The following is a 57,671-nucleotide window of genomic DNA, read 5'->3' on the forward strand; positions in this document are numbered from 1 at the left end:
GGGGTCATCGACCACCTTCTTGACATCGTTGACACACTCATCATCGGTGGCGGTCTCTCGTACACGTTCTCGAAAGCACTCGGGCACGAAGTCGGAACGTCACTCCTTGAAGAAGACAAGCTCGACCTCGCACGTCAATTCATGAAAAAAGCAGAAGACAAAGGCGTGAAGTTCTTGATGCCGGTCGACTGTGTCATTGCGAAAGAATTCGGCGAAGAGACATACGTCGGACCAGTCGATATCGACTCGATCCCTGCGGATCACATGGGTCTTGATATCGGACCGAAGACAGTCGAACTTTACGCGGAAGCGATTCGCGAATCGAAACTTGTCGTTTGGAACGGACCGATGGGCGTATTCGAACTCGATAAGTACGCTAACGGAACGAAAGGTGTCGCTCAAGCACTCGCAGACAGCGACGCATACTCAATCATCGGTGGTGGTGACTCAGCCGCGGCAGCAGCCAAGTTTGGCCTTGCTGACCAAATGAGCCACATCTCGACTGGTGGCGGCGCGTCACTCGAATTCATGGAAGGCAAGAAACTTCCAGGCGTCGAGGCGCTTAACGACAAGTAAAATAGAGGAGGGTTATCGATGCGTAAACCGATTATTGCAGGTAACTGGAAAATGAACAAAACACTCTCGGAAGCAGTCGCTTTCGTCGAGGAAGTCAAAAACAACGTCCCGTCAACAGACAAAGTTGACGCGGCAATCGGCGCACCAGCTGTCTTCCTAGCTCCAATGGTAGAAGCAGCGAAAGGGTCAGACTTGAAGCTTGGTGCCCAAAACATGTACGACAAAGACAGCGGGGCATACACAGGCGAAATCAGCCCGGCCATGGTCGCTGACCTCGGCGTGACATACGTCATCCTTGGACACTCAGAGCGTCGCGAATACTTCGGCGAATCTAATGCGTTCATCAACAGCAAAACGAAAAAAGCGTTCGAACACGGTCTTACGCCAATCGTTTGTGTCGGTGAAACATTAGAAGAGCGCGAAGGCGGCAAGTTCGAAGAAGTCATCAAGACGCAAGTCGAAGGTGGCCTCGCGGACCTCTCAGCTGACCAAGTGAAACAACTCGTCATCGCGTACGAGCCAGTTTGGGCGATCGGTACTGGTAAATCAGCGGACGAAGCAGATGCGCAAAGCTCATGCAAATATGTTCGTGACGTGGTGAAAGGCCTTTACGGTGAAGACGTGGCGGCTGCAGTACGCATCCAATACGGCGGTTCTGTAAAACCTGAGAACATCAAGGAGTATATGGCGCAAGAAGACATCGACGGCGCACTCGTCGGCGGTGCTTCACTTGAAGCTGCTTCGTTCCTCAAGTTGTTGGAGGCGATTTAAATGGCAAGACCAGTCGCCCTTATCATCTTAGATGGTTTTGGCATGCGGGACGAGACGTTCGGTAACGCGGTCGCTGCGGCGAACAAACCGAACTTCGACCGTTTCTGGGAGACGTATCCGCATACGCTTCTCAACGCGCAAGGCGAGTACGTCGGCCTTCCGGAAGGACAGATGGGCAACTCGGAAGTCGGTCACTTGAACATCGGTGCCGGCCGGGTCGTCTATCAGTCACTCTCGCGCGTCAACAACGCCATCAAAGACCGTTCGTTCTTCGACCGTCAAGCGATGAACCATTTGGCGGGACATGTGAAGAAGTACGATTCGAGCCTCCACATTATGGGCCTCGTCTCGGACGGCGGGATTCACTCGCACATTCAACACATGTTCGCTGTCGTTGAGTTCGCTAAACTTCATGGCATTGAAAAAGTCTACATTCACGCTTTCACGGACGGCCGTGACTGTGATCCGAAATCAGGCGCAAGCTTCCTCGAACAGACGGAAGCGAAGCTCGCTGAACTCGGTGTCGGTCAAGTCGCTAGCGTGTCTGGACGCTATTATGCCATGGACCGCGACAACCGTTGGGAGCGCGTCGAGAAAGTATACGACGTCCTCGTCCACGGCAAAGGCGAAGTCGGCACGAACGCCGTCGACGTCTTGAACCAGTCGTATGAAGCAGGGCTCACGGATGAGTTCGTCAACCCGACGGTCATCGAGAAAGACGGTCAACCGATCGCGACGATCAAAGACAACGACGCGATCATGTTCTTCAACTTCCGTCCGGACCGGGCGATCGAACTTGCGAAAGTGTTTAAAGAGAAGACCGGCTTCAAAGGCTTCGAACTTTCGAACACACATCCACAGAACATCTTGCTCGTCTCGATGACGAAGTTCTCGGATGAAATCGACACAGATATCGTCTTCCCACCGGAAGATTTGAAGAACACGCTCGGCGAAACGCTCGCCGCGCAAGGGTACAAACAGCTCCGCGCCGCGGAAACTGAAAAATACCCGCACGTCACGTTCTTCTTGAACGGACAACAAGAAACACCGTTCGAAGGCGAAGATCGCTTCCTCGTGCCGTCGCCGAAAGTCGCGACGTACGATTTGAAACCGGAAATGAGCGCATACGAGCTCACGGAAGGTCTCTTGGAGCGCATCGAGTCGGATACGTACGACGCATACATCATCAACTATGCGAACCCGGACATGGTCGGTCACTCGGGCATGCTCGAACCGACGAAGAAAGCCGTCGAAGTCGTCGACGAATGCCTCGGTAAAGTAGTGGACGCACTCATTGCCAAAGGCGGCGCGGCGATCATCACGGCGGACCACGGGAACGCTGACCTTGTCACCAACCCGGACGGCTCACCGATGACGGCGCACACGACAGAACCTGTCCCATGTATCGTCACACAACCTGGAGTGGAGCTGAAGCCAGCGCTCGAAGGCGCATTGGCTGACCTTGCCCCAACCCTTCTTCACCTTCTTGGTGGTGAACAACCGGCAGAAATGACCGGCACGTCAATCGTTAAGAAGTAAACCCGATTTCCAAACAAAAAGGAGCGAATCAATATGTCAATGATTACAGAAATTTACGCACGCGAAATTTTGGATTCACGCGGTAACCCAACAATCGAAGTAGAAGTCTTCACAGAAGACGGCGGTTTCGGCCGTGCCCTCGTCCCATCAGGCGCATCAACTGGTGAGCACGAAGCAGTCGAACTCCGTGATGGCGACAAGTCACGTTACCTTGGTAAAGGTGTACTCAAAGCCGTTGCGAACGTAAACGACACAATCGCACCAGAACTCATCGGTTACGATGTCTTCGACCAAAACGCACTCGACGCGAAAATGATCGAACTCGACGGTACGAAAAACAAAGGCAAACTCGGCGCAAACGCGATCCTTGGTGTCTCAATGGCAGCCGCACACGCAGCAGCAGACGAGCTCGGCCTTCCACTTTACACGTACCTCGGCGGATTCAACGCGAAGACGCTCCCAACGCCAATGATGAACATCATCAACGGTGGTTCGCACGCGGACAACAACGTTGACTTCCAAGAGTTCATGATCATGCCTGTCGGCGCGCCATCGTTCCGCGAAGCGCTCCGCATGGGTGCAGAAGTATTCCACGCCCTCAAATCAGTTCTTTCTGGTATGGGTCTCAACACAGCTGTCGGTGACGAAGGTGGTTTCGCACCAAACCTTAAGTCAAACGAAGAAGCGATCACGGTTATCCTTGAAGCGATCGAAAAAGCTGGTTACAAAGCTGGCGAAGACATCTACCTCGCGATGGACGTTGCATCTTCTGAGTTCTACGACAAGTCGACTGGCAAGTACGAACTCGCTGGCGAAGGCAAGTCGATGACGACTGCTGAGCTCGTAGACTTCTACGCTGAGCTCGTTGACAAGTACCCAATCATCTCAATCGAAGACGGTTGCGACGAGAACGACTGGGATGGCTTCAAGCTTCTTACTGACAAGATCGGCCACAAAGTTCAACTCGTTGGGGATGACCTCTTCGTAACGAACACGGAGAAACTCGCTGAAGGTATCGAGAAAGGCATCTCGAACTCGATCCTCATCAAAGTTAACCAAATCGGTACGCTCACAGAAACATTCGACGCGATCGAAATGGCTAAAAAAGCTGGTTACACAGCTGTTATCTCGCACCGTTCTGGTGAAACAGAAGATGCGACAATCGCGGACATCGCGGTTGCGACAAACGCTGGTCAAATCAAGACTGGTTCGCTCTCGCGTACAGACCGTATCGCGAAGTACAACCAACTTCTCCGCATCGAAGACATGCTCGGCGATGTAGCGAAATACGACGGTATCAAGTCGTTCTACAACCTCAAAAAATAATTGATTATTTTCAGGTCCGCCTTGTGCGGGCCTGTTTTTTGTTGTTTCACCCGTCTTGGCGGCACCGATGCTTTCTGCAGGCAATCCACGGAGCCTCCTCGCACATCGTGCTTGCGGGGTCTCCGTTAGATTGCTTTCCTGCAAGAGTCACGGTGCCGCTTGGACGGTTGTGGGCGCTCGCTCACTCTCATATTATTTTTAGATATATCATTTATTCGATGGCGTATGTGTCACATGTAAGGCGGAGCGCGAAACAAGACGGCAGGCTGACTCCTAGGGGAGAGTGATGCAAGGATGACCCGGCAAAGCGCGAAATGCCCTGCGGAGGCATCCGCATCACCCCTGGAAAGCAGTCTGCCGTCTAGTGAAGCAAGAAACATGAGGTATGTTAATCCGTCATTCCGGGAATAGGATCGTGTAGGTGAAAGGGGGCGTTCATGATGATGATCAGCGGTTTTCTCCTTCTTCTCATCGCGCTCGGTGTCGGCGGTTGGTTCCTGTACAAGTATATGGACAACCGGAAATGGTCGTGACGCATGTCACGGCCGTTTTTTTTTGTGCGTGAACGCTAGGAAATTGGGTATAATCAGATACAGTAGCTAAAAAGGAGAGACGTCCATGACACGTGTACGGAAAGCCATCATCCCGGCCGCGGGGCTCGGCACCCGTTTCTTGCCGGCGACGAAGGCGATGCCAAAAGAGATGCTCCCTATCGTCAATAAGCCGACGATCCAATTCATCGTGGAGGAAGCGGTCGCCTCGGGCATCGAGGACATCATCATCGTGACCGGGAAGAACAAGCGCGCCATCGAGGACCATTTCGACCGCGCCATCGAACTCGAACAAAACTTGGAAGCGAAAGGGAAGACGGAGCTCCTCGAGTCGGTCCGTCACTCGTCGAATCTCGCGAACATCCACTACATACGCCAACAAGAGCCGAAGGGACTCGGCCATGCGATTTGGTGTGCCCGGAAGTTCATCGGCGACGAGCCGTTCGCCGTCCTGCTCGGGGACGACATCATCGAATCGGACGTACCGGCGACACAGCAGTTGATTGAGCAATACGAACGCCACGAACGTGCCATCATCGGCGTGCAGCGCGTCCCGTATGAAATGACGAAACGATATGGTATAATTGACCCGCTTGCCGTCGAAGGGAAGCTGATCCCGGTCCGGACGTTCGTTGAGAAACCGCCGGTCGAGGAGGCCCCTTCGAACCTCGCCATCCTCGGTCGCTACATCTTGACGCCGGACGTCTTCGAGACGCTCGCGGCCCAAGAAGTCGGTGCCGGGGGCGAGATTCAACTGACGGACGCCATCGCCCGATTGAACGAGGCGAAGACGGTGTACGCCTATGAATTTGAGGGCCGTCGCTATGACGTCGGGGAACCGATCGGCTTCATCGAGGCGACGATCGCCCACGCCTTGTGCGACCCGGAATTGAAACCTAACGTCCACACGCTCTTGAAGCGTTTCGTGGACGAACTCGAACAACAGTAAGGTGTGTTACTTTTGAAAACAATGTTAATGGTCTGTCAAAACTATTATCCGGAGATCGGCAGTGCCGGCAACCGGATGCAAAATATTACGCATCTCATGAAAGAACGTGGCTACGACGTCGAGGTCATCACGGCCGCGCCGTCGTATCCGAACTTCAACTTGTATCAAGACGACCGGTTCTGGAACGATCACGCGCTCAACAACCAACCGTTCATCAAGCGGCTCATCACGAAGAAGCGCAAGCACACGTCAAACATGCTCAGCCGGCTCGCCTTGTTCGTCGAACAGATGATGAAAGGCGTCGGCGCCGTACGGACGCTCGACACGAAACCGGATGTCGTCTTCGCGACGACCCCGTCTTTTTTTATGGCGTTCGTCGGGGTGTATGCAAAACGGAAGTATGGCGTCCCGTTCATCTTGGACGTCCGTGACTTGTGGCCGGAGTCGGTGAAAGGCGTCGGCGTGTTCAAGTACGACTGGATGCTCGCCCCGGCGTTCTGGTTCGAGAAGCGGCTGTACAAGTCGGCCGACGCGATCATCATCAACTCGGAAGGGTTCCGCAGCTATCTGCGCCAGCGCGGCGTCGACAACGAGCGCATGCACTACATGCCGAACTCGATTCGACAGAGCGAGCGGGAACTCGAGCGGACCGTCCCAGAAGACGACCGGATGGAGATTCTATACGCCGGAAACATGGGCCTCGCCCAAGACGTGTCGCTCTTGCTCGAGCTCGCGGAGCGGTTCCGCGACGAGCCGCGCGTCCACTTCAAATTGATTGGCTACGGCTACCGGAAGAACGAGTTGAAGGAGACGATTAAGGCTCGCGGCTTCAAAAACTTCTTGTTCCTCGAAGCGATGCCACGGACGGAGGCGTTCCAGGCGATTAAAAATGCGGACGTCGCGTTCGTCAGCTTAATCGACCAGGACGTCTTCGACACGGTCATCCCTGGAAAACTCATCGACTACATGGCGGTCGGCAAACCGATCGTCGCGGCGGTGTCAGGCCATGCGGCGAATGTCATCGAAGCGGCGGAGGTCGGCTACGTGTCACGGAAGCGTGACATCGATGAGATTGAGCGCTCGCTCCGAACGCTTCTCGAACGTCCGGAGTTACGCGAACAGTACGGCCGAAACGGCGTCCGCTATGTGAAAGACAACTTGTGCTGGGAAAACAATATCCACGTCCTCGAAGACGTGGTCGAAAAAGTAACGATGGAGGAAACACGATGAAGGTATGTATGTTTGTATGGAACCATTTTACGAATGACGCCCGCGTCCTTCGCGAATGCTCGGCGCTCGCCGAGGCGGGCTACGAGGTCGATTTGATTGCCCTCCAAGACCCGAAGAATAAAGAGCTCCCGGCTGAAGAGATGCGTCCGGAAGGATTCCGTGTCATCCGCGTGAAGCGCCAACCGTCGATTCTCGTCAACGGGATGAAGGCGCTCAAATCGGCCCGGACGTGGGTCACACAGAAGACGACGCGTAAAATCGGAGCCGGACTCATCGGAGCCGGACTGTTCGTCCTCGCGCCGTTCACGATGCTCGGCCTCGGTGCCGCGGCAGGCGCGATTCTGCTCCCACCGGTCCGGAAAAACATCGTCAACTTGAGCGCGATGCTCGAGATGGTGTTCGCCTCGACGAAGAAGTCGTATGACTTCTATCATGCCAACGACTTGAACACGCTCCCGCAAGCGTTGATCGCCGGGAAGCTCGTCAACAAAGGGAAGATCGTCTACGACTCGCACGAAGTCCAGACGGACCGGACCGGTTACGGCTACATCCAAAGTAACCTCGAAGGCTGGCTCCTGCCTTACGTCGACACGATGATGGTCGAGAACCATACGCGCGCGGCGCATAACGAGACGCTTTACGGTTTCTATCCGTACGTGCTCCACAACTATCCGTTCTATCGTCCGCTCGACTTCTCGCTCCGGAAAGACTTGCACGCGTTGCTCGGCTTGCCAAGCGATGAGAAAATCTTGTTGTACCAAGGCGGTATCCAAGCCGGTCGCGGTCTCGAGCAACTCATCCTCGCGGCGAAAGATTTCAAGGAAGGGACGCTCGTCATGATCGGGGACGGGAAACTGAAGCCGACAATCAAGCAGATGATTGAGGACGAAGGCGTGGCGGACCGCGTCAAGATGATTGACAAAGTACCGGTCGAGGCGTTACCGTATTATACGATGAACGCGTATCTCGGCTTCCAAGTGTTGAACAACGTCTGTTTCAACCACTACTCGGCCTCGTCGAACAAGTTGTTCGAATATTTGATGGCCGAAGTGCCGGTCGTCTCGTGCGATTTCCCTGAAATCGAACGGGTCGTCGCCGGGAACGATGTCGGGGTCGTCGTCGACTCGCACGACCCGCAGTCGATCGCGGACGGTGTCAACCGCCTGCTCGAAGATGAAGCGCTCTACGCACGCGTCAAAGCGAACACGAAGACGGCGCGTGAACAATATAACTGGGATTTGGAAAAAGAGGCACTCTTGGACGTCTACGCAAACGTCGCAGACCGCAAGTTGCCGATTATGAAAGACGGTGCGCCAAAACCAGCATAACGAGAAGACTGCGGTTTTGGCCGCGGTCTTTTTTATGTGGAAAGGGGAACTCATATGAAACGTCAACAACAACATCTGCTCCGCCAACAAGTGTGGAAGAAACTGCAATCGATCTCGTTAAAGGACATCGCCTGGATTATCGCCGGGTCGTTCATCCTCGCCTTCGGGGTCAACTACTTCACCGTCCCGAACGACTTCTCAGAAGGCGGACTGCTCGGGGTGACGATCATCTTGTTCTATCTGTTCGAGTGGGACCTCGGCGTCACGTCGATTATCGGGAACGGGATTCTCTTCATCATCGGGTATAAGCTACTCGACCGCCGGACGATGGTGTACTCCGTCATCTCCGTCGTCGCGACGTCGTTCTTCCTCAGCTTGACGCACAACTGGGGCAGCCCGTCGGAAGACAAGCTGCTCGCGGCCGTCTATGCTGGGATTTTGATTGGAATCGGTATCGGTATGGTGCTCCGTGTCGGCGGGACGACCGGGGGCGGGGTCATCATCGCCCGGCTCATGGAGCGGTATCTTCATTTGAGCGTCGCCGTGTCGATGTTCATCATCGATGCCATCGTCGTCGCCGCCTCGGGTTTCTTCCTCGGGGAACAAGTCGTCCTCTATACGCTCATCGCCATCATCATCGGCTCGTGGGTGATCGACCTCGTCGCCGAGGGACTCAACATCCGCAAGGCCGTCACGATCATCAGCGACAAACAAGAAGAGCTCGCCGTCGTGTTGACGGAGACGCTCGGCCGCTCGGCGACGATTATCCACGGCCACGGCTACTATACGAAGCAGGATAAGAACATGCTCTATATGATCGTCGACAAGCGCCAAGTCGCGCCGCTCAAGAAAATCGTCGAAGTGACGGACCCGCGTGCGTTCGTCGTCATCCACCAAGTGAAAGAGGTCATCGGGGAAGGGTTCAGCTACCCGTCCCGATAATTTGAAAGCTGGTGTTTTCGTCATAACTTCTATATAATAAAAGGCGTGTAAAAAGAAGGAGGAACTGACTACTATGCAAACGATCGCTACAATCAGCCTACTCGTCGTGGCTGTCTTATTGATTGTCGTCGTACTGCTCATGTCAGGTCGGTCGCAAGGTCTTGGGGCGATTGCAGGTGGCGCGGAGCAGTTGTTCGGCCGCCAGAAAGCGCGCGGCTTTGACGCTGTTTTGAACCGAACTGCAGCTGTACTAGGCACGTTGTTTTTCATTTTAGGATTACTAGTCGCATCATTATGATGAAAGGCTGATCGTTCTCGATTTTTACGTGAGGCGGTCAGCTTTTGTTTTTTTAGAATTTTTTTTGGGAATAATGGAATGTACGAGGAGATGACTTGAACGATGAAAGTGACTGCACCGAAACCGTTTTTCTTTGAAGGCGGACCACGTGCCGTGTTGATGTTACATGGCTTTACCGGATCGAGCGCGGACGTCCGCATGCTCGGCCGTTTCCTACAAAAAGAAGGCTATACGTGTATGGGACCCCAGTATCGGGGACATGGCGTCCCACCGGAAGAATTGCTTCAGTTCGGACCAGCCGACTGGTGGCAAGACGTCCAGGACGCGTATCAGGCGTTAAAAGACAAAGGGTATGACGAGATTGCCGTCTGTGGCCTCTCGCTTGGCGGTGTCATGTCGCTTCGCCTCGCTTCAGAAATGAACGTCAAAGGGGTCATCCCGATGTGCGCACCGACCGGCATCGACGCCGAGGACCGGTTATACAAAGGAGTCCAGGCATACGCCCGAGAATATAAATCAAGAGAAGCGAAAACACGTGAGCAAATCGAGCAAGAGATGGACGACTTCAAGCCGATGCCGACGCTCAAGGACCTTCGTGCGTTCGTCCGCGAGACGACGACGAAACTCGAAGACATCTTCGTCCCGGCGCTCGTCGTCCAAGGGGCGAAAGACCGCATGGTTGATCCTCAATCTGCACACGAGATTTACGAGGCGATCAACGCGTTCCAAAAAGAACTGCTCATGTATGAGGAGTCAGGACACGTGATCACCCTCGACAAAGAAAAAGAGAAACTGCACCACGACGTGCTCGATTTTCTCGAAACGTTGGACTGGTCAGTGTGAAAAGGAGGTGTCACGTTGAATTTACGTGACCAACTACTAGAAATCATCCAGTCGAGCGATAAAGCGCTCACTGTCGACCAATTGACCGAGCGATTAGCGCTCGAGTCGACGGATGCGTTCAAAGAACTCATCCGAACATTAAACGCCCTCGAAGAAGAGGGGTTAATCGGCCGGACGCGGACGAACCGTTACGGGACGCTCGCCGCACTCGGCCAAGTCGCCGGGATCATCTCGATTCACCAGCGCGGCTTTGGCTTCTTGTCGGTCGAAGGAGAGGCCGATGACGTCTTCTTGCCGGCCGAGCAATTGAAAGACGTCTACCACGGCGACACGATCCTCGTCAAAAAACGCGAGGACAACCGCGGCAAGACCGAGGGCGTGCTCCTCAAAGTGTTGAAGCGCGGCTTGTCGGAGTTCGTCGGGACGTATACGCTCCCGAGCGGACGCCTCGACCAGTTCGCCTTCATCGAGCCGGACGACAAGCGCATCAACTTCTGGCCGGTCGTCAACCCGGACAAATCGCTCGGTGCCGTCGATGGCCATAAAGTCGTCGTCCGCATCACGAAATATCCGGACGGCCGTTTCGCCGGGGCGTGTGACGTCGTCCGCATCATCGGACACAAGAACGACCCGGGCGTCGACATCTTGTCGATTGTCTACAAGCACGGGATTCCGACTGAGTTCCCAGAAGACGTCATCAACCAGGCGAACGCCGTGCCGGACGAGGCCGACGAGAAAGACTTCATGGGCCGCGTCGATCTTCGCAACGAGATGATCTTCACGATCGACGGCGAAGACGCGAAAGACTTGGACGATGCCGTCCACGTCAAGAAGCTCGACAACGGCAACTACGAGCTCGGCGTCCACATCGCCGACGTCTCACACTACGTGACGGAAGGCTCGCCGCTCGACATCGAGGCGTTCGAGCGCGGGACGAGTGTGTATCTCGTCGACCGCGTCATCCCGATGTTGCCGCACCGCCTCTCGAACGGAATCTGTTCGCTCAACCCGCACGTCAACCGGTTGACGCTCAGCTGTGTCATGGAGATCTCCCCGCAAAACGGGAAGGTCGTCAACCATGAGCTGTTCCCGAGTGTCATCAAGACGACGGAGCGGATGACGTACACGAACGTCCGTGAGATTATCGAGCGCGATGACGAAGAGACGCTCGAACGCTACGAGCCGTATATCCCGTTGTTCGACCTCATGGCCGAGCTCGCGGAAGTGCTGCGCAAGCGCCGTAACTCGCGCGGGGCCATCAACTTCGATTTCGCCGAGGCGAAAGTCGTCGTCGACGTAGAAGGCAAACCGGCCGACATCGTCTTACGTCCACGCTCGGTCGCCGAGAAGTTGATCGAAGAGTTCATGCTCGCCGCCAACGAGACGGTCGCAGAGCACTTCCACAAGATGGACGTCCCGTTCATCTATCGTGTCCACGACAATCCGAAGTCGGACAAGCTCGACTTCTTCTTCGATTTCGTCGCCAACTTCGGCGTTCATATCGAACGGTTCAAAGGCCAGACGGTCGACCCGAAGACGCTTCAAAAGATTTTGAAGGCAATCGAAGGGGAACCGGAAGAAGCGGTCATCAGCACGATCATGCTCCGCTCGATGCAACAGGCGAAGTACGATGACGTCTCCCTTGGCCACTTCGGTCTCGCGACTGACTTTTATACGCACTTCACGTCGCCGATTCGTCGATACCCGGACTTGATCGTCCACCGCCTCATGCGCACGTACGTCTTCAACGGCGATGTGTCAGAGAAGACGATTGCCAAGTACGAGGACCGTCTCGACTCGATTGCCGAACAGGCGTCGAAACGCGAGCGTCGTTCGGTCGATGCCGAGCGCGAGACGCAAGCCTTGAAGAAAGCCGAGTACATGGAATCACGTCTCGGTGAAGAGTTCGACGGTGTCGTCAGCGGTGTCACGAACTTCGGGATGTTCATCGAGCTTCCGAACACGATTGAAGGGCTCGTTCGTCTTCAGTCGATGGATGACTACTACCACTTCGACGAGTCGCAGCTCATGCTCCTCGGTGAGCGGACGAAACGTCAGTTCCGGATCGGTGACGCGGTGCGCGTCAAGGTCGACGCCGTCAACTTGGACGAGCGCACGATCGACTTCACCGTCGTCGGCATGCCGAAGCGGGAACAGTCGCGCCGTCGTCAACCGACGACGATCAAAGCGACGGAAGGCCGTCCAAAGAAAGACGATAAGCGCGGGGGCCGTGGCCGTGACGATAAACGTCCGAAGCGTGGCAAGCCAGGAAAACCGGGCAGTAAACCCGGCAAACCAGCAGCCAAGCCAGGTGAGAAGCCGAAGGACAAGCCGTCACAAGGCCGTTCGGCACTCGACTTGAAGAAGAAAGATAAACAAAAACGAACAGGCGACGCGAAACGCGGAGCGAAAAAGCGTCGTTAATGGGAGGGGGTGACCCCTCCTCTATATTGAGGAAAAGGACTGAATGTGTATGGCCAAGAAGAAAGATTCGAACGTGCTCGCCCAAAACCGAAAAGCGTCCTTCGATTATGCGATTGAAGATACGATTGAAGCCGGTATGGTGTTGACGGGGACCGAGATTAAATCGGTGCGCCAGTCAAAGATCAACATCGCCGACGCGTATGTCCGCTTTGACGGTGGCGAGGCGACACTTCACAACTGTCATATCAGCCCGTTCGAGCAAGGGAACCGGTTCAACCATGAGCCGCTCCGTGTCCGAAAGCTATTGTTGCATAAGAAACAAATCAATCAGCTCATCGGCGCACAAGGGCGTGACGGCTATACAATCATCCCGCTCAAGGTGTATCTGAAGAATGGCTTCGCCAAATGTCTCCTCGGCATCGGGCGCGGGAAGAAGAAGTATGACAAGCGCGACGACTTGAAGAAGAAAGACGCGAAGCGTGACGTCGACCGGGCGCTCCGGGACCGGCAAAAATACTGACAGCGAGACCTGATTGTGGTATAGTTGTTGTAGTACCAATTACCACCTCGGGGACGTTATGGATTCGACGGGGGTAGGTCGGTCGTATGTGGCGTGTCGAGGGGTCGGCCTCGTTAAAACGCAAACGCCTATAACTGGCAAAACTAACACACAACTCGCAGCAGCCTAAGTGCCCTGCGGATCCTGACATCCATCGCTTGTGTGGATGACTTTCAGGGTCTCAAACTAAGCAAGCTACGCTTCAACCTCGCCGTCTGAGGGCGCGAAGAAGAGATGAACCAGACTGGATGCGACAACGCCTGTTTATCGGCAGTGTCACATTGAGATTCAATAGATAAACTACACACGTAGAAGCATGCGTTACGATGCCTTCGGACGCGGGTTCGACTCCCGCCGTCTCCATTTTTAAACAGTCTACACGGACTGTGATCAATGATATTTCATGAAGACCTTCTAATTTCATTGAGATTAGAAGGTCTTTTGATGTGGATGGAGCATGTCTCAAAACGAAATGAAAGCAGGTGAATCGAATGGGGAAATATCAATTAGATAAGAGAAGTAAAGCGGCTGCTGCCAAGTATCAAGACGGGAAAAAACCAGCTGTATCGAATAAAAAAGATAAAATCAATCAGATTCGAGAAGCGTATTTAAAGAAGCAACAAGAGAAGAAATGAGCTGGTGAATGATGAGATAGCTTAGCTGACTTCAGGTGTTCTGCCGTAATAGGTTGAAATGAAAGAAGAGGGTCATTCGTGCGTATGTGATGCACGGGTGGCCCTTTATTGATTTTTTCATGAGTTGCCTTATAGAACGTTCTTCAAGATTTCATTATAACGAAGCGTGCCCAAGTCACTCGGTTTATCTTTTTGACAGAATGACAGCTTCGCTAGTTTAGGCACGACCCGCTCGACCACGATTTTTCCATCGACCAGTTTAGACTGCAAGGTGGCCAACGCTTCCAAAAAACGTTCATCATCTTTGGCACGATGATAAAACGATAGGACGTATACATAGAGGAAGAGATTATAATTTTGGAACGGATACGCCACTTGCATGAATAACGTCCCGATTCCAAAGTGACACGGTCCGATCGGCTCACGAATCGTCCAATGTTCGAGCAAAAAATCAACGGCCTGATTGAGTGCCGGTTCGTTATTGATATAATCAGTGAACCGGAACATATGCAGGGCATTCAGCGTGGGTAATGGGTTCGAATACTCGGTTTCAATACCGTGACCATAACTGAACTTGTTGCATCGCCAGCCGCCATCGTTATGTTGGATTGTCAGCAAGTGCCGAAACGTTTGCTGTAACCTGACGTCATCGGCGTATCCCGATTGGCAAAGAACGTTTGCCGCATTGATTGTATGGCATGGATAGATAGCGCCTTTCGGATACAGTTTGAACCGTCCATCCGTATGCCACGTGCTAAAAATCAGCTCGGCGCATTCTTTTAATACGGGATCGCTTGGGTCCATCCCTAATTCTAAAAGATAGAGCACGCAATCGAGTGTTGAAAAGGGAGATCCTTTACTCAATCGTTTATCGGGCGTTGTCCAATAGTCTGCACCTTGGTCATAGCGATGCGATAAAATTTTCTCCACATCCGCTTCGTATGGATTCTCTCTAGACATATCTTCACCTGCTCTCCTCGTGTAAGTGATCAACTTGTTTCACAAACGGTAATTGCTTGGTATGCTAATGAGGTACGAAACAATGCTTTACATAATCTGTACCCGATATGCGTTGTGATTGTAAGGGGAACAGAGCAAAGACTTAACACTTTAGGTGGTATCGCCGTCAAGATACATAAGACTGTTGGAGGGATGGCCATGGGCTGGAAGTTAGAAGTGGCTGAGGCCAAAGGAGATTATTTGACGGAAACGGATTTGTGGCGTCACACACAACAGTTTCTCATGAACGCGACACATACGACGACGTACAAGCATATGCTCATGAAGGCGTTGCTCGAATGCACGACCGAACTGAGTGATTCCGGTATATTGACGTTCCAGCAAATTTCGAGACATGTGACGAAGATGTATTGGAATTTGATTGTGACGAACGGCTTACGGCAAGTGAATCAACTTGGAAAATTGAGTTCGGTCGAGAAAACGATGCTCGCGTTCCAAGCGACACATGAGATTCCGTCCACATGGAACTTTGACCGCCTGCCCGTTTCTCAGCAACAACAACTGATTCGGAACGTGAACCAGTTCTATAAGAAGTATGTGTACGGCTCGTTCTATGCTTCGTTCGAGGGGACCGTCTATTCATTCAACCGGAAAGAAGAGTGGGTCAAACTCGTGCCTGGTTATATCGTCTTTTTTGAAAAGTACAAGCGTGTACTGATGAACGTCACGAACTATCAGCTCGCCGTCTTTCTGGAAAAATACAATACACGTGATGCGATGGAACAAATTTTGAGCAAACTCGAGTTCGTCTCGTCCCGGCAATCGCTCGACGAGTTCAAACAGATTTTACTGAGTCACGGTCATCCCGTCTGTTTTTATTGCATGAAACCGCTCAAACAGACTCACGTCGATCACTTCATTCCGTGGTCGTATATGCAGAACGATGTATTATGGAACTTTGTATTGGCATGCCCGAGTTGCAACACCAGTAAGAATAATCGGATGGCGAAGGTGGATTATCTTTATGCACTCGTGGAACGAAATGATGAATTGCGCGTGGCAGAGCAGATGGGGACATACAAAGAGACGAAATTGATTCACTTATACGACTATGCGGTGCAGAACGGGTTTGAAGCCAATTGGACACCAAAGACATAAAACGAGTCAAACCTGATTAGGAAGGTTCGACTCGTTTATATTTATTTGATTCTCACCACAAGTTAAACAAATCCGCGACAATCGCATCACTTCTGTCCTGGAACATGAACAATCCGAGTGCAATCAACAGGCCTCCGATAACGAGTGTGCCGAACCGCACCAGCGCACTTGTGTTCTTTTTGAATATGCTTCGAATTACGAGCCATCCACCGATCAACAGCATCAAGAAATACCAAAACCCCATAGCCATTCCTCCTCCGTCTGTAGTTGAGTCTAGTTTACATATTTTTTCCAATCCATACTGTAGGGCGCGCGACTGATTTAATCTCAGCCCAAGACGGGTACAGTACCTTTATGTGAAAACTAAGAGGAGTGACGACCATGCGGAAAACGATTGTCATCGCGGGGGCGAGCGGCTATATCGGCTCGAACGTGATGGACCATTTAAAAGAAGAGTATGACATCATCGCCTTGTCCCGCTCGACGAAAAACAAGGAAGACGAGGCCCACGTCACGTGGCGGTCGTGCGATTTGTTCTCATACGAACAGACGCGCGAGGCGTGCAAGGGGGCGGACTACGCCATATTCCTCGTCCACTCGATGATTCCGGACGGCGGATTGACGCAGGCGACGTTCGAAGACATGGACGCGCTCATCGCCGATAACTTCGCCCGGGCGACGAAAGCAAACGATATCGAACAAATCGTCTACTTGAGCGGCATCATTCCGAAAGAGTCGAAGACGTTGTCACGTCACTTGAAGAGCCGGCTCGAAGTTGAACGGATTCTCGGTGGTCAAGGTGTGCCGGTGACGACGATTCGGGCCGGACTCATCATCGGTCCAGAAGGCTCATCGTTCCCGATTCTCGCAAAGCTCGTCAAACGGTTGCCGGTCATGATTCTCCCGAGCTGGACGAAGACGGAGACGCATCCGATTGATTTGCGTGAAGCCGTCCAGGCGCTCATCTCGGTCGTCGGGGCCGAAGCGCTGTATGACCATCATATTGATATCGGTGGACCCGAAGTGATGACGTATCGCAAGATGATTGAGGATACGGCTGACGTCATGGGCAAACGTCGCGTCATGATCGACTTCCCGTTCCCGACCATCAAGCTGTCCCGCTTGTGGGTCATGGCCGTGACGGGTGAACCGAAAGACACCGTCTATCCGCTCGTCGAGAGCATGGGCCACGCCATGGTCGCGAAAGACACAACCGGCGTCAAACAAGGGGAGATTCCGTTCAAGGAAGCGGTCGAGCATGCGCTCGAAGAAGAAGAGAAACAGAAGTCGGGTGGCGGCAAGAAGAAAAAAGCACCGCAACAGTATACCGTCCGCTCGATTCAACGGTTTGGCCTGCCCGAGAACAAATCGGCGCTATGGATGGCCGACACGTATTTCGAGTGGCTCGGCCGGCTCGCGTATCCGCTCATCCAGACGACGAAAGAAGACGATGATTGGGAGATTGCGCTCCTCCGTCCCTCACTCGTCGCGCTCCATTTGTCACTCGAAGACGAGGCGACGGACGATATGGCCTCGTACGAGATTGATGGTGGTCTGTTCACGAAGCTGACCGAGGACGACAAGACGGGCCGACTCGAGTTCAGACGGCTCCCGGAGTCGGACGAAGGGCTCGTCGCCATCCACGAGTTCGTGCCGGCGCTGCCGTGGTGGTTCTATACGAAGACGCAGGCGAAAGCCCACCTCGTCGTCATGTGGCTGTTCGGCCGTCACGTCCGTCTGCTTGGGGAAGATGCGGATGAGGGAGATCAAGTCGTCGAGGCACCGACGAATTAACGAAGACGCATCCATCGCGATGCGTCTTTTGGCCGTCGTGACGCCAAGCATTCTAACGAACGGACAAGATGTTCGCGAACGGAATCCGCTGCACCGCCCCGTCGAACAGCTCGACTTCACGCTCCGCGTAATAGATAGCATGGACGTACCCGCGCATCGAACGCGTCGCCCCGTCCTCGAAGACGGTCACCTCGACGGCGTCGCCTTCCCGAATGGCACGTTCGAGCTCGGTCTGCCAGAGATAGAGGAGCTGCTCATCTAAATCGGGTAGCTCAATCTTTTGGATTTGGGCATAGTAGCGCTTCAACAGCGCCACATGTTCGGGCATGAGAAACGGGATCCATTTCAGCTCGCCCCGGTCTTTGTAACGGGTCTTGCTCATCGTGAATCGCCTCCTTGTTTATGTCCGCCAATCAACCGCTGACGGGTGCGGAGCGGACTGTCTTTTAATAAGCTCGACGCCGGTCGAATCGTCCCGCGTCCGAACCGGACGTTCAATTGGTCGACGAGGTCGAGGAAATCGTATCGCCTTGCTTTCGCCCATTCGTCCTCGAAGAACGAGAGCTGGACGTGGTCGCTCCGTGGCTCGAGCTTGCCGAGGGCGACCGAGACGTAGCGGACGGCCTCGGTCTCGTCCCAACTGTCGAGGAAGAGCGTCAACAAGACCGGCAAGAAGTCCTGCTCGTCCGCCGTGAAGCGGTCGAGCTTTTTTTGTTTACTGAAGCCGCGCCGTTCACTCGTCCGCGTATAGCGCACGCCGAGATGGACACTCCCACCGACGAGCCCGGCTTGCCGAGTGCGCATCCCGACCTCGACGGCAATCGCCTGCAAGACGAGCCGAATCGAGGCGTAGGTCGTGTAATCTTTCATGAGCGTGATACCGTGTCCAATCGTGCGCGGTCGTTGCCGCTGCGCCCCGAACAACGAGCTCGGGGGCAGAATCGTCGGGGACTCGTCGATGCCCCAGGCGTGATGCCACAGCTCGGCGCCGATGACGCCGAATTTCTCGTGCAACACGTCGAGCGGATAGTGAGCGAGGTCCCCGATCGTGAAGATGCCGAGCCGTTGCAAGTGGACGGCCATCTTCGCCCCGACGCCCCACATCTTTTCAATCGGGGCCGGATGGATCATCTTTTCGACATCGTGGAGGAGGCACCGGGCGACACCCGTCTTCTTCCCGTGCAAATCGAGGACGAGCTTGGCGAGGACGTTGTTCGGCCCGATGCCGATCGTGACCGGGATGCCCGTATAGCGGAAGACGGTCGAGCGGATGAGGCGGGCGACGTGCTCGTCATTCCCGAACAGCCGCTCGGTGCCGGTCAAATCGACGAGCGTCTCGTCAATCGAGTAGACGCGAATCGCTTCGGGCGGCGCGAACTGGTGCAGGATGTGGACGATTTGCACGGAAACGTTCAAGTAATGGCTCATCCGCGCCTCGGCGTAGAGGACGTGTTTCCGGTCCTGCCAAGGCAAGCGGTCGATGTGAAACCGCCTCGACCCGGTCTTGATGCCGAGCCGTTTCATCGGCGGCGTCGCGGCGAGGACGAGCGCGCCGCTGTCCTCGAGGTTCGACAGCACGACGAGCTTTGTCTTGTACGGGTTCAGGTTGCGAGCGGCACACTCGCAGCTCGCGTAGAAGGAGACGCTGTCGATACAAAAAATCCGACGTCGCATCGTCATCACTCCTTTTACGAACAAATGTTCTGTTTTTTTCATCGTAACACGGTCTCATCCCGTCTCAAATACTAATTTGAAAATAAATTTGTAAACACTTTTTGAAAATTACCCAATTTTTATATGAATTTCATAAATCAAAAACCATCTTTTAGGAAGATTTCGTAAAAAAGTCTCCGAAATGGTCCAGTTTTCGCTATAATAGACGGGTATGGAATTGACGAATGTGAGATAGATGGAGGCTATAACGTGATCCAATTTGTAAAACAATTGACGAATGATCAAAGCCGGCGCTTGAAAGGGTACGAACGACGCGTCGCACGCATCAACGACTTAGAACAAACAATCCAAGCCCTCTCGGACGACGAGATGCGGACCTATACCGATACATTGAAACAACGAATCGCGGACGGGGCGAAAGTCGACGACATCGCCGAAGAAGGGTTCGCCCTCGTCCGTGAGGCGGCCGTGCGCGTCTTAGGCATGCGTCACTATGACGTCCAGCTCATCGGTGGCTTTGCCCTCCTTGAAGGAAACATCTCGGAGATGCCGACCGGGGAAGGGAAGACGCTCGTCGCGGCGCTCCCGAGTTACGTCAAGGCGCTCGAAGGAAAAGGCGTCCACGTCATCACCGTGAACGAATACCTCGCGACGCGTGACGCGAACCAAATCGGACAGATCCATGACTTCCTTGGCCTCACGGTCGGGTTGAACGTGCCGGAAATGGAGCCGGACGCGAAGCGTGAGGCGTATCAGGCCGACATCACGTACGGCGTCGGGACCGAGTTCGGGTTCGACTACTTGCGTGACCACTTGGTCGGTGCACCGGAAGAGCGCGTCCAGCGCCCGTTCCATTTCGCCATCATCGATGAAGTCGACAGCATCTTGATTGACGAGGCGAAGACGCCGCTCATCATCGCCCAAAAAGACCGCTCACACATCCGCTTGAAGGCGCTCGCGCAACGCGTCGTCACCGAGTTCGACGAAGCCGACTACGAGGTCGACCTCGAGTCGAAATCGACGGCGTTCACGGAGTCGGGCATCTTGAAGATTGAAGACATGTTTGCCATCGACAACTTGTTCAGCGCCGAGCATCAAGTGTTGTACCATTACCTCGTGCAGGCGCTCCGGGCGAACGTCTTGTTCGAGCTCGACGTCGACTATATCGTCAAAGAAGACAAGATCGAGCTGATCGACTTGTTCACGGGACGCATCATGGAAGGCCGCAGTCTATCAGAAGGGCTCCATCAGGCGCTCGAGGCGAAAGAAGGCGTCACGATCACCGAGGAGAACAAGACGACGGCGGAAATCACGATTCAGCACTATTTCCGGATGTATCCGCTCATCGGCGGGATGACGGGGACGGCGCAGACGTCACGCCAAGAGTTCTTGAAGACGTACAACATGGACGTCGTCCAAGTGCCGACGAACCGACCGCGCCTCCGCAAAGACCATCCGGACCGCATCTTCATGACGATCGAGCAGAAGTACGCGGCCGTGACGGAGAAAGTCGTCGAGCTCCATGCGACGGGACGCCCGGTGTTGATCGGCACGACGTCAATCGCCCAATCGGAAGCGATCAGCAAGCATCTGTCGAAGAAACGCATCAAACACGAGGTATTGAACGCGAAGACGGTGACGCAAGAAGCGGACATCATCGCCGAAGCCGGGCAGTACGGCAAAGTGACGATCGCGACGAACATGGCCGGACGTGGGACGGACATCATGCTCGACGCGAAATCGAAAGAGGCGGGCGGTCTGTTCGTCGTCGGGACGGAGCGCCACGAGTCGCAACGTGTCGACAACCAGCTCCGCGGACGTTCGGGCCGTCAAGGCGACCCGGGCGCGACCCAGTTCTTCGTTTCGCTCGAAGACGAGATCGTCAAACGGTATGCGATTCAAAAACTGGAGCGCATCGAGAAGAAGTTGAAGCCGGATGCGCATGGCGAAGTCTCTGCGAAAGAGGCGGCCGACATCATCGAATACGCGCAGACGACGATTGAAGGAATCGGTGTCTCGATTCGTGACTACTTGTTCAAGCTCGATGACGTCTTGAACGAGCAGCGCAACATCGTCTACACCATTCGCGACCAGGCCGTCAACGCCGATGCGGACGCGATCAAGAAGAACGTCCTCGGCATGATGCGCCTCGCCATCGAGAACAGCATCGATATGCATGTGACGGACGAGCTCGTCCCGGAAGAATGGCCGATCGACGAGTTGAAGGCCGATCTCCGTTACTTGACGATGCGCGAGCCGGTCTGGTCGGACGCGGTCGCCGATACGTTCGAACTGAAAGCCGAGCTCAAAGGCTTCACGGATGAGATCATCGCGACGGCCGAGACACGCCTTGAAGGCGACGAGGTCGTCCACTTCGTCAAAGAGTCGCTCCTCCGTGCCCTCGACATGAAATGGACGGATCACTTGACGATGATGAGCGGATTGAAAGAAGGGATTGGCCTTCGCAGCTACGCGCAGGAAGACCCGGGCCGTCAATTCGGAAAAGAAGGTCTCGAGATCTTCGAACAGACGTATGTGAACATCGCGCGTGACGTGACGATGGAAGTATGCCAGCTCGACCGCTACTTCGCGGCGCCGGTAGAGGAGGAAGCGTGATGTTAGGATTTCGTAAACGTAAACAGATTGAGACGAACAAAGCCGAAGGGGAGCGCCAGCTGACGCTCGTGTTCGATGACGAGATGGGGATCCCGAAAGAGGACGAGTACGTGTTCCGCTATCATGCGAAACGCCTGCCGAACCTGCTCGAGAACCAATTGTCGATCGAGCTGTTGAACGCCGAGCTGTTGTCGGAAGGGTTGTCAATCGTCGCCTTGTTCCGCAACACGCTCCCGGGTTCGTTCGAGATTGACGAGTTGCCGGTGTTGCTCCTCGATGCGAACAACGTGCCGCTCGGCCGGAAGGTGCTCAGCCGCGTCGACTTGCCGAACTTCGAGCCGTGGACGAGTAAGCCGGTCTACCTCGACTTCTTCGCCGACGAGTTGTTCGGTGACTTCGAATTAAACGACTCGATGCGCCTCGTCTTCCAGATGAACCCGATTGACCCGCTCCAGACGGTGTCGGATGCAGAGCGTGCCACGTTCTCGCCAGCCGCCTGGGAACAGCTCGCCCGGACGAACGTGTCGACTCCGCCGGTCGGGGAGAACGAGTTCAACATGATGCTCGTCCACGTCGAGACAGACGCGACGGACGTGACAGCGACGCTGTTGCTCCGTAACGGCTATGCCCAAGACTTGAACGTCGAACAGTTGCCGCTCGAACTGATGAGCGGGGACGAGGCGGTCGCCTTGACGGTCGTCCGCCTCACAGAAGCGGTGCGCGGGAAGCATGCCTACCCGGTGCAGGCGACGTTTGAAGCGATTGAAGCAACCGGGCCATTCACAGTCAGAATCAAGCAATGAAAAAAGCTCAACTTCTCCGCTTGGAGTGGTTGAGCTTTTTCGTGTACCTATTCAAACGGAGTATAAATACGGTCCGTGTCCGTGTCTAAGACGAAATCGATGCTCATCTCGTCTGAACCTGGAATCCGATCAAAGCGATGGAGCCGACAAAACATGTCCGGAAAGTCTTGTATATCCGTCACCCCGTTTTTCGTTTGTCGATACATTTCCCTCATTCTCTGTTTGGAGCACTTCTTTCCGCTCAAGTAAACGCTCCCCCAATAGCCATCGATTTCAATAATCAACGATCCCACTCCTCGCGAATGATGTACTTTCATCATAGTCAAAATCTCCGTGAATTTTTACAAAAAATAATGGTGACGTTTACAAGCGGGTGGTATAGTGAAGGAGGTTAGGCCATTTTTTGTAAAAAGGGGAAATGAAAATGAAAACAGCCTTAAAATGGACGATTGCGACGGCACTCGTATTGCCGGCGACGTTACCGCTGCACGCACCGAACGTACTCGCGTCAGAGGACGTCGTGAAGCTCCGCTTCCTAGAGACGACGGACCTACATACGAACATCACGAACTACGACTATTTCCAAGACAAAGTCGACAACACGATCGGCTTGACGAAAGTCGCGACGCTCATCAAACAGCATCGCGCGGAAGCCGGGGCAGACAACACGTTCCTGTTCGATAACGGGGATACGCTTCAAGGGACGCCGTTCGGGGATTACGTGCGGGAAGTGCACCAAAACAACCCGGGTACGTTCGAGCATCCGATGTACAAGGCGATGGCGGCACTCGATTATGATGCGGTCACACTCGGGAACCATGAGTTCAACTTTGGCCTCGAATTTTTATACGACGCGATGGAAGGATCGAAAGGGAAGCTTCGTTTCGTCAACTCGAACGTCAAAGATTTAGAGGGGAATCCAATCGTGTCGAAGTTCAACGTTGACGGACAAGAGGTCCAAATCATCGAGCGGACGGTCACGGATACGGACGGGGAGACCCATACGATTAAAGTCGGGGTGTTCGGCGTCGTGCCACCGAAAATCATGTCGTGGGACTCGGGGAACCTTCAAGGCCGCGTGACGGCGGAGAACATCATCCCGTCAGCGCGTGAAGCCGTCAGTAAATTGAAAGCACAAGGCGCGGACGTCGTCGTCGCCCTCGCGCACTCAGGAATCGGTGAAAGCGCCGCCCTCGCTGACGAGCAGCGTGACGACGAAGAGAACGTCGGCTACGCCCTCACGAAAATCGATGGGCTCGACATGGTCATGACCGGTCACCAGCATGGACGCTTCCCGGACGCGAACGGTATGTTCGCATCGTTCCCGAACGTCGACATGGCGAAAGGGACGATTAACGGCAAGCCGGTCGTCATGGCGAACAACCAAGGGAAAGATTTAGGCGTCATCGACTTCGAACTCGAGAAAGTGGACGGGGCATGGCGTGTCCTCGATGCGACGGCCAAGCTCGACACGATCACGGCGAATACGCCGGTCGATGCCGAGATTCAAGCGCTCATCGAAGACGACCACCGGGCCACGATCGAATACATCAACCGTCCGGTCGGCGAGATTCAAGACGACATCCAAAGCTATTTCGCGCTCGTCCGTGACGATTCATCGGTGCAGTTCGTGACGAACGCGCAGAAATGGTTCGTCGAGAAAGAGCTCGAGACGAACCCGGACCTCGCCCCGTATAAAGGGTTGCCACTCCTCTCGGCCGGTGCGCCGTTCAAGGCGGGCGGCCGCGAGTTGACAGATGCAGGCTATTACACGAACATCCCGAAAGGTCAAATCGCGCTCAAGAACGTGGCTGACTTATACGTCTATCCGAACACGCTCGAAGTCGTCAAAGTGACCGGGCAAGACGTCATGGACTGGCTCGAGATGTCAGCCGGGGCGTATAAAGAAGTGAAGGCGGACGGGGAACCGCTCTTGAACCTCGCGTTCCGTAGCTACAACTTCGACATCTTGGACGGATTGACGTATGAGATTGACGTGACGGGCCCAGCGAAATTCGATGTCGGCGGGAAACTCGTCAACGCTTCGGCGAACCGCGTGAAGAACGTCGAATATAACGGCAAGCCAATCACGATGGACCAAGAGTTCTTGGTTGCGACGAACAACTATCGTGCTGGTTCATCTTCGTTCCCAGGTCTCAACGGTGGCAACAGCATCGTCTATCGTTCGGCATACGAGACGCGAAACGTCATCTCGGATTACATCATCGCCAGCCGTGGCGCCGTTGATTATAAAGCCGATGACAACTGGAAAGTCGTCGCCGACGCGAAACGCCTCGCGACGTTCGAGACGGCGGACGCTGGCAAGCAGTACGTCGACCTATACGAAGGCATCGAAGCGACCGACGCTACACGCGTTGATGCGGCCGGACGTCTCTTCCGTTCGTACACGATCGCACTCGATCCGGTAACGGAAGCCGAGCAAGTCGAGCTCGTCCTCTCGGTCGACACGATCAAGCCGGGTGCGAAAGCTGTGACGGGTGTCACGACGGCGAACGCGACCGTCACATTGAAAGACGGAAAGCACGTTCTCGCGACAACGAAAGCGAAAGCCGATGGCACGTATGCACTGTCTGTGAAACCGCTCAAGCTTCGCCAAACGGTGACGGTCGTCAGTGAACTCGACGGTCAAACGAAAGAAGAAACGAAAGTCGTCGGAGCCGGACATGTCGGTGTCCCGGCTCTTCGATAAGCAATGAATGAGCCCTCAGTTTTGAGGGCTTTATTTTGTGTCAAAAAAGTGAATGAAACCCCTTACATAAATTGTGGAAGTGCTATATAATCAACAATGTAATCGGTTACATAGGATATGTAAACCAATGGGCCAACGGGGCCACATACGTAATAAAGGGGACAGCAATCATGGTTACATTTTTTATCGCCATCGCGATCCTACTAATCGGGTATCGCATTTACGGCCGTTACGTCGAGAAGACGTTCGGCATCAAGGAAGAGCGGACGACGCCCGCTTACGCGTCACAGGACGGCATCGACTACGTGCCGATGGGCAAGAAACGGAACTCGATGATTCAGCTGTTGAACATCGCCGGCGTCGGGCCGATCTTCGGGCCGATCATGGGGGCGCTCTACGGCCCGGTCGCGTTCCTTTGGATCGTCTTCGGGTCGATCTTCGCCGGGGCCGTGCACGACTATTTGACAGGGATGATCTCGCTTCGTAACAACGGGGCGCACTTGCCGCAGCTCGCCGAGAAGTTCCTCGGCCGCTCGCTCCGCCATATCGTCAACGGGTTCGCCTTGCTCTTACTTCTCTTGGTCGGGACGGTGTTCGTCACGTCACCGAGTAACATGATTAACAACTTGTTCGGTGGGGACGCGTCGACGCTCATCTTCGTCATCTTCGCCATCTTCGCTTACTACATTTTGGCGACGCTCCTCCCAGTCGATAAAATCATCGGCCGCATCTACCCGTTCTTCGGTGCGCTCCTGTTGATTAGCGCCGTCGGCATCGGGGTCAGCCTGTTCGCACAAGGGTACAAGGTTCCAGAGATGTCACTGACGAACATGCATCCGGACGGCCTTCCGATTTGGCCGCTCCTCTTCTTCACGATCTCATGTGGGGCGCTCTCTGGCTTCCATGCGACCCAGTCGCCAATCATTTCGCGGACGACGATGAAAGAAAGCAACGGACGCTCGATCTTCTACGGTATGATGATCGTCGAAGCGGTCATCGCGATGGTATGGGCCGGTGCGGCCATGGCCATCTTCGAACCGGGGGAGCTTCTCGGGATGATTCAAGCGGGCACACCAGCGCTCGTCGTGCAAGAAGTGGCGACGCTCATGCTCGGTAGCATCGGCGGCACGCTCGCCATCCTCGGTGTCATCGTCTTACCGATCACGTCAGGCGACACGGCGTTCCGTAGCGCCCGGATGATCATCGCCGACTACTTGAAAATCGCACAGAAGAAGTTCTCGTCACGCCTTTGGATCGCGCTTCCGCTCTTCGCCATCTCGTACGTGTTGACGAACATGGACTTCCAGATGCTCTGGCAGTACTTCAACTGGGCGAACCAGACGACGGCCGTCATCGCGCTATTCGTCGGGGCGATGTACTTGTACATCAAGGGACGCAATCACTACATCGCGCTCATCCCGGGCACGTTCATGCTGTATGCGGTCTGGTTCTATATCTTGACGGCGCCAATCGGCTTTAAGATGGACGGACCGATTCCGTACGTCATCGCCACGATCGGTACGATCACGTTGCTCGTCCTGTTCTACTTGCGCGCACGGGCGATGCGGGCACAGAATATGGAATGTGACGTTCCGGTGAAAGAAGTCGCATAACGAATCGACATGGGCCCTCGTGGCCCATGTTTTTGTTTGCAACGAAATCGGGAAATGACCATACTAGAGGAATACAGAAAGGTGGGACCCGAATGGAACAAGAGAAGTTAAAAGAAATGCTCCATGCCGATACGCTCGGGGAAGAGATCGCGAGCGCCGTCACGCACGGTCTCGGGGTCATCTTCAGTATCGTCGCCCTCGTCTTACTCGTCATGAGTGCGACCGAGACGGGGAGCACATGGAACGTCATCGCGGTGAGCGTCTTCGGGGCGTCGATGATTTTACTGTACCTCTTCTCGACACTCATGCACGCGATCCCGCACCCGCGGGCGAAGCGTGTGCTTCAAGTGTTCGACCATGCGGGGATTTACTTACTCATCGCCGGGAGCTACACGCCGTTCGCGCTCGTCTCGCTTCAAGGCAGACTCGGTTGGACGCTCTTCGGCATCGTCTGGGGCGTCGCCATTCTCGGCATCGTCTGGAAGCTCTTTTCGACAGGGAAATACATGTGGGTATCGAACGTGACGTATCTTGGCCTCGGTTGGATTTGCATCATCGCGATTCGCCCGCTCTATGAGTCGCTCGGCCATACCGGGTTCATGTTGCTCCTCGCCGGTGGGATCGCCTATTCGGTCGGGATCGTGTTCTACGTATGGCAGAAGCTACCGTTCAACCATGCGATTTGGCACTTGTTCGTCCTTGCCGGAAGTGTGTTCATTTTCCTCAGCATTTTGCTATACGTCGCGCCGACGACACACCTATGAAACGGACGTCCGAAAGGGCGTCTGTTTTTTTGAAAAGTTAGGCAATAAACTGCTGGAAACGGTTACAAAAATACAGACGAATGGACGTTTGTATGTCATAATAATTTCAGACATCGTCATAGAGATAGATGGGTGTAAACGTAAGGGGGAAAAGCAGATGGAAAAAGTGTTGCGCGATGGATTTATTTACATGTCTCAAAACAAAACACTCAACAGTTTGGCTAAAAAATACGGACTTCGGTTCGGTGCTTCACGCTTTGTGGCGGGGGAAGATTTCAAGACGTCGGTTCCGACGATTCGCGAATTGAACGCGAAAGGATTGTCGGTCACGGTCGACCATTTGGGGGAGTTCATCACGACGGTCGAGGAAGCGACCGAAAATCGGGATGAGATTATTCGGGCGATTGAAATCATGGCAGAAGAGAAACTCGACGCATACATGTCGCTCAAGCTGACGTCACTCGGGTTTGATATTTCCGACGAGTTGATTGAAGACAACATGCGTCAAATCTTGACGGCGGCGCAAGCTGTCGGTGTGTTCGTCGCCATCGACATGGAAGACGAACCGCGCTGCGAGAAGACGCTCGAGTTGTTCAAAAAATTGAAAACAGACTTCGAGGGCCTCGGGACGGTCATCCAGTCGTACTTGTACCGTTCAGAGGATGACATCAACCATCTCGCACCGCTCAAGCCGAACCTTCGCATCGTCAAAGGGGCGTACAAAGAGCCGGCGACGGTCGCCTTCCCAGAGAAAGAAGACGTCGACCACAACTATTTGAAGCTCGTCAAACTCCATCTCGCGAACGGGAACTACGCCTCGATCGCGACTCATGACGACCACATGATCGATGCCATCATCGAGCATGTGAAACTGAACGACATCCCGCTCGACCAGTTCGAGTTCCAAATGCTGTACGGCATCCGCGTCGAGCGTCAACTCGAGCTCGTCCGCCAAGGCTATAAAGTCCGGGTCTACGTGCCATACGGCCGTGACTGGTACGGCTACTTCATGCGCCGCTTGGCTGAACGTCCGGCGAACGTGGCATTCGTTTTAAAAGGCATGGTGCAAAAATAAAATGAGCACGAACGCCCGTTGCGGGCGTTCGTGCTTTTTGATGCTCGGTAAAATGCGTCCTTACGGCACCCATGCTTTCAGCAGGCAATCCCGAAGCCTCCTCGCGCCGATATCGGCACTGCGGGGTCTACGTTGGATTGCTTTCCTGCATGAGTCAGGGTGCCGACGGAAGCATGCGATCACAATCCGACGCCAACGTGATCGTCCTTGGGCGCACATGAATGCTATGAGGTGCGGGCAGGCGCCGAAAGGATGCACCGTACAAAAAGAAGCCTCGGCAAGTGAGCCGAGACTTCTTGAGACATTATCCGTTCACGACCGTCCCGCCGTTGACATGGATGACCTGTCCACTGACGTACGTCGAGTCGTCACTTGCGAGATACACATACGCCGGAGCGAGTTCCGCCGGTTGGCCCGGACGCTTCATCTCGGCCGAGTCTCCGAACGAGGCAACTTTGTCCGCCGGGAACGTCGCCGGGATGAGCGGTGTCCAAATCGGACCTGGTGCGACACCGTTCACGCGAATCTTCTTCTCGGCGAGGTTACTCGCGAGTGCGCGTGTGAACGATGTGATCGCCCCTTTTGTCGACGAGTAGTCGATCAATTGGTCGTTCCCTTGATACGCTGTGATTGACGTCGTGTTGATGATGCTCGCGCCTTCGTTCAAGTACGGGAGGGCGGCTTTCGTCAAATAGAACATGCTGAAGATGTTCGTCCGGAACGTCTGCTCGAGCTGTTCGTCCGAGATGTCGAGGAGCGACTCTTGTGGATGTTGCTCGGCGGCGTTATTGACGAGGATGTCCAAATGACCGAACGTCTCGAGCGCCTGTTTGACGACGTCTTGGCAAAACGCCGAGTCGCCGACGTCCCCTTGAAGTAAGAGACACGCTTGACCGAGTTCTTCGATCCGCTCTTTCGTCGCCTCGGCGTCCTCGAGCTCGTTTTGATCTTTATAGACGATGACCGAGTTCGCACCTTCATGGGCGAAGAAGATGGCGACCGATTTCCCGATGCCGGAGTCGCCGCCTGTGATGATGGCGACTTTATCTTTTAACTTCTCGCTTCCTTTATATCCTTCACGCTCATAGATGGGGAACGGCTCCATCTTCGAGTCGATGCCCGGCTGATGGGCTTGCTCTTGGCCGTCCTTCTTGAACGATTCAAAATCTTTTCGACTTCCGACTGTGTTTAAACGATTGTCACGCATGTGTACATTCCCCTTTCTAAAATTGACTCTTTGTGTCTATACCACTCAACTCAAAAATTAATCGTTATTTCGTGAAATGGAATGAATTTGAAAAATGCGGGCTTGCGAATGAATGTTCATTCATTTATGATAGAAGAGTAAACACGATGGTGATTGCGATTTTTTTTACGCTTGAAATGAATCACTATTCATTCTCATTGAGGGGGGAACAATATGACGAGTCACATCGAACAATCAGCCGACCTCCGTTTGACGAGCAACATTCGTTTTGCGGTCGTCATCGGTTCAGGAGTAATGGGGGCGGGGATTGCGGCTCACTTGGCGAACGCGGGGATTCGTTCGCTCATGCTCGACATCGTACCACGGGAATTGACGGCGAAAGAAGAAGCGAAAGGGCTCACGCTCGAGTCACCGGAAGTGCGGAACCGTATCGCATCCGAGAACCGTCAGAAGCTGTTGAAGCAAAACCCGGCACCGCTCGCGACACCGGAACACTTGAACTTCATCGATGTCGGCAACTTAGAAGATGATCTCGAGCGCTTGAAGGAAGCCGACTGGGTCATTGAAGTCGTCGTCGAACGGCTCGACGTGAAGCAACAGCTGTTCGAAAAAATCGCACCTTACATCCGTGAAGACGCGGTACTCAGCTCGAACACGTCCGGCATCTCAATCGAGGCGATGGCGAGCGTGTTGCCGGAAGGCTTGAAGACACGTTTCCTCGGGACGCACTTCTTTAACCCGCCACGTTACTTGAAATTGCTCGAGCTCATCCCGACGGAGAAGACGGCGCGCCCGGTCATCGACTTCATGGCCCGCTTCGCCGAGGACCGTCTCGGGAAAGGTGTCGTCGAGGCGAAAGACACGCCAAACTTCATCGGGAACCGCATCGGCACGTACGGTCTCCTCGTCACGTTCGAAGAGATGCTCAAACAGAACGCCTCGATCGGTGAGATGGACTCGATCACCGGACCGCTCATCGGCCGCCCGAAATCAGCGACGTTCCGTACGCTTGACGTCGTCGGCATCGACACGTTCGTCCACGTCGCCGGAAACGTCTTCGAGACGCTCGAATCGGGCGAAGAGAAGGACACGTTCGACGTCCCGACGGAGATGAAGACGCTCGTCGAGAAGGGATGGATCGGACAGAAGGCCGGCCAAGGGTTCTATAAGAAAGACGGCAAAGTCATCCAAGAACTCAATCTCCAAACGTTCGAGTACGAACAATTGAAAGCGATTACAGGCCCGGAACTCGACCAAATCAAGTCACTCCCGGGCTCGAAAGCGAAGTTGAAAGGTGCCATCTTGAACAAAGGACGCATCGGACAACTGCTCTGGCCGGTGACAGCGAAGACACTCGTCTACTCGGCTCGCCTCACAGGCGAGATCAGCGACACGATCGTCGCCATCGACGACGCCATGAAGTGGGGCTTCGGCTGGAAGTTCGGCCCGTTCGAGACGTGGGACGCGCTCGGCGTCGAGAAGTCGGTCGCCCGCATGAAAGCGGAAGGCTACGACGTCCCGGCGTGGATCGACGAGATGCTCGCTGCCGGACACACATCCTTCTATAAGGGAGACCAGTATTACGACCAAGCGTCACAGACGTACGTTGAGAAGACCGTCAACCCGAAAGAAGTGAAACTCGCGCCGCTCGCCAAGTCGAACGGCATCGTGCTCGAGAACGGTGGGGCGCGCCTCATCGATATCGGAGACGACGTCGTCGCACTCGAGTTCACGTCACCGAACAATGCGATCGGTGTCGACATCATGCAGATGATCGAGCAGTCCATCGACCTCGTCGAGACCGACTTCAAAGGACTCGTCCTCGCCAACGATGGCAAGAACTTCTGTGTCGGCGCCAACCTGGCGATGATGCTCATGGAAGCGGAAGACGAGAACTGGTACGAGCTCGACTGGATCATCAACAAGTTCCAACAAGTCGTCCAGAAGATTCGCTACGCCGCTCGCCCGGTCGTCGTCGCGCCTTACGGCATGACGCTCGGCGGCGGGACAGAGATCAGCTTGCCGGCCGCACGCATGCAGGCGGCGCTCGAGACGTATATGGGTCTCGTTGAAGTCGGTGTCGGCCTCATCCCAGGCGGCGGCGGGAACGTCAACACGTATCGTCGTTTCTTGGAGCAGACACCGAAGGCGATGCAAAACATCGAGAAAGCGGCGCAACAGACGTTCGAGAACGTCGCCATGGCGAAAGTGTCGAAATCGGCGTTTGACGCCAAGACGCTCGGCTATCACCGTGCGGTCGATGGCATCTCGATGAACCGCGACCACTTGACGTTCGATGCGAAACAGACGGTGCTCGGTCTCTACGACGGCTACACGGCACCGGTTCGTGAGAAGTTACCGGTCGTCGGACAGACGGGGAAAGCGACGCTCGAACTCGCGGCGTACGAGATGTTCTATGGCGGCTATATCTCCGAGCATGATTTGAAAATTGCGAAAAAACTCGCCCACGTCATCAGCGGCGGCGATTTGGCATACGGCACGATGGTCGACGAGCAATACTTCCTCGACATCGAGCGCGAGGCGTTCCTAAGCCTCATCGGGGAACCAAAATCGCAGCAACGGATGCAACATATGCTCGTCAAAGGCAAGCCACTTCGGAACTGACAAAAGGGGGATTTCACAGATGAGGGAAGCAGTCATCGTGGCCGGCGCACGAACGCCGGTCGGAAAAGCAAAACGGGGGTCGTTCCGAAACGTCCGCTCGGATGAACTCGCGGGTCACGCGATTAAAGCGACGCTCGAGCGGTCCGGCTACAAAGGGCCCATCGACGACGTCATCATGGGATGCGCCATGCCAGAAGCCGAGCAAGGGATGAACATCGCCCGCTATGCGGCGGTTCGCGGCGGTTTGTCTCACGAAGTGCCGGCCATCACGATCAACCGTTACTGCTCGTCGGGGCTTCAAGCCATCGCCGACGCGGCAGCGAAAATCATGATCGGCCAAGCGACGGCAGTCATCGCCGGCGGCATGGAGTCGATGAGCCTCGTGCCGATGGGTGGACACGTCATCCGTCCGAACCCGAACATCATGGAGACGGCACCAGAATACTACATGAGCATGGGCCATACGGCTGAACGAGTGGCAGCGGAATATAACATCTCGCGTGAGGACCAAGACCGGTTCGCCATCGATAGCCATCAAAAGGCAGCGGCGGCAATCGCCGGCGGCAAGTTCGAAGAAGAGATCGTCCCGGTGACGGTCATCGAGCACGTCCTCGGGGAAGACGGGAAAGTCGCGGAGCGCGAAGTCGTCGTCAAACACGATGAAGGCGTCCGTGCCGACTCGACCGTCGAGGCGCTCGGTAAGTTGCGCCCGGCCTTCAAAATCAAAGGTTCGGTGACGGCGGGGAACGCGTCCCAAGTGTCAGACGGCGCTGCGGCTGTGCTCGTCATGGAGCGCGAAGAAGCGGAGCGACAAGGCTTGAAACCGATGGCGAAGTTCCTCTCGTTCGCGGTCGGCGGGGTCCGTCCGGAAGTGATGGGAATCGGTCCGGTCGTCGCCATCCCGAAAGCGCTCGAGATGGCCGGCGTGAAGCTCGAGGAAGTCGGACTGTTCGAATTGAACGAGGCGTTCGCGAGCCAATCGCTCGGCGTCATCCGTGAACTTGGCATCGACCCGTCGAAAGTGAACGTCAACGGCGGCGCGATCGCCCTTGGGCATCCGCTCGGTTGCACGGGTGCGAAACTTTCGGTCTCAATCTTGCACGAGATGAAACGACGCAATGAAAAGTATGGGGTTGTGACGATGTGCATCGGTGGCGGTATGGGCGCTGCTGGCGTCTTCGAATTACTATAAGGGGGAATTGACTATGGAACGGACAGAACACGAATTGATTAAAGGCGGTAGCTTCGTCATCGACGCACTCGACGCGGAGCGTCTCTTCACACCGGAAGACTTCTCAGATGAGCACAAGATGATTGGCGACACGACGGCGAGCTTCGTCGACGACCGTGTCATGCCGGTCCTCGGACGCATCGAGAAGCACGAGTTCGATCTCTCGGTCGAGCTGTTGAAAGAAGCGGGTGAGCTCGGACTTCTCGGCGCGGACGTGCCGGAAGAGTACGGCGGCTATCAGCTCGATAAAATCTCGTCATCGATTATCACGGAACGCTTCGCCAAAGCGCGTTCGTTCGCCCTCAGCTACGGTGCCCACGTCGGCATCGGGACGCTCCCGATCGTCTTCTTCGGGACGGAAGAGCAAAAGCATAAGTACTTGCCGAAGCTCGCGACCGGTGAATGGATCGCCGCCTACGCCCTCACAGAGCCAGGCTCAGGGTCGGACGCACTCGGTGCCAAGTCGACGGCCGTCTTGAACGAGGCCGGCACGCACTACGTGTTGAACGGGGAGAAGCAATGGATCACGAACGCCGGGTTCGCGAACGTCTTCGTCGTCTACGCGAAAATCGACGGCGACAAGTTCAGCGCCTTCATCGTCGAGCGTGACTTCAACGGCGTCTCGACCGGCGCCGAAGAACAGAAGATGGGGATTAAAGGCTCATCGACACGGACGCTCATCTTAGAAGACGTCGAAGTGCCGGTCGACAACCTCCTCGGTGAGATTGGCAAAGGCCACGTCATCGCCTTCAACATCTTGAACGTCGGACGCTACAAACTTGCCGTCGGTGCGGTCGGTTCGTCGAAACGTGCGTTCGATCTCTCGGTCCAGTACGCGAACGAACGCAAACAGTTCAAGACGCCGATCAGCCAGTTCCCGCTCATCCAAGAAAAACTCGCGACGATGGCGGCGAACATTTACGCGATGGAGAGCTCGGTCTACCGGACGGGCGGCTTGTTCCAAGACAGCCTCGACGCCCTCGGCGACGACAACATGCGTGACGGCTCGAAAGTCGCACAAGCGATTGCCGAGTATGCGATCGAGTGTTCACTCAACAAAGTGTTCGCCTCGGAGACGTTCGACTACGTCGTCGACGAAGCGGTCCAAATCCACGGCGGTTACGGCTTCATGACCGAGTATGAGGTCGAGAACTTGTACCGTGACTCACGGATCAACCGGATCTTCGAAGGGACGAACGAAATCAACCGGTTGATCGTGCCGGGCACGCTCCTCAAGAAAGCGATGAAAGGCGACTTGCCGCTCCTCGCCGAAGCGCAGAAACTCCAAAAAGAGCTCATGAGCTACATGCCGCAAGAACTTGACGGCTCACCGCTCGCGCGTGAGAAGATGTTGCTTTCGAACATGAAGAAAATCAACTTGATGATCGCGGGCACGGCCGTCCAGAAGTACCAGCAAAACCTCCAGAACGAGCAAGAGATTCTCGCGAAGATCGCCGACATCATCAGCGCCATCTACGCGCTCGAGGCGGCCATCGCCCGGACGGACAAAGCGATCGGCCGTACCGGCGCCGAGAAGAACCAGCAGAAAGTCCGTTACACGGAAATCTTCGCCGAGCAAGTGTTCAAGCAAGTCGAACTCATGGCGAAAGAAGTATTGTACGCAGCTTCGTCTGGCGACGAGCAACGCATGCTTCTCTCGGCAATGAAGAAATTCAGCCGCTATCAGCCGATCAACGTCATCGGCACGAAGCGCGAAGTCGCAGCGAGCCTCATCAAAGCGAACAAGTTTATCGTCTAAACGTAAAGCAGGGTCGGCCGGACGCGGTCGACTCTTTCTTTTTGGCCGAGCTAAACCGTACAATGAGGTCAGGAGGGATGTTCATGAGACGAAATGACTTGTTGGAACGGATGGAAGAAATCGGGCGCGCGGTCGCCGAATATGACGGGACGCTCATGCTGCTCGCGCTCGGCTCAATCGGCCTTGAGACGGACCGGCTCGATGAGTACTCGGACCTTGATTTCTTTTTGATCGTCGAGGACGGACAGAAGGGTCGTTTCATCGACAATTTGGATTGGTTAGAAGTCGCACCGTTGGCCTATCAGTTCCAAAACACGAAAGACGGGCACAAAGTCATGTATGCGGACGGGATTTACGCCGAGTTCGCTGTATTCGACTTGCCTGAGATGCCTGCGATCGCCTACACCCCGGGACGCATCGTTTGGCAACGGGATGAGGCGCTCGAGGCGTTCGCGACGCCGAAAATCGTCACACCGGCGACGGATGTCTCACATTGCTATGAAGAGGCGCTGACGAACCTGTATGTTGGCCTGCTTCGCGAGCGGCGAGGGGAACGGCTCGCAGGATTCGAGCTCATTCAAGTGTCGGCCGTGAATAACGTCTTGAAGGCACACGGGGAGATGAGTGACCCGTTCAATCCGACCCGGCGCGTGGAAGTTCAACATCCTGAGATGATCGCGTTCCTCGAGCGAGCGGTGCTCGGATATGGACGTTCCGTCGAGGCGGCCGCCTACATCCTCGCATATATCGAAGAACGTCACCCGGTCAATGCGACGCTGAAGCGGGAAATTGACCGGTTGCTTCGGACGTGAAGTCAAGAAACGAGATATGCTACATTAACAGAAGAGGTGATGAACAATGGTGACACTATACGGCTATCCACCGTGTAGCACATGCAAGAAAGCAGAGAAATGGTTGAAAGAGAACGACGTGGCCTATACATACGTCCATATCGTCGAGGCGACACCGTCGAAAGACGAGTTGGCCGAGCTGTGGAAGCAGTCCGGGCTACCGCTCAAAAAGTTTTTCAATACGAGCGGCCAAGTGTATCGTAACGAAGGCATCAAAGATCAGTTGCCGAACTTATCAGAAGACGAACAACTCGAGCTCCTCGCAAGCAATGGTATGCTTTTGAAGCGTCCGATTGTGACGGACGGGGAAAAAACGACGGTCGGATTTTCGGAAAAGTCGTTTACAGACGTTTGGGGCGAAGTGCTATAATACACGTGTGAGTCTAATTTATTTGAGGGGGAAGTTAGGATGAGCAAAGTACCTGCCAATTTACGTTATTCAAAAGAACACGAATGGGTTGAAGTGAACGGGAGCGTGGCCCGCATCGGGATCACGGACTTCGCACAGAGCGAACTCGGGGATATCGTCTTTGTCGAACTTCCTGAAGTCGGGGGCACGATTCTAATTGATGAGCCGTTCGGTTCGGTCGAATCGGTCAAGACGGTGTCGGAGCTTTACGCACCGGTCTCTGGTAAAATCACAGCGGTCAACGAGTCGCTCGCGGATTCGCCAGAACTCGTGAACGAAGCACCGTTCGAAGGCGCTTGGATGATTGAAGTCGAGTTGAACGACGCGTCAGACGTTGACAAGCTCATGACAGCCGAAGAATACGAAGCGATGATTCAAGGGTAAACAAAACCCGGTTTCTCTTCACGAGAAGCCGGGTTTTTTTCATTCGAAGTCGAGACGATAATGTTCCGGACGGATGAGCGGGGTCCGGTTGAACAGTTTGAAGAAGAAGACACCGAGCGCGATCGGGATGAGACCGAACAAGACGATGACGAGCATGACGTTGAAGAGCGCGAAACCGCCCGGCATCAAATGAAGCGCATTGATCGGTCCGATGAGCCCCGAGACACCGAATCCGGCACTGATCGGCGTGCCTTCGATTCGAAGGATACCGGCGAGCGCACCGAGAATGGCCGCGTTCGCGAGCACGGGGAGCATCATGATCGGACGACGGATGAAGTTCGCCATCTGAATCTTCGGTGAACCGAGGAAGTGGGCGATTGACGTGCCGGTCGCGTTCATCTGCCACCCGGCGATCGCGAGCCCGAAACCGGCGGCGACGACACCGAGATTGGCCGCCCCGGCCGCGACGCCCGATAGGCTGATCGCCGTGGCGATCCCGACCGTCGAAATCGGCGAGACGATGATGAGCGAGAACGCCATCGCGATCAAGATGCCCATGACGACCGGTTGTAGTTCCGTCATCGTCATGATGATCGTCCCGACGTACGTCGTGATCTGTGAGATATACGTGAGCAGGAACGCGCCGATGCCTCCGGCGACGACGATGACCGTCATCGGCAAAACGAGTACCGTGTACGTCTTTAAGCGTGGTGACAGTTGCATGACGAGATACGTCGCGAGGGCCGCCGTCACACCGGCCGTGATGACGTCACCGATGCCGGCCATGAGGAAGGTACCTTCCTCAATGCGGATGGCACCGCTCCCGACGTGTGTCGCGATGCCGATCGTCCCGGCCTCGAGCGCCGTGCGGCCGAACTGCATGGCGACGGCGACCCCGATAATGACCGGGAGGAGGCGCATCGCGATCGTCGTCGCGTCTAAGATGAACTGGAGCGACGGAAAATACGGCAAGATGGCTTTCGTCAATTCACCGAGCAATGCGCTCGGAATGAGGGCAATCAAAATGGCAAGGCTGAGTCCGTTCAATACGTTCATCAAGAACTGTTTTCCGGTAAGTCGTTCTTCCGTCATGTCTTCTTCACCTATCCTTCTCTTTTACTGTTATGTACAAAAGCATTAAAGTTATTGACCATACTATGCCTCTTTCAGACGCACGTCAACCAGAAAAATGGAAGTATTCAGAATTTTTTCAAATCGAGCACAACTTTTGAATGTCGGGGCGAAGCTTCTTATAATCAGGAGAGAGGTGAGAAATATGGTGACAGACGGATTGTTATATATATACGCCCCAATGTGTGGTACATGCGCCGTAGCTGAGCGGATGCTCACGGTCGTCGAGGCGGTCGATCCTAATTTAAAGATTGAAAAACGCGATGCGAACTTCATCCCAAACGAGCTGGAAGCGTATCAAGTGATGAGCGTCCCGGCGCTCCTGAAGCTTGAAAATGGCCAAGTGACCGATCGAATCTATGCGTTCCAAAACGTGCAACACGTGCTTTCCTTCGTCAAGTGACGGAGGAACATTAGAATAATCTGAAAATTTTAAATAATCAGTTGACACAGAAAGTTCACGAATGGTATATTCATTACAACATCTTACTTGAACACAAAAATAGGACGCGATTTACTCGCGATCAAGACGTTCAGGCATCGCCGAACCACCCGCTTACGCGATTTTGAAGTGGACCTTCCCTTCGATTGTCCCCCAAAAAAATCAAGCGAAGGAATACAGACCGCGTAGCCGTTCGGTACATGTCAGGATTGGGTGATTGACGAGTAACATCCCCCATATTAAGGATGAATGCTCTGATCGGGCAAAAGGGGTTCATCTATGGGTTGTCCTTCCTGTGACTCAAGGTGCTACGTTCTGTGTCGTCTTCGGACGGCACCTTTTTTTATTTTTTCGCATAAAATAGTTTGACATGAAAATAATATGTCGCTATGATAAGGCTAATCGAATATACAACACTCTTATCAAGAGAGGCTGAGGGACTGGCCCTATGACGCCCAGCAACCGCGGAGCAATCCGAAATGGTGCTAATTCCAGCAAGGTGTATACCTTGGAAGATGAGAGCAATCGTTGTCCGTACCGATAAAGTACGCACGTTTGCTCAAACGTGCGTACTTTTTTTGTTGTCAGGAGGGAAAGGGATTGATTCAACTACGCAATGTGGCCAAATGGTACGACACGAAAAACGGTCGAGTCCAGGCGGTCGATGATGTGTCGCTTACAATCGAAAGCGGCGAAATTTTTGGAATTATCGGATATTCAGGGGCAGGGAAGTCGACACTCATTCGACTCCTTAACCGGCTCGAGTCACCTTCGAGCGGCACGATCGAGGTGGCCGGGAGTGAATTGACGAAGCTTAGTCCAAAAGAGTTACGAGGGGTTCGCAAAAACGTCTCAATGGTGTTCCAACACTTCAATCTACTCTGGTCGCGCACGGTCGCTGAAAACATCAGCTTCCCGCTCGAACTTATCGGGGTACCGGCAAGCGAGCGGAAACGCCGCGTCACCGAACTCGTCGAACTTGTCGGGCTCGCCGGACGTGAAGACAGTTACCCATCACAACTATCGGGTGGTCAAAAGCAGCGAGTCGGGATTGCCCGTGCGCTCGCTACGAATCCAGAAGTGCTCCTCTGCGATGAAGCGACGAGCGCGCTCGACCCGAAGACGACCGACTCGATTCTCGAGTTACTCGTCGACATCAATAAAAAGCTCGGCTTGACGATTGTGCTCATCACGCACGAGATGCATGTCATCCAAAAGATTTGTCATCGCGTCGCGGTCATGGAAGCAGGGAAAGTCGTCGAGATCGGGCAAGTCGCCGACGTGTTCCAACATCCGGAACAACCGATCACAAAAGAGTTCGTCAAACAGATCGGCGCGGTCGACGACATGTCGCTCACGTTCGAGCATTTGAAGGCGCGCTATCCGAGTGGTCAAATCGTCAAGCTCAAGTTCTTGAACGAGACTGCCGAACAGCCGATTCTCTCAGACGTCTTGAAGACGCATGATATCGGCTTCAACATCATCGGCGGGAACGTGACGCAGTCACAAGTCGGCGCGCTCGGGACGCTATTTATTCAACTGATCGGAGAGCCGGCTGAAGTCGAGCGGGCCATCGCCTCAATCCGATCGCAGGCAGTGGAAGTGGAGGTGGAAAGCGATGTTTCCTAACGTAGACTGGGAGATCATGCTCGAGGAGACGTGGCAGACGATTTATATGACGCTCGTCGCCGGTGGCGCAACGTTCGCCTTCGGTCTCGCACTCGGGATCATTCTTTATGTGACGAACGAACCGCTCATGATGAAGAATCGGACGATTTACACCGTCGTCAGTGCGTTCGTCAACGTGTTCCGTTCAATCCCGTTCATTATTTTGATTATCTTGCTCATCCCGTTCACGAAGATCGTCGTCGGCACGATCCTCGGTTCGACGGCGGCACTTCCGGCGCTCATCATCGGGGCGGCCCCGTTCTATGCACGGATGGTCGAGCTCGCACTTCGTGAGATTGACCGCGGTGTCATCGAGGCGGCCGAGTCGATGGGAGCAACGAAATGGCAAATCATCTATAAAGTCTTGTTCCCAGAGGCGCTCCCGGCCATCGTGTCGGGAATCACGGTCACACTCGTCGCGATCGTCGGTTATACGGCGATGGCGGGCGTCGTCGGTGGCGGTGGTCTCGGTAACTTGGCGTTCCTTGACGGGTTCCAGCGTTCGCGGAACGACGTGACGTTCGTCGCGACCGTCCTCATCTTAGTCATCGTCTTCGTGATTCAATTCATCGGAGACCGACTTGTCACAAGAATCGATAAGCGCTCTGCTTAATCAAATAAAAAACATTTGGAGGGTTCACACATGAAATCATGGAAAACAGTACTCGGTTTAACGGCAGCATCAGCACTCACAATTCTCGCGGCTTGCGGCGGCGGGGATTCAGAATCAGGCGCAGGTGGCGATGACAAGACGCTCGTCATCGGCGCATCGAACGTGCCACACGCAGAGATTTTGGAGCATGTGAAAGATGAATACGAAGCAAAAGGCTACAAGCTTGAAATCACGAAGTTCCAAGACTACGTCCTCCCGAACCGTACACTTGCGGACGGAGAGCTTGACGCAAACTACTTCCAACACGAGCCATACCTCGAGTCACAAATGGCTGAAAACAAAGATTATAAATTCGCATCAGCCGGTGGCGTCCACATCGAGCCGATCGGTGTCTACTCACAAGACTACGCCTCACTCGATGAGCTTCCAGATGGCGCTGAAATCATCATGAGCTCGTCGGTCGCAGACCATGGCCGTATCCTCACGATGCTCCAATCAGAAGGCTTGCTCACACTTGCAGAAGGCAAGACGGTCGACGCGACAGTCGCTGATATCGTCGACAACCCGAAAAACTTGACGTTCAAGACGAACGTTGAAGCGGCTCTTCTTCCGCAAGCGTACAACAACGGGGAAGGCGACGCCGTTCTCATCAACACGAACTACGCAATCGATGCCGGTCTCAACCCGCTCGAAGACGCCATCGCACTCGAAGGCGAAGACTCACCGTACGTCAACTTGATCGTCACACGTGAAGGCGACGAGAATGACGAGCGCGTCAAAGCACTCCTTGAAGTCCTCACATCAGAAGAGACACAACAGTGGATCTTAGAGGAATACAAAGGTGCCGTCGTACCGGTCAACCAATAATCACGCGAGGCTCGGGATATCCCGGGCCTTTTTTGTTTGGCGTGGTGTTCTTTCACAAAGAGAAGTACACTAATTATATGTAAGAAAAGGGGGGATTCGGATGAACATAAGACAGATTCATCCGCTGACGCTAGGCGTCTTGTTCGGTACGTTCTTTGCCCGGCTGTCGACTTTTTTCGTCATGCCATTTTTTGCGATTTATCTCGCGACGCTCGGTTTCTCGGCGAGCGTCATCGGAACGGTGTTCGCCGTCTCGGCCATTTCGGGATTGTTCATGAGCTTCTTCGGGGGGACGCTCTCGGACCGTCACGGACGGAAGCAGCTCATGCTGATCGGCATCGGCTTGAATGCGCTCACGTTCACCGGTTTCGCGCTCGCGACGGAACTCGTTTGGTTTTACATATTTTCCGTGCTCATGGGCGTGTCCCGTTCCTTTTTAGAGCCGGCGTCTCGCGCGCTCATCAGCGATACGACGAAGCCCGAGCAACGTGTCATCGTCTATAACGTCCGCTATTTCTTAATCAACATCGCCGCGGCGATCGGTCCGCTGCTTGCGGTCGTCTTGTCGCTCACCGGGGCGAAGAGCGCGTTCTTCGTCGTGACCGCTGTGTACGTCCTCTATGGCCTCATCATCACGTCGCTGTTCCGGAAGTATCCGTTTGAAGAGAGTGATGCGACGAAAGTTCGTCCGCGTTTGACAGAGACGTTCCGGGTGTTACGGGCGGACAAGACGTTTCGTTACGTCATCATCGGGATGATTTTCGCTATCATCGGTTACAGTCAATTCAACTCGACGCTACCGCAGTTCATCGCGTTCCATGACGGGTTCAGCGACGGCTCGCGGCTGTTCGCGTACTTGTTGACGGTGAATGCGATCACGGTGCTCATCGTGCAGTATCCGATTATGCGGTTCGGCATTCGCGTCTCGCCAATCAAATCGCTCTTCTTCGGGGTGGCGACGCTGTCGATCGGTCTCCTTCTCATCGGCTTCGCTTCGGAAGTGTGGGTGCTCTTCGTCGCCATGGTCATCTTCACGGTCGGGGAAGTGCTCATGTTCACGATGACGGACGTCTTGACCGACGAACTGGCGCCGGAACATTTACGGGGGACGTATTTCGGGGCGATGGGACTGACGGCGCTCGGGCAATCGGTCGGGCCGATTATCGGCGGACTGTTGCTCGACGGATTTAACAATGCGGCCTTGCCTGTATTTGGGAGTTTGGCCGTTGTCACGGCGTGCGGGGCGTTCTTCTTTATGGGGGCGTTCACGGAGCGGAAAGCAACATTGGCGCTCATTGAGGAAAAAGTTGGATAATATCTTGATTTCTCAATATTCCCATTCTCAATATTTATGTTTTTATTGAGAATGAAGAATAAGGTGAGTCGCTTGAAATAAAAAATTGCCTAGATTAAGATTAGAATATATCTAATCTACGCCACAAATGGCGAGAAAAACGGAAGGGGTATCCGAATGTCTAACGTACCACACATGAAAATTGATGACCTCCGCGTCTCAATCGAAGGAAAAGAGATTGTCAAAGGTCTTAATCTTGAAATTAAAGGTGGCGAGATTCACGCCATCATGGGTCCAAACGGAACGGGTAAATCAACACTCGCATCTGCACTTATGGGTCACCCATTGTATGAAGTAACAGGCGGAAGCGTCGATTTGAACGGCGAAGACGTGCTCGAGATGGAAGTCGACGAGCGTGCACAGGCGGGTATGTTCCTCGCCATGCAGTACCCTGCTGAAATCAGCGGTGTTACAAATGCAGACTTCTTGCGTTCAGCGATCAACTCGCGTCGTGAAGAAGGTCAAGAAATCTCGCTCATGAAGTTCATCCGTGAACTCGACGCGAAGATGGACGTTCTCGAAATCCCTTCAGAAATGGCGCACCGCTATTTGAACGAAGGTTTCTCAGGTGGAGAAAAGAAACGTAACGAGATTCTTCAAATGATGATGATCAAACCGAACATCGCGATTCTTGACGAGATTGACTCAGGTCTTGATATCGATGCACTCAAAGTCGTCGCAACGGGCGTCAACGAGATGCGTTCAGAAGAGTTCGGCTGCTTAATCATCACGCACTATCAGCGTCTCCTCAACTACATCGAGCCAGACTTCGTCCACATCATGATGGATGGGAAAATCGTTATGTCTGGCGGCAAAGAGCTCGCACAGCGACTCGAGGCAGAAGGTTACGACTGGGTGAAACAAGATCTCGGAATGACAGTAGACACAGAAGCGTAAGGAGGCTGTACGATGACCGTACAATTTGAATTGGATGCGCAAGCATTGTCGGCACGTGCAGAGGCGCTCGGAGGACCTGCTTGGATGGTCAACCGTCGTAAAGAAGCAGCAGAACTCGCGCCGACTCTCGCTTTGCCGAAAGTTGAAAAGATTAAAATTGAGAAATGGGATTTCACAAGCGGCGACGTGGAGCTCGCGAAGCTCGACGGCCTCACGCCTGAAATCGAGGCACTGTTAGGAGACCATCGTACGAACGTGCTCGTTGAACGCAACGGTCATGTCGTCTATAACGAACTCCAAGTGCCAGAAGGCGTCTTGTTCATGGGAATCAAAGAGGCGATGGACCAACATCCGGACCTCGTCGAGAAATATTTCATGACCGAAGGCGTCCGTGTCGACGAAGAGCGCTTGTCAGCTTTGAACGCGGCCTTGATGAACGGCGGCGCATTCTTATACGTCCCGAAAAACGTACAAGTGAAAGACCCGCTTCAAGCCATCTTCACGATGGAACAAGCGAACGGTGCCCTCTATCACCACACAATCGTCGTGGCAGATGAAGGCAGTGAAGTGACGTTCATCGAGAGCTTCCTTTCGAACACGAACGAGCCGCACACGGTCAACGCCGTGACGGAAGTGTTCGCTGCGGCGAATGCGAAAGTCGTCTTCGGTGGCGTCGATCAACTCGCTGAGTCAGCGCTCACGTTCATGAACCGTCGCGGTGTCGTGTACGAGAACGCTCGTCTCGAGTGGGCCCTCGGTCACATGAACGATGGGAACTCGGTCGTGGAGACGAAGACACACCTCGTCGGCGACAACACGTTCTCGGATACGAAAGCTGTCACGATCGGTCGTGGCGCACAGAAACAAAACTTCAACATCCGGACGGACCATTTCGGGAAGTCGTCAGAAGGATTCATCTTGATTCACGGCGTCCAAAAAGATTCGGCGACAGCCATCTTCAGCGGAACGTCGATGATTCACCACGGTGCCTCGAAGTCGAACGGTGTCCAAACGGAGCGCGTCTTGATGCTCTCTGAAAAGGCACGCGGCGATGCGAACCCGATCCTTCTCATCGATGAAGATGATGTCATGGCCGGTCACGCCGCGTCAGTCGGTCGTGTCGACGACATTCAACTTTACTACTTGATGAGCCGTGGTTTGTCACGTCAAGAAGCGGAACGTCTCATCATTCACGGGTTCTTGAACCCGGTCGTCGAGCAACTCGCGATTGAGTCGGTCAAAGACCGTCTCCGTGAAGTCATCGAAGGGAAAGTGCGCTAACATGATTGATGCCTCGATTCGTAACCAATTCCCGATTTTACATCAGGAAATCAACGGTCACCCGCTCGTCTATCTCGACAGTGCGGCAAGCTCGCAAAAACCGCTGGCTGTCATCGAGGCGATCGAGGAGTATTACAAGCGTAACCATTCAAACGTGCACCGTGGCGTCCATACGCTCGGGACACAAGCGACGGATGCGTATGAAGGCGCACGCGAACGTGTTCGCGCCTTCATTAATGCAGCAGTCGCCGAAGAAATCATCTTCACGCGCGGGACGACGACGGCACTTAACCTCGTCGCATCGAGTTACGGGGATGCAAACGTCGGTGAAGGGGACGAAATCGTCCTCACACCGATGGAGCATCACGCCAACCTCATTCCGTGGCAGCAACTCGCGAAACGAAAAGGGGCGACGCTCCGTTACGTCGAGTTGACACCGGACGGTCGGGTGACACTTGAAGCGGTCGAGGCGGTCTTGTCGGACCGGACGAAGATTGTCGCCATGAGTCACGTCTCGAATGTGCTCGGGACGATTAACCCAATCGCGGACGTCGCGAAGCTCGCCCACGAGAAAGGTGCGGTCATGGTCGTCGATGCGGCACAGAGCGCACCACACCGGAAGCTCGACGTGCAGGCGCTCGACTGTGACTTCCTCGCCTTCTCAGGCCATAAGATGCTCGGTCCGACCGGGATTGGCGTCTTATATGGGAAGAAAGCGCTCCTTAAACAGATGGAGCCGGTCGAGTTCGGCGGCGAGATGATCGATTACGTCGATTTATATGAGTCGACGTGGAAAGACATTCCGTACCGTTTCGAGGCGGGTACACCGATTATCGCCGGTGCCGTCGGGCTCGCCGCTGCCATCGACTTCTTAGAAGACCTCGGTCTCGAGAACATCGAGGCACACGAGCGGGCGCTCGCATCGTACGCGATTGAGCAGATGAAGACGATTGAAGGCATCGAGATTTACGGACCGGAGGAACGGGTCGGGCTCGTCACGTTCAACCTAGGTGACGTGCACGCTCACGACCTCGCGACCGTCCTCGATATGCAAGGGATCGCGGTCCGGGCCGGTCACCACTGTGCCCAGCCGCTCATGCGCCTTTTAAAGCAATCCTCGACGGCCCGGGCGAGCTTCTACTTGTACAACACGAAAGAAGAAGTCGACCGTTTCATTGAAGGACTTCGTCAAACGAAGGAGTATTTCAACTATGAGTTTTAACAATCTTGACATGTTGTACCGACAGGTCATCATGGATCACTATAAAAACCCAAGGAACCGTGGCGTCATCGAAGATGGCGTGACGGTGGACTTGAACAACCCGACATGTGGGGATTCACTCCGGCTCCAGCTTCAAGTCGAAGACGGAATCGTGAAAGACGCCAAGTTCGAAGGGGAAGGCTGCTCGATCAGTCTCGCCTCCGCGTCGATGATGACTCAAATCGTGAAGGGGAAATCTGTAGACGAGGCACTTCAATTGGCAGACATCTTTTCACAGATGGTCCAAGGGAAAGACTATGATACAGAAACGTTCGACCTAGGCGACATTGAAGCGTTGTCTGGCGTCTCAAAGTTTCCGGCTCGCATCAAGTGCGCCACGCTCGCGTGGAAAGCGCTTGAAAAGGGAGTCGACGAGGAAGCGTAAGTAGAAGGAGGAGACCGATATGGCAAAAAACATGCCTGACATTGGCGATTATAAATATGGCTTCCATGACCGAGACATCTCGATTTTCCGTTCAGGCCGCGGCTTGACGAACGAAATCGTAGAAACGATCTCGAACATGAAAGAAGAACCGGCTTGGATGCTCGAGTTCCGTTTGAAATCACTCGAGCAGTTCCGCAAGATGCCGATGCCGACATGGGGCGGCGACTTGTCTGCACTTGATTTCGATGAGATCACGTACTACGTCAAACCGTCTGAGAAGACGGAACGTTCGTGGGACGAGGTACCGGAAGAAATCAAGACGACGTTTGATAAGCTCGGGATTCCAGAAGCAGAGCAAAAATATTTGGCAGGTGTCTCGGCTCAGTACGAGTCAGAGGTCGTCTACCACAGCATGCAAGAAGACTTTGAAGCGAAAGGTGTCATCTTTAAAGATACAGACACGGCGCTCAAAGAAGACGAAGCACTTTTCCGTGAGTACTTCGGCAAGTTGATTCCGCCGACGGACAACAAGTTCGCCGCGCTCAACTCGGCCGTCTGGTCTGGTGGCTCGTTCATCTACGTACCAAAAGGCGTGAAACTCGAGCAACCGCTCCAAGCGTATTTCCGCATCAACTCGGAAAATATGGGGCAGTTCGAGCGGACGCTCATCATCGTCGACGAAGGCGCATCGGTTCATTACGTCGAAGGATGTACGGCACCTGTCTACACGACGAACTCGCTCCACTCGGCGGTCGTTGAGATCTTCGTCAACAAAGACGCATACTGCCGCTATACGACGATCCAAAACTGGGCGAACAACGTCTACAACTTGGTCACGAAGCGTGCCATCTGTGAAGCGGGCGCGTCGATGGAATGGATCGATGGCAACATCGGTTCGAAATTGACGATGAAATACCCGGCCGTCATCTTAAAAGGTGAAGGTTCACGTGGGATGACGCTCTCGATCGCCCTCGGTGGTAAAGGCCAACACCAAGACGCCGGCGCGAAGATGATTCACCTCGCACCGAATACGTCGTCGTCCATCGTCTCGAAGTCGATCTCGAAACAAGGCGGAAAAGTATCGTATCGCGGAATCGTCCATTTCGGACGTAAGGCGAAAGGTGCCCGCTCGAACATCGAGTGTGACACGCTCATCATGGACAACCAGTCGACGTCAGACACGATCCCGTATAACGAGATCTTGAACGACCAGGTGTCACTCGAGCACGAAGCGAAAGTCTCAAAAGTGTCAGAAGAGCAACTCTTCTACCTTATGAGCCGTGGTATCTCGGAAGAAGAAGCGACGGAAATGATCGTCATGGGCTTCATCGAGCCGTTCACGAAAGAATTACCGATGGAATATGCCGTCGAAATGAACCGTCTCATCAAGTTCGAGATGGAAGGGTCGATTGGATAATCCATTCATGCAACCAGCGAAGGTAACCTTCGCTGGTTTTTTTGTATAATCAAATAAGGAGGGCTGTCATATGAAGCGATTTCAGTTAGAGTCCAAAACGTTAGTGGCATTCATGTATGACATTCGTGTGCGGTGTCCGCAATGTGAGCAGCGTGCAGACATTGTGATGAAGGAATCGTTACGCCTCAGTTGTCTCGCTTGCGGATATGGGCGTGTGTATACGGAAGGAGTTTATCGAACGGGTGGCGGCGCGTTCGATCCTTTCTTTCGGTTATCGCTTTATTTGCAGACAAATTGCTGTGGACACGTCCTTTGGGCTTACAACCGAGACCATCTTGCTTATATGAGAGCGTACGTGGAAGCGGATATTCGGACGAGTGACGGGGAGAACAGCAGTGTCGAGAGTCGTTTGCCCAAGTGGATGAAGCAAAAACATAACCGAGAAGACGTGTTGCGAGCCATCAAGCGTTTAGAGGTTGTATGTGAGAAGGGATGAACCGGGATGGACCGACAAAAACGACTACATGAAATTAAAAAGCGGCAATTGACATCAGTGATGAATAAGACAAAGTGGGAGGAACTGAGACGAACGGTAGCACCTACATTTTTATCCGATGTTCCTTGTCAAATCAAGTACGTATTGGAAGACACACCAAGCCCTGAATTTTTATCTAAGACGGCTGATTTTTCAGCTGATTGGGATGAGGGCTTTCCTTATCCTACCGCTTCAATCGAATGGATGCGGATTCTACCTATCGTCAAAGAAGCTCGTGGGTATATCATTGAACCAGAGATTCATGATGTAACAGATGAATTTCATCACATATTGAGACGACTAAAGATACCTTTTGTAATGGAAGGTGAGATTATTTGTATTTTTGGTTATGTTCGAGATACAGGGATTTTCGAAAGAGGGGAGAATTAAAGCATGTATGAAGATATAGGTGGCGGACGAGTCGAAATCACAGAGCAGTTAACAAAGTCGGAAGTACTAGAACTTATAAGAAAATGACGAGCACGTTCGAATTCAAAAATATGGTATATTTAAATAAAATTGAGCGAATAAGTTCGAAGAAAGTCAGGTGACACTGTGCAACTTTCCATTCAAGCCAAAGGCAAACACGTAGACGTATTATCCTATTTACTCGCAAAAAATCCAAATAACTTATATGAACGCAATGAAAACGGTCATCTTGTCCGTATGTTCTTTAATCGCTTTGAGGCTGAGCATGTGGACGTCACATTTTTTGTGACGCCTGACCCGATTGAGCTTTCCCGTAATAATGCTGGGCAATATGACATCACTTCGTACATAAATGACCGAGAGTTCGCCGTGAGTAGTATTTTTTGTTCGTTACTACGAACTGCCCTTGGTACGGCACTAAACGGGAAACCGAAACCGGAATATACAGAATGGGTAGATCATCCATTTTCAATGGATCTTTCTGTCGGTCCGATTGCAAGTGCGTTAAGTGATGAGGCGATTCGTGGGTTGTTCGAACCGCTAGGCTATCAAGTCGATTTCATCTATAGCGAATCAGGCTACGAGTTAGACAAAACAAAAAGGCGGTCCGCCCGGATGCTACGACTTTCTGGGTTGACGACGCTTCAAGCCGCGTTGCGACAACTTTATGTGTTGATTCCTGTCATGGACAACTATAAGCATTATTATATCGACGAAAAAGAAGTTGAAAAACTGAAGCGCTACGGAGAAGGATGGTTGGATGATCATCCACAACGTTCGTTCATTTTAAAACAAGCCTTGCGCTTTAAAGAAGTGTATCGTCTTGTCGAGGAAGAAGCGACGACACAAGCACCAAAAGTCGATCGTCAGCGGTTGAACGATATGCGCTATGAGACAATCATTGAAAAAGTCCGTTCCTTGACCGAGCGGCGCATCGTGGTTGATATGGGCGCTGGGGAAGGAAAACTGGCTAGCCGACTCGGGTTCGTTCCAGGAATCGATACCATTTATGCCGTTGAACCGTCTGAGCGGGAACGTCTCAAAGCTTTAAAACGTTATGAGAAAAATGCCGAAGACCCGAGCTTCAAGCCGCCACTCTCGATGTTTGGTTCGCTCTTTTATGTCGATGATCAGTTACGTGGCGCAGACGTGATGATTCTTTGTGAGGTCATCGAACATATCGATGAAGACCGAATCCCTAAGATGATGACGACACTATTGAATCTTTATCGACCGAAGACTCTTTTCGTGACGACACCAAATCGTGAGTATAACGAGGTGTATGGGCTCGACTCGTCGTATCGTCATCCGGATCATCGCTTCGAATGGACAAGATCTGAGTTTATATCTTTTTGTGAGACGCAGGCCGAACGATTCGGCTACACATGTACATTCAGTGGGATTGGGGACAGCCATCCGACATTCGGAGAGCCAACGCAACTCGCCGAATTTACGAGAAAGCAGGTGTTGTAATGCACATTCAACTCCCTTATGCAGGAATTGTCTTATTGATTGGCCCATCAAATAGTGGAAAGTCGACATGGCTCAATCAATTAATTGAAATTGAAATCATTCGTCCGAGCGAAGTCGTTAGTTCTGATGATTATCGCAAGCTCGTAGGAGATGTCGAACATATCGATTGGAAAGGTCATCCTCCGGACGAAGCCGATTCGCTCTTTGAGACGTACCAAGATATCTCGACAGAGGCGTTCGCTCTTATGACCTTGCTCATCGAAGCGAGAGCGCGGCTTAACAAATTAACAATCATCGATGCGACACATCTGTATGCGTCAGATCGAAAAAAATATATCGAACTGGCCCATCGCCTCCATCAGCCGATCTATGCGCTCGTTTTGGATATCGCGCAACCAATTTTGTTGGAGCGAGATCGATTGCGCGACTTTCCTCGTGGGGGACGACGCGTCAAACAACAAGTTCAAGTGTTCAATCGTGAAAAAAGGACCATCAAGCGGGAAGGATTCAATCAAATTCACGTCATTTCAGACGTGAGTCAAGTGAACGTCGAGCGTGAAAATATGAATCCGCTGCATCTTTCTTCGGAGCGCGGAATCGATGTGATAGGGGACATTCACGGATGTTTCGATGAATTTCTTGAGCTGTTGGAACGATTAGGTTATCGCCCAAACGATGAGGGGTTATACGTGCATCCAGAGGGACGAGTTTTCTTATCTCTCGGTGATATTATGAGCCGTGGACCAAAGTCACTTGAGACGATCGAGTTCTTCATTCGTCATGTCGAAGCTGACATCGCACACATGATTGATAGCAATCACGGCTGGAAAGTGTTTCGTTGGCTTGAAGGGCGAAACGTGACGATGAAGCATGGAGATGAGCTGTTTGTCGAGGAACTTCAAATGTATGAGAAGCAGAAAGGGTCTGACGCGACGGAAACATTAAAATCTTCAATGAAACGGTTGTTAAAGCATGCTCCCTCGCACTATGTTTTGACAAAACAGGATATTCCGACAGCGGTCTGTGTACATGCGGGAATCCGGGACGAGTTCATCGGGAAGACTTCACGGGACATTAGTGATTTTTGTCGATATGGCGACAATGAAGGATTTGATGAGGCGGGTAAGCCGATCCGAAAAGATTGGACGGTGCAACACAAATCGAAGACGTTAATCATTTGGGGCCATGACCCACGACCGCGACCGCTACGCCTCAATCACACCATTAACATTGACCAAGGGGTTGTCTTCGGAGGACGGTTAACGGCGTTTCGTTATCCGGAACAAACAATTGTTCAAGTCGAGGCGAAGCAAGACTACGCGCAAGTAGACGACAACCCGCTCGTGACGCTAGAAGCGAAACGATTAGACCCGCCAAATATCGGGAAGCTTATGAATGGTTATACGGTTGACACGGAAGCGTTCGGTGAGATTCGTGTATCGAAAGAAACGGCACTCCCATCGATTGATCTCGTCTCACATCATACGGTCCCCCTTGAAGAGCTCGTCTACATTCCACCAACGATGAGCCCGACACCAAAGCCGTCTGAAGAGGAAGACTATCTCGAGCACCCGAATGAAGCGATTGCCTATTATCGAGAACATGGCATCACACGATTAATCGCCGAAAAGAAACATATGGGGAGTCGCGCCATTCTTCTACTATTTAAAAATGAGGATGCTGCAGAGAAGGCGATTGGTCGTCGAACGAAAGGAATCATTTATACTCGTTCTGGTAGAAAGTTTTTTGAACGTGAACAAGAACACGAGATTGTCTCGCGACTTCATCAATCGTTAACAACACATGACTACTTCACGACGTATCAGACTGACTTTGTTTTACTCGATGCTGAAATTTTGCCTTGGAACTTGAAAGCACGAGAGTTAATTCGGAATCAGTACGCCCATGTGGCGGAACAGGCGTTACTTGATCGGAAGCAATTGCAACAAACGCTTGAATCCGCTGTCGACCATGTGGAGGGTATTCAGGACTGGTTCACTGAAGTCAATCAAAAACTGGAACAAGCGGAGACGTTCAAGCAGGCGTTCCAAACGTATTGTTGGGATGTTGAAGAAATCGATTCGATTCAAATTGCACCGTTTCATGTCTTAGCCCATAGCGAAGAAACCTTTTTCAATCAGTCACATGAATGGCATATGAGTATGAATCAAAAGTTAGCGGAGATGGATGACTTATTTCTAGCAACCGATTATAAAATAATTGAAGATACAGATAGCGCAAACGATGTAATCGAGTGGTGGAAAACGATGACGGAAGACGGTCATGAAGGAATCGTCATCAAGCCGGAGCGGTTCATGACGAAGGTAGACGGGAAACTGATTCAGCCAGCAATCAAAGTCCGTGGACGGAAGTATTTATCCATCATCTATGGGATGGATTACTTAGAGCCTGACAACTTGAAACGTTTGAAGAAACGAAACGTCTCAAAAAAGCAAAAGCTGGCATTACGTGAATTTGCGCTCGGAATGGAAGGCATCAAACGTTTTGTTCATCGTGAATCGCTTGAACGGTATCATGAATGTGTGTTGGCCACATTGGCGATGGAAGCTGAACCGGTAGATCCACGCCTGTAACGATAGAGGAGGGTTTATATATGGAAACGATTGATCCAAAAGACATCACCCGCATCGCCGTCGTCGGCGCTGGCTGGGTCGGTATTAGTTTCGCTTACCAACTGTCTACGGCAGCACTCTGTGAGGAACTCGTCTTAATCGACTCCAATCACGCCAAGGCCGAAGGGGAGGCGATGGACCTGAACCACGGCATCTCGTTCGCCCCGAGCCCAGTCCGGATTTGGGCAGGAGACTATTCAGACTGTCGGGATGCAGACATCGTCGTGATCACGGCCGGTGCCGCTCAGAAGCTCGGACAAACGCAAATGGACCTCGCGGAACAAAACGCGACGGTCGTCCGAGACGTCACAAATCAAGTGATGGCGAGCGGATTTGATGGCATCCTCGTCGTCGCGACGAACCCGGTAAACGTCATGGCGCACGTCGCCTGGAAAGCGTCCGGTTTACCGAAACGCCGGGTCATCGGCTCAGGGACCGTCCTCGACACGGCGCGGCTTCGCTACAAGGTCGGCGAGTACTTCGACTTGTCCCCACGCAACTGCCACGTCTATTATTTGGGCGAACACGGCGCCGGAGGCTTCGTTGCATGGGACAATGCACGGATTTATGGGAAGTCGATTGCCCAACTCTTAGCAGAGAATGACCAGTATAGCCAAGCGGACTTGGACGACATTTATCAACGCGTCCGCGACGCCGCCAATCAAATTATCGAATATAAGAGTGCGGCCTATTATGCGATAGGGCTTGGTCTGCTTCGTATCGTTCGGGCCGTCGTCCGAAATGAAAATTCGGTCGTCACGATTGGAGCGCATCTCGACGGCGAATACGGGGCATCGGGGCTCCACATCGGAGTACCGGCCTTAATCGACCGGACTGGGATTCGTCAAATCATTGAGATTGATTTGACGGAGGACGAGCAACAACAATTCAATGCTTCGGTGGGACGGATTCAACGCGCCATCGCGAACGTGGAATAAGAAAGGCCCGATTGCTTGGCAATCGGGCCTTTTGTTACGACGCGTTCTCTTCGGCGACGTCTTTCTTATAGTATTTCTCTGACGTGAAGAACTCGGTCGTCAGTCGCTTCACTTCACCGCTCAAGAGCAAGACGGCAATCATGTTCGGGATGAGGATCATTGCGAGCATCAAATCGAGGAAGTTCCAAATCACTTGGGCTCCACCGATCGCACCGATGACGATGGATGCGATGTAGACGATCTTCATGAAGAAACCTGCCTTCAATCCGAATAAATACTCGGCTTGGCGTGAGCCGTAAAAGATGATGACGATAATCGTCGACAAGACGAAGAAGATGAGTGAGATGGTGACGAGTAGACTGCCTGTATACCCAAAGTATTCACGGAACGCGATTGTCGTCAACGCAGCTGGATCACTCATTGCTCCGTCACGTGTCCAGACACCTGATGACAAGACAACGAAGGCTGTCGTACTACAAATGATGAGCGTATCAATGACGATTCCAATAACCGCCCAGAAACCTTGACGCACCGGATGATCGGTTTGCGCAGCCGCATGGGCGATTGGCGCCGTACCAAGCCCGGCTTCGTTCGAGTAAAGTCCGCGGGCAAAGCCCCAACGAATCGTCTCAGCGACAGCAGCACCTGCAAAACCACCGAGTGCGGCCATCGGCTGGAACGCATACGAGAAGATGAGTCCGAGCACGTCTGGAATTTGCGTGATGTTCATCAAAACGATGACGAGTCCGGCACCGACATACACGAGCGCCATGACGGGAACAACGATTTCCGTAACTTTTGCGATCCGTTTCAACCCACCAAATACGACGACACCGACAAGCGCTGCGACGAGGAGTCCTGTGATCAACGTGTTGCCGTTGAACGTCTCGCGCACGGCTGAGCTGACGGCGTTGCCTTGTACCATGATGCTCGGAATAAGTTCAATCATGAGCGCGAAGGCGAACCATGAGGCGAGCCATTTCATGTTCAACCCTTTCGCCATGTAATAGACCGGTCCGCCAACGAACTCACCGGCCTCATTTTTCTCGCGATAGCGGACAGCGAGGACGCTCTCGGAGAATTTGATGGCCATTCCGACGACGGCGATGACCCACATCCAAAAAATCGCACCCGGTCCCCCGAACATAATCGCTGCTGGTACACCGATGATGTTCGCGGCACCGACTGTTGAAGACAAGGCAGATGTCAAGGCTTGTCGTGGACTGATGTCACCTTCACCTTTTGGTTTTTTGAACACACTGCCGAACGTTTGCTTCACTATGTATAACGGGTATCGAAATTGGAAAAAACCTAATCTAATCGTGAGAAAGATACCAGACAAGACGAGAAGGGAGATGATCGGGACACCCCAAAGCCAATCTGAAAATGTGGTCACGCTGTTAATTAGTACATTCACCGAATCACTCCTGTTCCATTATTTTACTTATATATTGTTTCCTATCTCACTTGCGATTAAACCTGAATGCTTGAATAAAAGGAGGAGAACTTATATGACGATTGCGAAACGTCTCATCGTATCCGGGCGCGTCCAAGGTGTCGGGTTCCGTTACTTTACCCAATCGACCGCGCTCGCATATAAAGTGAAAGGATGGGTTCGCAACTTGAGTGACGGAACAGTTGAGATTCATGCCGAGGCGGAGGAGGAACAGTTCGACTCGTTTAAACAGGCGTTACGAGACGGGAATCGTTTCGTCGGGGTCGAACGAATCGAGGAAACAGATATAGCTGAAGAAGGGCATCAAAAATTCGATATCCGTTATTGACCAATTGTTCAACAAATTCCAATATAACGGCTTGACAACTGGGCTTGCTCTCTCAAACGAGGGAGCTTTTTGTGATGAAAAATCCACTTTCCCAAAAAATAAACATCTTTTTTACGGATAGGGTGGTCAAAAAAAGTAAAGTGTGTATAATGAAATAGACCAAGCGCTTATTTGTCAGAAAATTTAGTCATTTATCACGAATGTTTACACGGAAGGTATTACAATGTATGTGGAGGTAGTTGTATGAAAAAATCGACATTATTCCCGTTAGCGTTTACGATTTTCGCGTTATTCTTCGGGGCCGGGAACTTACTGTTCCCACCGATGCTAGGGGCAATGGCGGGTGAGAACCTCATTCCGGCCATGATTGGCTTCGTCATTACTGGCGTTGGTCTCCCACTCCTAGCACTCTTCGCGGTTGCGCGAGTCGGTGGAGGGTCTGATCAAATCGCTCGGTATATTCCGAAGCGACTAGCGCTCCTTTTGACGGGACTAATGTACGTGGCAATCGGACCGTTCTTCGGGATTCCACGGACGGCAGCCGTCACGTATGAGATGGGACTTGCGCCGTTCTTAAGTGCACCATCGACGCTCACGCTCGCTCTCAGCTCAACTGTCTTCTTCGGATTGACATTCTTCTTGACGCTCCGTGCTCAGAAGTTGATTGAAATCATCGGTCGCATCATCACGCCAATCCTCCTGCTCTTGCTTGCGGCGATTGGAATCACGAACTTCGTGGCTCCTCTCGGGACGCCGTCAGCTCCGGCAGCAGGCTACGAGACGTGGATTGGAGCGCTCGGTGAAGGGTTCAAACAAGGGTATTTGACGATGGACGTCTTCGGCGCTCTCGTCTTCGGGGCCATCGTACTCGTCACGCTTAAAGCGAACGGGATGTCTGATCAAAAAGAAGCGTCTTCGCTTCTTCGTACGTCAGGAATCCTTGCTGTCACGTGTTTGAT

52 protein-coding genes, 1 other RNA gene and 1 riboswitch (2 of these 54 only partly in view) are annotated in these 57,671 nt (G+C 53.4%); of the genes, 45 read left to right on the forward strand and 8 right to left on the reverse strand.

Features of this window, described 5'->3' with window-relative positions; all coding sequences use genetic code 11:
* From KNP76_RS02190 to KNP76_RS02255, 14 genes are all read left to right on the forward strand, one after another.
* On the forward strand, positions 1-576 hold the 3' portion of the coding sequence (locus KNP76_RS02190) for a phosphoglycerate kinase (protein WP_214842405.1). The gene continues 609 nt to the left of window position 1, outside the view; the window shows 576 of its 1,185 coding nt (coding positions 610-1,185); the start codon falls outside the window, past its left edge; it ends in the stop codon at positions 574-576.
* An 18-nt stretch (positions 577-594) separates the two neighbouring features.
* On the forward strand, positions 595-1,347 hold the full coding sequence (gene tpiA / locus KNP76_RS02195; protein WP_214842413.1) for a triose-phosphate isomerase: 753 nt from the start codon (positions 595-597) through the stop codon (positions 1,345-1,347).
* Positions 1,348-2,886: a 2,3-bisphosphoglycerate-independent phosphoglycerate mutase gene (gene gpmI / locus KNP76_RS02200; protein WP_214842415.1), complete on the forward strand. Its 1,539-nt coding sequence runs from the start codon at positions 1,348-1,350 to the stop codon at positions 2,884-2,886.
* A 33-nt stretch (positions 2,887-2,919) separates the two neighbouring features.
* Positions 2,920-4,212 carry a phosphopyruvate hydratase gene (gene eno, locus KNP76_RS02205; RefSeq protein ID WP_024370414.1) on the forward strand — a complete coding sequence of 431 codons (1,293 nt, stop codon included), beginning with the start codon at positions 2,920-2,922 and terminating at the stop codon, positions 4,210-4,212.
* Positions 4,213-4,830: 618 nt separating this feature from the next.
* Complete coding sequence (gene galU, locus KNP76_RS02210) at positions 4,831-5,712, forward strand: UTP--glucose-1-phosphate uridylyltransferase GalU (RefSeq protein WP_034806708.1); 882 nt, start codon at positions 4,831-4,833, stop codon at positions 5,710-5,712.
* Positions 5,713-5,733: 21 nt separating this feature from the next.
* Positions 5,734-6,942 carry a glycosyltransferase family 4 protein gene (locus KNP76_RS02215; RefSeq protein WP_034816060.1) on the forward strand — a complete coding sequence of 403 codons (1,209 nt, stop codon included), beginning with the start codon at positions 5,734-5,736 and terminating at the stop codon, positions 6,940-6,942.
* A gap of 8 nt (positions 6,943-6,950) precedes the next feature.
* Positions 6,951-8,270: a glycosyltransferase gene (locus tag KNP76_RS02220; RefSeq protein WP_251137299.1), complete on the forward strand. Its 1,320-nt coding sequence runs from the start codon at positions 6,951-6,953 to the stop codon at positions 8,268-8,270.
* Between the two features lie 54 nt (positions 8,271-8,324).
* Positions 8,325-9,212, forward strand: a complete 888-nt coding sequence (locus tag KNP76_RS02225; protein ID WP_051690297.1) for a YitT family protein — start codon at positions 8,325-8,327, stop codon at positions 9,210-9,212.
* Positions 9,213-9,285: 73 nt separating this feature from the next.
* Positions 9,286-9,510, forward strand: coding sequence for a preprotein translocase subunit SecG (secG, locus tag KNP76_RS02230; RefSeq protein ID WP_012726902.1), 225 nt, complete (start codon positions 9,286-9,288; stop codon positions 9,508-9,510).
* Positions 9,511-9,612: 102 nt separating this feature from the next.
* Positions 9,613-10,353 (forward strand): alpha/beta hydrolase, encoded by a 741-nt coding sequence (locus tag KNP76_RS02235; RefSeq protein WP_214842417.1) that lies wholly within the window; start codon positions 9,613-9,615, stop codon positions 10,351-10,353.
* Positions 10,354-10,368: 15 nt separating this feature from the next.
* Positions 10,369-12,777: a ribonuclease R gene (rnr, locus tag KNP76_RS02240; RefSeq protein ID WP_214842419.1), complete on the forward strand. Its 2,409-nt coding sequence runs from the start codon at positions 10,369-10,371 to the stop codon at positions 12,775-12,777.
* A gap of 49 nt (positions 12,778-12,826) precedes the next feature.
* Entirely contained in the window at positions 12,827-13,297 is a 471-nt protein-coding gene (gene smpB / locus KNP76_RS02245; RefSeq protein WP_024370408.1) for an SsrA-binding protein SmpB, read from the forward strand.
* A 49-nt stretch (positions 13,298-13,346) separates the two neighbouring features.
* Positions 13,347-13,702: a transfer-messenger RNA gene (gene ssrA, locus KNP76_RS02250) on the forward strand.
* A 125-nt stretch (positions 13,703-13,827) separates the two neighbouring features.
* Entirely contained in the window at positions 13,828-13,971 is a 144-nt protein-coding gene (locus tag KNP76_RS02255) for an alcohol dehydrogenase (RefSeq protein ID WP_214842421.1), read from the forward strand.
* Between the two features lie 129 nt (positions 13,972-14,100).
* On the opposite strand, the gene KNP76_RS02260 is transcribed toward KNP76_RS02255, so the two are convergent.
* Positions 14,101-14,931, reverse strand: coding sequence for a hypothetical protein (locus tag KNP76_RS02260; protein WP_214842423.1), 831 nt, complete (start codon positions 14,929-14,931; stop codon positions 14,101-14,103).
* Positions 14,932-15,129: 198 nt separating this feature from the next.
* On the opposite strand from KNP76_RS02260, the gene KNP76_RS02265 reads away from it, so the two are divergent.
* Positions 15,130-16,089 carry an HNH endonuclease signature motif containing protein gene (locus KNP76_RS02265; protein ID WP_211780769.1) on the forward strand — a complete coding sequence of 320 codons (960 nt, stop codon included), beginning with the start codon at positions 15,130-15,132 and terminating at the stop codon, positions 16,087-16,089.
* A gap of 52 nt (positions 16,090-16,141) precedes the next feature.
* Here the strand turns inward: KNP76_RS02265 and KNP76_RS02270 are convergent, their stop codons facing one another.
* Positions 16,142-16,333, reverse strand: coding sequence for a hypothetical protein (locus KNP76_RS02270; RefSeq protein WP_214842425.1), 192 nt, complete (start codon positions 16,331-16,333; stop codon positions 16,142-16,144).
* A gap of 137 nt (positions 16,334-16,470) precedes the next feature.
* Here KNP76_RS02270 and KNP76_RS02275 point away from each other — a divergent pair, with 137 nt between their 5' ends.
* The gene (locus KNP76_RS02275; protein WP_214842427.1) at positions 16,471-17,883 is read left to right on the forward strand and encodes an NAD(P)H-binding protein; all 1,413 of its coding nucleotides are present in this window, start codon (positions 16,471-16,473) and stop codon (positions 17,881-17,883) included.
* Positions 17,884-17,935: 52 nt separating this feature from the next.
* Here KNP76_RS02275 and KNP76_RS02280 read toward each other — a convergent pair whose 3' ends face one another.
* Together KNP76_RS02280 and KNP76_RS02285 are read right to left on the reverse strand one after the other, a co-directional pair.
* Positions 17,936-18,265, reverse strand: coding sequence for a YolD-like family protein (locus tag KNP76_RS02280; RefSeq protein ID WP_034807033.1), 330 nt, complete (start codon positions 18,263-18,265; stop codon positions 17,936-17,938).
* Positions 18,262-19,557 carry a Y-family DNA polymerase gene (locus KNP76_RS02285; RefSeq protein ID WP_211780772.1) on the reverse strand — a complete coding sequence of 432 codons (1,296 nt, stop codon included), beginning with the start codon at positions 19,555-19,557 and terminating at the stop codon, positions 18,262-18,264. The genes KNP76_RS02280 and KNP76_RS02285 overlap by 4 nt, the downstream gene beginning before the upstream one ends.
* A 249-nt stretch (positions 19,558-19,806) precedes the next feature.
* On the opposite strand from KNP76_RS02285, the gene secA2 reads away from it, so the two are divergent.
* Complete coding sequence (gene secA2, locus KNP76_RS02290; RefSeq protein ID WP_214842430.1) at positions 19,807-22,173, forward strand: accessory Sec system translocase SecA2; 2,367 nt, start codon at positions 19,807-19,809, stop codon at positions 22,171-22,173.
* Positions 22,173-22,976: an SLAP domain-containing protein gene (locus tag KNP76_RS02295; protein ID WP_214842432.1), complete on the forward strand. Its 804-nt coding sequence runs from the start codon at positions 22,173-22,175 to the stop codon at positions 22,974-22,976. Before secA2 ends, KNP76_RS02295 begins: the two co-directional genes overlap by 1 nt.
* Positions 22,977-23,023: 47 nt before the next feature.
* Here KNP76_RS02295 and KNP76_RS02300 read toward each other — a convergent pair whose 3' ends face one another.
* Positions 23,024-23,260 (reverse strand): hypothetical protein, encoded by a 237-nt coding sequence (locus tag KNP76_RS02300; RefSeq protein ID WP_214842434.1) that lies wholly within the window; start codon positions 23,258-23,260, stop codon positions 23,024-23,026.
* A gap of 140 nt (positions 23,261-23,400) precedes the next feature.
* On the opposite strand from KNP76_RS02300, the gene KNP76_RS02305 reads away from it, so the two are divergent.
* The 4 genes from KNP76_RS02305 to KNP76_RS02320 all read left to right on the forward strand — a co-directional run bounded on the left by KNP76_RS02305 (position 23,401) and on the right by KNP76_RS02320 (position 29,138).
* Entirely contained in the window at positions 23,401-25,686 is a 2,286-nt protein-coding gene (locus KNP76_RS02305) for a bifunctional 2',3'-cyclic-nucleotide 2'-phosphodiesterase/3'-nucleotidase (protein WP_251137300.1), read from the forward strand.
* Positions 25,687-25,856: 170 nt separating this feature from the next.
* Positions 25,857-27,299, forward strand: a complete 1,443-nt coding sequence (locus KNP76_RS02310; protein ID WP_211780776.1) for a carbon starvation CstA family protein — start codon at positions 25,857-25,859, stop codon at positions 27,297-27,299.
* A gap of 92 nt (positions 27,300-27,391) precedes the next feature.
* On the forward strand, positions 27,392-28,063 hold the full coding sequence (gene trhA / locus KNP76_RS02315) for a PAQR family membrane homeostasis protein TrhA (protein ID WP_034807041.1): 672 nt from the start codon (positions 27,392-27,394) through the stop codon (positions 28,061-28,063).
* A gap of 157 nt (positions 28,064-28,220) precedes the next feature.
* Entirely contained in the window at positions 28,221-29,138 is a 918-nt protein-coding gene (locus tag KNP76_RS02320) for a proline dehydrogenase family protein (protein WP_214842436.1), read from the forward strand.
* Between the two features lie 304 nt (positions 29,139-29,442).
* Here KNP76_RS02320 and KNP76_RS02325 read toward each other — a convergent pair whose 3' ends face one another.
* The gene (locus tag KNP76_RS02325) at positions 29,443-30,345 is read right to left on the reverse strand and encodes an SDR family oxidoreductase (RefSeq protein WP_034807045.1); all 903 of its coding nucleotides are present in this window, start codon (positions 30,343-30,345) and stop codon (positions 29,443-29,445) included.
* 213 nt (positions 30,346-30,558) lie between these two features.
* Here KNP76_RS02325 and KNP76_RS02330 point away from each other — a divergent pair, with 213 nt between their 5' ends.
* The 6 genes from KNP76_RS02330 (at position 30,559) to gcvH (ending at position 37,604) form a co-directional block, all read left to right on the forward strand.
* A complete protein-coding gene (locus tag KNP76_RS02330) occupies positions 30,559-32,970 on the forward strand; it encodes a 3-hydroxyacyl-CoA dehydrogenase/enoyl-CoA hydratase family protein (RefSeq protein ID WP_214842439.1) in 2,412 nt (803 codons plus the stop codon).
* A 19-nt stretch (positions 32,971-32,989) separates the two neighbouring features.
* A complete protein-coding gene (locus tag KNP76_RS02335; RefSeq protein WP_211780778.1) occupies positions 32,990-34,162 on the forward strand; it encodes an acetyl-CoA C-acetyltransferase in 1,173 nt (390 codons plus the stop codon).
* A gap of 13 nt (positions 34,163-34,175) precedes the next feature.
* A complete protein-coding gene (locus KNP76_RS02340) occupies positions 34,176-35,960 on the forward strand; it encodes an acyl-CoA dehydrogenase family protein (protein ID WP_034817220.1) in 1,785 nt (594 codons plus the stop codon).
* 83 nt (positions 35,961-36,043) lie between these two features.
* The gene (locus KNP76_RS02345; protein WP_246514379.1) at positions 36,044-36,772 is read left to right on the forward strand and encodes a hypothetical protein; all 729 of its coding nucleotides are present in this window, start codon (positions 36,044-36,046) and stop codon (positions 36,770-36,772) included.
* Between the two features lie 46 nt (positions 36,773-36,818).
* A complete protein-coding gene (locus KNP76_RS02350; protein WP_211780781.1) occupies positions 36,819-37,181 on the forward strand; it encodes an arsenate reductase family protein in 363 nt (120 codons plus the stop codon).
* 39 nt (positions 37,182-37,220) lie between these two features.
* Positions 37,221-37,604, forward strand: a complete 384-nt coding sequence (gene gcvH, locus KNP76_RS02355; protein ID WP_034817224.1) for a glycine cleavage system protein GcvH — start codon at positions 37,221-37,223, stop codon at positions 37,602-37,604.
* Between the two features lie 39 nt (positions 37,605-37,643).
* On the opposite strand, the gene KNP76_RS02360 is transcribed toward gcvH, so the two are convergent.
* The gene (locus KNP76_RS02360; protein ID WP_211780782.1) at positions 37,644-38,696 is read right to left on the reverse strand and encodes a PTS sugar transporter subunit IIC; all 1,053 of its coding nucleotides are present in this window, start codon (positions 38,694-38,696) and stop codon (positions 37,644-37,646) included.
* A 184-nt stretch (positions 38,697-38,880) separates the two neighbouring features.
* On the opposite strand from KNP76_RS02360, the gene KNP76_RS02365 reads away from it, so the two are divergent.
* The 15 genes from KNP76_RS02365 to KNP76_RS02435 all read left to right on the forward strand — a co-directional run bounded on the left by KNP76_RS02365 (position 38,881) and on the right by KNP76_RS02435 (position 54,928).
* Positions 38,881-39,138: a thioredoxin family protein gene (locus tag KNP76_RS02365; protein WP_034807055.1), complete on the forward strand. Its 258-nt coding sequence runs from the start codon at positions 38,881-38,883 to the stop codon at positions 39,136-39,138.
* Between the two features lie 455 nt (positions 39,139-39,593).
* Positions 39,594-39,699: riboswitch (SAM riboswitch) on the forward strand.
* Positions 39,700-39,777: 78 nt separating this feature from the next.
* Complete coding sequence (locus KNP76_RS02370; protein WP_214842441.1) at positions 39,778-40,806, forward strand: methionine ABC transporter ATP-binding protein; 1,029 nt, start codon at positions 39,778-39,780, stop codon at positions 40,804-40,806.
* Positions 40,796-41,458: a methionine ABC transporter permease gene (locus KNP76_RS02375; protein WP_214842443.1), complete on the forward strand. Its 663-nt coding sequence runs from the start codon at positions 40,796-40,798 to the stop codon at positions 41,456-41,458. The genes KNP76_RS02370 and KNP76_RS02375 overlap by 11 nt, the downstream gene beginning before the upstream one ends.
* Positions 41,459-41,488: 30 nt before the next feature.
* Positions 41,489-42,325, forward strand: coding sequence for a MetQ/NlpA family ABC transporter substrate-binding protein (locus KNP76_RS02380; RefSeq protein ID WP_034817233.1), 837 nt, complete (start codon positions 41,489-41,491; stop codon positions 42,323-42,325).
* Between the two features lie 100 nt (positions 42,326-42,425).
* The gene (locus tag KNP76_RS02385; protein WP_214842445.1) at positions 42,426-43,640 is read left to right on the forward strand and encodes an MDR family MFS transporter; all 1,215 of its coding nucleotides are present in this window, start codon (positions 42,426-42,428) and stop codon (positions 43,638-43,640) included.
* A 174-nt stretch (positions 43,641-43,814) separates the two neighbouring features.
* Positions 43,815-44,576, forward strand: coding sequence for a Fe-S cluster assembly ATPase SufC (gene sufC, locus KNP76_RS02390; RefSeq protein ID WP_152545883.1), 762 nt, complete (start codon positions 43,815-43,817; stop codon positions 44,574-44,576).
* Between the two features lie 12 nt (positions 44,577-44,588).
* A complete protein-coding gene (gene sufD / locus KNP76_RS02395) occupies positions 44,589-45,857 on the forward strand; it encodes a Fe-S cluster assembly protein SufD (protein ID WP_214842447.1) in 1,269 nt (422 codons plus the stop codon).
* Position 45,858: 1 nt separating this feature from the next.
* Entirely contained in the window at positions 45,859-47,079 is a 1,221-nt protein-coding gene (locus KNP76_RS02400) for a cysteine desulfurase (RefSeq protein WP_214842449.1), read from the forward strand.
* Positions 47,069-47,503, forward strand: a complete 435-nt coding sequence (gene sufU, locus KNP76_RS02405) for a Fe-S cluster assembly sulfur transfer protein SufU (RefSeq protein WP_034817241.1) — start codon at positions 47,069-47,071, stop codon at positions 47,501-47,503. Before KNP76_RS02400 ends, sufU begins: the two co-directional genes overlap by 11 nt.
* Before the next feature lie 19 nt (positions 47,504-47,522).
* Positions 47,523-48,920 (forward strand): Fe-S cluster assembly protein SufB, encoded by a 1,398-nt coding sequence (gene sufB / locus KNP76_RS02410; protein ID WP_034807070.1) that lies wholly within the window; start codon positions 47,523-47,525, stop codon positions 48,918-48,920.
* A 70-nt stretch (positions 48,921-48,990) separates the two neighbouring features.
* A complete protein-coding gene (locus KNP76_RS02415; RefSeq protein WP_214842451.1) occupies positions 48,991-49,416 on the forward strand; it encodes a hypothetical protein in 426 nt (141 codons plus the stop codon).
* Positions 49,417-49,422: 6 nt separating this feature from the next.
* Positions 49,423-49,845: a DUF6678 family protein gene (locus KNP76_RS02420; protein ID WP_214842453.1), complete on the forward strand. Its 423-nt coding sequence runs from the start codon at positions 49,423-49,425 to the stop codon at positions 49,843-49,845.
* 165 nt (positions 49,846-50,010) lie between these two features.
* Positions 50,011-51,357, forward strand: a complete 1,347-nt coding sequence (locus KNP76_RS02425; RefSeq protein WP_214842455.1) for a 3' terminal RNA ribose 2'-O-methyltransferase Hen1 — start codon at positions 50,011-50,013, stop codon at positions 51,355-51,357.
* Positions 51,357-53,951: a polynucleotide kinase-phosphatase gene (locus KNP76_RS02430; RefSeq protein WP_214842457.1), complete on the forward strand. Its 2,595-nt coding sequence runs from the start codon at positions 51,357-51,359 to the stop codon at positions 53,949-53,951. Before KNP76_RS02425 ends, KNP76_RS02430 begins: the two co-directional genes overlap by 1 nt.
* A 20-nt stretch (positions 53,952-53,971) precedes the next feature.
* Positions 53,972-54,928: an L-lactate dehydrogenase gene (locus KNP76_RS02435; RefSeq protein ID WP_214842459.1), complete on the forward strand. Its 957-nt coding sequence runs from the start codon at positions 53,972-53,974 to the stop codon at positions 54,926-54,928.
* Positions 54,929-54,962: 34 nt separating this feature from the next.
* On the opposite strand, the gene KNP76_RS02440 is transcribed toward KNP76_RS02435, so the two are convergent.
* Positions 54,963-56,345, reverse strand: coding sequence for an alanine/glycine:cation symporter family protein (locus KNP76_RS02440; RefSeq protein WP_214842461.1), 1,383 nt, complete (start codon positions 56,343-56,345; stop codon positions 54,963-54,965).
* A gap of 94 nt (positions 56,346-56,439) precedes the next feature.
* On the opposite strand from KNP76_RS02440, the gene KNP76_RS02445 reads away from it, so the two are divergent.
* Positions 56,440-56,712: an acylphosphatase gene (locus KNP76_RS02445; RefSeq protein WP_214842463.1), complete on the forward strand. Its 273-nt coding sequence runs from the start codon at positions 56,440-56,442 to the stop codon at positions 56,710-56,712.
* 243 nt (positions 56,713-56,955) lie between these two features.
* Positions 56,956-57,671, forward strand: the 5' portion of a protein-coding gene (gene brnQ / locus KNP76_RS02450) for a branched-chain amino acid transport system II carrier protein (protein WP_214842465.1). It continues 604 nt past the right edge of the window; the window shows 716 of its 1,320 coding nt (coding positions 1-716); the start codon lies at positions 56,956-56,958; its stop codon lies off the right edge, out of view.

The organism is Exiguobacterium sp. s150 (assembly GCF_018618435.1).
GTDB lineage: Bacteria > Bacillota > Bacilli > Exiguobacteriales > Exiguobacteriaceae > Exiguobacterium > Exiguobacterium alkaliphilum.

What these genes read in the sequence shown, in the direction of transcription:
- KNP76_RS02335 (WP_211780778.1), top strand. Translation starts at nt 32,990, where the DNA reads ATGAGGGAAGCAGTCATCGTGGCCGGCGCACGAACGCCGGTCGGAAAA.
- KNP76_RS02325 (WP_034807045.1), bottom strand. Translation starts at nt 30,345, where the DNA reads ATGCGTGACAATCGTTTAAACACAGTCGGAAGTCGAAAAGATTTTGAA.
- gcvH (WP_034817224.1), top strand. Translation starts at nt 37,221, where the DNA reads ATGAGCAAAGTACCTGCCAATTTACGTTATTCAAAAGAACACGAATGG.
- KNP76_RS02340 (WP_034817220.1), top strand. Translation starts at nt 34,176, where the DNA reads ATGGAACGGACAGAACACGAATTGATTAAAGGCGGTAGCTTCGTCATC.
- KNP76_RS02360 (WP_211780782.1), bottom strand. Translation starts at nt 38,696, where the DNA reads ATGACGGAAGAACGACTTACCGGAAAACAGTTCTTGATGAACGTATTG.
- KNP76_RS02350 (WP_211780781.1), top strand. Translation starts at nt 36,819, where the DNA reads ATGGTGACACTATACGGCTATCCACCGTGTAGCACATGCAAGAAAGCA.
- KNP76_RS02375 (WP_214842443.1), top strand. Translation starts at nt 40,796, where the DNA reads ATGTTTCCTAACGTAGACTGGGAGATCATGCTCGAGGAGACGTGGCAG.
- smpB (WP_024370408.1), top strand. Translation starts at nt 12,827, where the DNA reads ATGGCCAAGAAGAAAGATTCGAACGTGCTCGCCCAAAACCGAAAAGCG.
- KNP76_RS02435 (WP_214842459.1), top strand. Translation starts at nt 53,972, where the DNA reads ATGGAAACGATTGATCCAAAAGACATCACCCGCATCGCCGTCGTCGGC.
- KNP76_RS02330 (WP_214842439.1), top strand. Translation starts at nt 30,559, where the DNA reads ATGACGAGTCACATCGAACAATCAGCCGACCTCCGTTTGACGAGCAAC.
- KNP76_RS02270 (WP_214842425.1), bottom strand. Translation starts at nt 16,333, where the DNA reads ATGGGGTTTTGGTATTTCTTGATGCTGTTGATCGGTGGATGGCTCGTA.
- KNP76_RS02310 (WP_211780776.1), top strand. Translation starts at nt 25,857, where the DNA reads ATGGTTACATTTTTTATCGCCATCGCGATCCTACTAATCGGGTATCGC.
- KNP76_RS02415 (WP_214842451.1), top strand. Translation starts at nt 48,991, where the DNA reads ATGAAGCGATTTCAGTTAGAGTCCAAAACGTTAGTGGCATTCATGTAT.
- KNP76_RS02255 (WP_214842421.1), top strand. Translation starts at nt 13,828, where the DNA reads ATGGGGAAATATCAATTAGATAAGAGAAGTAAAGCGGCTGCTGCCAAG.
- KNP76_RS02275 (WP_214842427.1), top strand. Translation starts at nt 16,471, where the DNA reads ATGCGGAAAACGATTGTCATCGCGGGGGCGAGCGGCTATATCGGCTCG.
- KNP76_RS02295 (WP_214842432.1), top strand. Translation starts at nt 22,173, where the DNA reads ATGTTAGGATTTCGTAAACGTAAACAGATTGAGACGAACAAAGCCGAA.
- trhA (WP_034807041.1), top strand. Translation starts at nt 27,392, where the DNA reads ATGGAACAAGAGAAGTTAAAAGAAATGCTCCATGCCGATACGCTCGGG.
- KNP76_RS02400 (WP_214842449.1), top strand. Translation starts at nt 45,859, where the DNA reads ATGATTGATGCCTCGATTCGTAACCAATTCCCGATTTTACATCAGGAA.
- sufD (WP_214842447.1), top strand. Translation starts at nt 44,589, where the DNA reads ATGACCGTACAATTTGAATTGGATGCGCAAGCATTGTCGGCACGTGCA.
- sufB (WP_034807070.1), top strand. Translation starts at nt 47,523, where the DNA reads ATGGCAAAAAACATGCCTGACATTGGCGATTATAAATATGGCTTCCAT.
- secG (WP_012726902.1), top strand. Translation starts at nt 9,286, where the DNA reads ATGCAAACGATCGCTACAATCAGCCTACTCGTCGTGGCTGTCTTATTG.
- KNP76_RS02225 (WP_051690297.1), top strand. Translation starts at nt 8,325, where the DNA reads ATGAAACGTCAACAACAACATCTGCTCCGCCAACAAGTGTGGAAGAAA.
- KNP76_RS02345 (WP_246514379.1), top strand. Translation starts at nt 36,044, where the DNA reads ATGAGACGAAATGACTTGTTGGAACGGATGGAAGAAATCGGGCGCGCG.
- KNP76_RS02445 (WP_214842463.1), top strand. Translation starts at nt 56,440, where the DNA reads ATGACGATTGCGAAACGTCTCATCGTATCCGGGCGCGTCCAAGGTGTC.
- KNP76_RS02220 (WP_251137299.1), top strand. Translation starts at nt 6,951, where the DNA reads ATGTTTGTATGGAACCATTTTACGAATGACGCCCGCGTCCTTCGCGAA.
- KNP76_RS02265 (WP_211780769.1), top strand. Translation starts at nt 15,130, where the DNA reads ATGGGCTGGAAGTTAGAAGTGGCTGAGGCCAAAGGAGATTATTTGACG.
- KNP76_RS02365 (WP_034807055.1), top strand. Translation starts at nt 38,881, where the DNA reads ATGGTGACAGACGGATTGTTATATATATACGCCCCAATGTGTGGTACA.
- KNP76_RS02280 (WP_034807033.1), bottom strand. Translation starts at nt 18,265, where the DNA reads ATGAGCAAGACCCGTTACAAAGACCGGGGCGAGCTGAAATGGATCCCG.
- galU (WP_034806708.1), top strand. Translation starts at nt 4,831, where the DNA reads ATGACACGTGTACGGAAAGCCATCATCCCGGCCGCGGGGCTCGGCACC.
- KNP76_RS02235 (WP_214842417.1), top strand. Translation starts at nt 9,613, where the DNA reads ATGAAAGTGACTGCACCGAAACCGTTTTTCTTTGAAGGCGGACCACGT.
- gpmI (WP_214842415.1), top strand. Translation starts at nt 1,348, where the DNA reads ATGGCAAGACCAGTCGCCCTTATCATCTTAGATGGTTTTGGCATGCGG.
- KNP76_RS02215 (WP_034816060.1), top strand. Translation starts at nt 5,734, where the DNA reads ATGTTAATGGTCTGTCAAAACTATTATCCGGAGATCGGCAGTGCCGGC.
- KNP76_RS02420 (WP_214842453.1), top strand. Translation starts at nt 49,423, where the DNA reads ATGGACCGACAAAAACGACTACATGAAATTAAAAAGCGGCAATTGACA.
- KNP76_RS02260 (WP_214842423.1), bottom strand. Translation starts at nt 14,931, where the DNA reads ATGTCTAGAGAGAATCCATACGAAGCGGATGTGGAGAAAATTTTATCG.
- KNP76_RS02385 (WP_214842445.1), top strand. Translation starts at nt 42,426, where the DNA reads ATGAACATAAGACAGATTCATCCGCTGACGCTAGGCGTCTTGTTCGGT.
- KNP76_RS02320 (WP_214842436.1), top strand. Translation starts at nt 28,221, where the DNA reads ATGGAAAAAGTGTTGCGCGATGGATTTATTTACATGTCTCAAAACAAA.
- KNP76_RS02305 (WP_251137300.1), top strand. Translation starts at nt 23,401, where the DNA reads ATGAAAACAGCCTTAAAATGGACGATTGCGACGGCACTCGTATTGCCG.
- eno (WP_024370414.1), top strand. Translation starts at nt 2,920, where the DNA reads ATGTCAATGATTACAGAAATTTACGCACGCGAAATTTTGGATTCACGC.
- sufC (WP_152545883.1), top strand. Translation starts at nt 43,815, where the DNA reads ATGAAAATTGATGACCTCCGCGTCTCAATCGAAGGAAAAGAGATTGTC.
- KNP76_RS02380 (WP_034817233.1), top strand. Translation starts at nt 41,489, where the DNA reads ATGAAATCATGGAAAACAGTACTCGGTTTAACGGCAGCATCAGCACTC.
- sufU (WP_034817241.1), top strand. Translation starts at nt 47,069, where the DNA reads ATGAGTTTTAACAATCTTGACATGTTGTACCGACAGGTCATCATGGAT.
- tpiA (WP_214842413.1), top strand. Translation starts at nt 595, where the DNA reads ATGCGTAAACCGATTATTGCAGGTAACTGGAAAATGAACAAAACACTC.
- KNP76_RS02285 (WP_211780772.1), bottom strand. Translation starts at nt 19,557, where the DNA reads ATGCGACGTCGGATTTTTTGTATCGACAGCGTCTCCTTCTACGCGAGC.
- KNP76_RS02430 (WP_214842457.1), top strand. Translation starts at nt 51,357, where the DNA reads ATGCACATTCAACTCCCTTATGCAGGAATTGTCTTATTGATTGGCCCA.